Source organism: Secundilactobacillus sp. MJ173 (assembly GCF_059704265.1).
The window spans coordinates 1-57,336 of sequence record NZ_BAAKGN010000003.1 but is presented as its reverse complement, the minus strand read 5'-3'; the positions used below and the strand labels follow the sequence as shown (position 1 = coordinate 57,336).

At 42.0% G+C, this 57,336-nt stretch carries 56 protein-coding genes and 1 tRNA gene; 41 read left to right on the top strand and 16 right to left on the bottom strand.

Annotation, left to right across the window (positions count from 1 at the left end):
• Positions 1–212: 212 nt before the first annotated feature.
• The 3 genes from AC6H04_RS00440 to AC6H04_RS00430 all read right to left on the bottom strand — a co-directional run bounded on the left by AC6H04_RS00440 (position 213) and on the right by AC6H04_RS00430 (position 3,272).
• The gene (locus AC6H04_RS00440; protein ID WP_497569810.1) at positions 213–1,181 is read right to left on the bottom strand and encodes a diacylglycerol/lipid kinase family protein; all 969 of its coding nucleotides are present in this window, start codon (positions 1,179–1,181) and stop codon (positions 213–215) included.
• A gap of 199 nt (positions 1,182–1,380) precedes the next feature.
• A complete protein-coding gene (gene rnjA / locus AC6H04_RS00435; protein ID WP_497569809.1) occupies positions 1,381–3,057 on the bottom strand; it encodes a ribonuclease J1 in 1,677 nt (558 codons plus the stop codon).
• On the bottom strand, positions 3,054–3,272 hold the full coding sequence (locus AC6H04_RS00430) for a DNA-directed RNA polymerase subunit epsilon (RefSeq protein ID WP_089088541.1): 219 nt from the start codon (positions 3,270–3,272) through the stop codon (positions 3,054–3,056). Before AC6H04_RS00430 ends, rnjA begins: the two co-directional genes overlap by 4 nt.
• 255 nt (positions 3,273–3,527) lie before the next feature.
• On the opposite strand from AC6H04_RS00430, the gene AC6H04_RS00425 reads away from it, so the two are divergent.
• Positions 3,528–4,049 carry a hypothetical protein gene (locus AC6H04_RS00425; RefSeq protein ID WP_497569808.1) on the top strand — a complete coding sequence of 174 codons (522 nt, stop codon included), beginning with the start codon at positions 3,528–3,530 and terminating at the stop codon, positions 4,047–4,049.
• A gap of 97 nt (positions 4,050–4,146) precedes the next feature.
• Here AC6H04_RS00425 and def read toward each other — a convergent pair whose 3' ends face one another.
• The gene (gene def / locus AC6H04_RS00420) at positions 4,147–4,704 is read right to left on the bottom strand and encodes a peptide deformylase (RefSeq protein ID WP_497569807.1); all 558 of its coding nucleotides are present in this window, start codon (positions 4,702–4,704) and stop codon (positions 4,147–4,149) included.
• A 296-nt stretch (positions 4,705–5,000) separates the two neighbouring features.
• Between def and pdhA the strand changes: the two genes are divergently transcribed.
• From pdhA to holA, 16 genes are all read left to right on the top strand, one after another.
• Complete coding sequence (gene pdhA / locus AC6H04_RS00415; protein WP_497569806.1) at positions 5,001–6,116, top strand: pyruvate dehydrogenase (acetyl-transferring) E1 component subunit alpha; 1,116 nt, start codon at positions 5,001–5,003, stop codon at positions 6,114–6,116.
• 2 nt (positions 6,117–6,118) lie between these two features.
• Positions 6,119–7,096 carry an alpha-ketoacid dehydrogenase subunit beta gene (locus AC6H04_RS00410; RefSeq protein WP_497569805.1) on the top strand — a complete coding sequence of 326 codons (978 nt, stop codon included), beginning with the start codon at positions 6,119–6,121 and terminating at the stop codon, positions 7,094–7,096.
• A 35-nt stretch (positions 7,097–7,131) separates the two neighbouring features.
• Entirely contained in the window at positions 7,132–8,421 is a 1,290-nt protein-coding gene (locus AC6H04_RS00405) for a 2-oxo acid dehydrogenase subunit E2 (RefSeq protein ID WP_497569804.1), read from the top strand.
• 7 nt (positions 8,422–8,428) lie between these two features.
• Complete coding sequence (gene lpdA / locus AC6H04_RS00400; protein WP_497569803.1) at positions 8,429–9,853, top strand: dihydrolipoyl dehydrogenase; 1,425 nt, start codon at positions 8,429–8,431, stop codon at positions 9,851–9,853.
• Between the two features lie 107 nt (positions 9,854–9,960).
• Positions 9,961–10,251, top strand: a complete 291-nt coding sequence (locus AC6H04_RS00395) for a UPF0223 family protein (RefSeq protein ID WP_497569813.1) — start codon at positions 9,961–9,963, stop codon at positions 10,249–10,251.
• A gap of 4 nt (positions 10,252–10,255) precedes the next feature.
• The gene (locus AC6H04_RS00390; RefSeq protein WP_497569802.1) at positions 10,256–11,041 is read left to right on the top strand and encodes an inositol monophosphatase family protein; all 786 of its coding nucleotides are present in this window, start codon (positions 10,256–10,258) and stop codon (positions 11,039–11,041) included.
• A 121-nt stretch (positions 11,042–11,162) separates the two neighbouring features.
• Positions 11,163–12,998, top strand: coding sequence for a translational GTPase TypA (typA, locus tag AC6H04_RS00385; protein ID WP_098825081.1), 1,836 nt, complete (start codon positions 11,163–11,165; stop codon positions 12,996–12,998).
• A gap of 273 nt (positions 12,999–13,271) precedes the next feature.
• Complete coding sequence (locus AC6H04_RS00380) at positions 13,272–14,480, top strand: FtsW/RodA/SpoVE family cell cycle protein (RefSeq protein ID WP_497569801.1); 1,209 nt, start codon at positions 13,272–13,274, stop codon at positions 14,478–14,480.
• Positions 14,480–14,764, top strand: coding sequence for a YlbG family protein (locus tag AC6H04_RS00375; protein ID WP_497569800.1), 285 nt, complete (start codon positions 14,480–14,482; stop codon positions 14,762–14,764). The genes AC6H04_RS00380 and AC6H04_RS00375 overlap by 1 nt, the downstream gene beginning before the upstream one ends.
• Positions 14,764–15,330, top strand: coding sequence for a 16S rRNA (guanine(966)-N(2))-methyltransferase RsmD (gene rsmD / locus AC6H04_RS00370; RefSeq protein ID WP_497569799.1), 567 nt, complete (start codon positions 14,764–14,766; stop codon positions 15,328–15,330). Before AC6H04_RS00375 ends, rsmD begins: the two co-directional genes overlap by 1 nt.
• Positions 15,327–15,809: a pantetheine-phosphate adenylyltransferase gene (coaD, locus tag AC6H04_RS00365; protein ID WP_497569798.1), complete on the top strand. Its 483-nt coding sequence runs from the start codon at positions 15,327–15,329 to the stop codon at positions 15,807–15,809. The genes rsmD and coaD overlap by 4 nt, the downstream gene beginning before the upstream one ends.
• A 1-nt stretch (position 15,810) precedes the next feature.
• Complete coding sequence (locus AC6H04_RS00360; protein WP_497569797.1) at positions 15,811–16,860, top strand: SepM family pheromone-processing serine protease; 1,050 nt, start codon at positions 15,811–15,813, stop codon at positions 16,858–16,860.
• A gap of 89 nt (positions 16,861–16,949) precedes the next feature.
• Complete coding sequence (locus AC6H04_RS00355; RefSeq protein WP_497569796.1) at positions 16,950–17,612, top strand: helix-hairpin-helix domain-containing protein; 663 nt, start codon at positions 16,950–16,952, stop codon at positions 17,610–17,612.
• Positions 17,613–17,677: 65 nt separating this feature from the next.
• A complete protein-coding gene (locus AC6H04_RS00350; RefSeq protein ID WP_497569795.1) occupies positions 17,678–18,166 on the top strand; it encodes a ComE operon protein 2 in 489 nt (162 codons plus the stop codon).
• The gene (locus tag AC6H04_RS00345) at positions 18,138–20,402 is read left to right on the top strand and encodes a DNA internalization-related competence protein ComEC/Rec2 (RefSeq protein WP_497569794.1); all 2,265 of its coding nucleotides are present in this window, start codon (positions 18,138–18,140) and stop codon (positions 20,400–20,402) included. The genes AC6H04_RS00350 and AC6H04_RS00345 overlap by 29 nt, the downstream gene beginning before the upstream one ends.
• The gene (gene holA / locus AC6H04_RS00340; protein ID WP_497569793.1) at positions 20,399–21,427 is read left to right on the top strand and encodes a DNA polymerase III subunit delta; all 1,029 of its coding nucleotides are present in this window, start codon (positions 20,399–20,401) and stop codon (positions 21,425–21,427) included. The genes AC6H04_RS00345 and holA overlap by 4 nt, the downstream gene beginning before the upstream one ends.
• Before the next feature lie 56 nt (positions 21,428–21,483).
• Here holA and rpsT read toward each other — a convergent pair whose 3' ends face one another.
• A complete protein-coding gene (gene rpsT, locus AC6H04_RS00335; protein ID WP_168924266.1) occupies positions 21,484–21,747 on the bottom strand; it encodes a 30S ribosomal protein S20 in 264 nt (87 codons plus the stop codon).
• 269 nt (positions 21,748–22,016) lie between these two features.
• Between rpsT and rpsO the strand changes: the two genes are divergently transcribed.
• The 10 genes from rpsO (at position 22,017) to argH (ending at position 33,596) form a co-directional block, all read left to right on the top strand.
• Positions 22,017–22,286, top strand: a complete 270-nt coding sequence (rpsO, locus tag AC6H04_RS00330; protein WP_098825064.1) for a 30S ribosomal protein S15 — start codon at positions 22,017–22,019, stop codon at positions 22,284–22,286.
• A gap of 232 nt (positions 22,287–22,518) precedes the next feature.
• Positions 22,519–24,255 (top strand): ribonuclease J, encoded by a 1,737-nt coding sequence (locus tag AC6H04_RS00325; RefSeq protein WP_497569792.1) that lies wholly within the window; start codon positions 22,519–22,521, stop codon positions 24,253–24,255.
• Positions 24,256–24,333: 78 nt separating this feature from the next.
• Complete coding sequence (locus tag AC6H04_RS00320; RefSeq protein WP_497569791.1) at positions 24,334–25,224, top strand: hypothetical protein; 891 nt, start codon at positions 24,334–24,336, stop codon at positions 25,222–25,224.
• Between the two features lie 187 nt (positions 25,225–25,411).
• A complete protein-coding gene (gene tuf / locus AC6H04_RS00315; RefSeq protein ID WP_098825058.1) occupies positions 25,412–26,599 on the top strand; it encodes an elongation factor Tu in 1,188 nt (395 codons plus the stop codon).
• A gap of 246 nt (positions 26,600–26,845) precedes the next feature.
• Positions 26,846–28,159, top strand: coding sequence for a trigger factor (tig, locus tag AC6H04_RS00310; RefSeq protein ID WP_497569790.1), 1,314 nt, complete (start codon positions 26,846–26,848; stop codon positions 28,157–28,159).
• Positions 28,160–28,415: 256 nt separating this feature from the next.
• The gene (gene clpX, locus AC6H04_RS00305; RefSeq protein ID WP_497569789.1) at positions 28,416–29,666 is read left to right on the top strand and encodes an ATP-dependent Clp protease ATP-binding subunit ClpX; all 1,251 of its coding nucleotides are present in this window, start codon (positions 28,416–28,418) and stop codon (positions 29,664–29,666) included.
• A gap of 100 nt (positions 29,667–29,766) precedes the next feature.
• Entirely contained in the window at positions 29,767–30,363 is a 597-nt protein-coding gene (yihA, locus tag AC6H04_RS00300; protein WP_497569788.1) for a ribosome biogenesis GTP-binding protein YihA/YsxC, read from the top strand.
• The gene (locus AC6H04_RS00295; protein WP_098825050.1) at positions 30,363–30,659 is read left to right on the top strand and encodes a nucleoside triphosphate pyrophosphohydrolase family protein; all 297 of its coding nucleotides are present in this window, start codon (positions 30,363–30,365) and stop codon (positions 30,657–30,659) included. Before yihA ends, AC6H04_RS00295 begins: the two co-directional genes overlap by 1 nt.
• Before the next feature lie 256 nt (positions 30,660–30,915).
• Entirely contained in the window at positions 30,916–32,214 is a 1,299-nt protein-coding gene (locus AC6H04_RS00290) for an argininosuccinate synthase (RefSeq protein ID WP_497569787.1), read from the top strand.
• Positions 32,214–33,596 (top strand): argininosuccinate lyase, encoded by a 1,383-nt coding sequence (argH, locus tag AC6H04_RS00285; RefSeq protein ID WP_497569786.1) that lies wholly within the window; start codon positions 32,214–32,216, stop codon positions 33,594–33,596. The genes AC6H04_RS00290 and argH overlap by 1 nt, the downstream gene beginning before the upstream one ends.
• A 30-nt stretch (positions 33,597–33,626) precedes the next feature.
• Here argH and AC6H04_RS00280 read toward each other — a convergent pair whose 3' ends face one another.
• Positions 33,627–33,797 (bottom strand): SPJ_0845 family protein, encoded by a 171-nt coding sequence (locus tag AC6H04_RS00280; RefSeq protein ID WP_180245695.1) that lies wholly within the window; start codon positions 33,795–33,797, stop codon positions 33,627–33,629.
• Between the two features lie 331 nt (positions 33,798–34,128).
• On the opposite strand from AC6H04_RS00280, the gene AC6H04_RS00275 reads away from it, so the two are divergent.
• From AC6H04_RS00275 to AC6H04_RS00255, 5 genes are all read left to right on the top strand, one after another.
• The gene (locus AC6H04_RS00275) at positions 34,129–35,571 is read left to right on the top strand and encodes an ABC transporter substrate-binding protein/permease (RefSeq protein WP_497569812.1); all 1,443 of its coding nucleotides are present in this window, start codon (positions 34,129–34,131) and stop codon (positions 35,569–35,571) included.
• Entirely contained in the window at positions 35,561–36,307 is a 747-nt protein-coding gene (locus AC6H04_RS00270; RefSeq protein WP_497569785.1) for an amino acid ABC transporter ATP-binding protein, read from the top strand. The genes AC6H04_RS00275 and AC6H04_RS00270 overlap by 11 nt, the downstream gene beginning before the upstream one ends.
• Positions 36,308–36,697: 390 nt before the next feature.
• Entirely contained in the window at positions 36,698–38,488 is a 1,791-nt protein-coding gene (uvrC, locus tag AC6H04_RS00265; protein ID WP_497569784.1) for an excinuclease ABC subunit UvrC, read from the top strand.
• Between the two features lie 106 nt (positions 38,489–38,594).
• Complete coding sequence (gene obgE / locus AC6H04_RS00260) at positions 38,595–39,899, top strand: GTPase ObgE (RefSeq protein ID WP_497569783.1); 1,305 nt, start codon at positions 38,595–38,597, stop codon at positions 39,897–39,899.
• A 41-nt stretch (positions 39,900–39,940) separates the two neighbouring features.
• Complete coding sequence (locus AC6H04_RS00255) at positions 39,941–41,875, top strand: acyltransferase family protein (RefSeq protein ID WP_497569782.1); 1,935 nt, start codon at positions 39,941–39,943, stop codon at positions 41,873–41,875.
• A gap of 66 nt (positions 41,876–41,941) precedes the next feature.
• Here AC6H04_RS00255 and AC6H04_RS00250 read toward each other — a convergent pair whose 3' ends face one another.
• Together AC6H04_RS00250 and AC6H04_RS00245 are read right to left on the bottom strand one after the other, a co-directional pair.
• A complete protein-coding gene (locus AC6H04_RS00250) occupies positions 41,942–42,670 on the bottom strand; it encodes a hypothetical protein (protein WP_497569781.1) in 729 nt (242 codons plus the stop codon).
• A 15-nt stretch (positions 42,671–42,685) separates the two neighbouring features.
• Positions 42,686–42,952: a hypothetical protein gene (locus AC6H04_RS00245; protein WP_497569780.1), complete on the bottom strand. Its 267-nt coding sequence runs from the start codon at positions 42,950–42,952 to the stop codon at positions 42,686–42,688.
• A 232-nt stretch (positions 42,953–43,184) separates the two neighbouring features.
• On the opposite strand from AC6H04_RS00245, the gene rnz reads away from it, so the two are divergent.
• From rnz to AC6H04_RS00220, 5 genes are all read left to right on the top strand, one after another.
• On the top strand, positions 43,185–44,123 hold the full coding sequence (gene rnz / locus AC6H04_RS00240; protein ID WP_497569779.1) for a ribonuclease Z: 939 nt from the start codon (positions 43,185–43,187) through the stop codon (positions 44,121–44,123).
• 11 nt (positions 44,124–44,134) lie between these two features.
• Positions 44,135–44,488, top strand: a complete 354-nt coding sequence (locus AC6H04_RS00235; RefSeq protein ID WP_497569778.1) for a lipopolysaccharide assembly protein LapA domain-containing protein — start codon at positions 44,135–44,137, stop codon at positions 44,486–44,488.
• Complete coding sequence (gene recJ, locus AC6H04_RS00230; protein WP_497569777.1) at positions 44,481–46,811, top strand: single-stranded-DNA-specific exonuclease RecJ; 2,331 nt, start codon at positions 44,481–44,483, stop codon at positions 46,809–46,811. The genes AC6H04_RS00235 and recJ overlap by 8 nt, the downstream gene beginning before the upstream one ends.
• 17 nt (positions 46,812–46,828) lie before the next feature.
• Positions 46,829–47,347 (top strand): adenine phosphoribosyltransferase, encoded by a 519-nt coding sequence (locus tag AC6H04_RS00225; RefSeq protein ID WP_497569776.1) that lies wholly within the window; start codon positions 46,829–46,831, stop codon positions 47,345–47,347.
• 80 nt (positions 47,348–47,427) lie between these two features.
• Positions 47,428–47,515, top strand: a tRNA-Ser gene (locus AC6H04_RS00220).
• A 237-nt stretch (positions 47,516–47,752) separates the two neighbouring features.
• On the opposite strand, the gene AC6H04_RS00215 is transcribed toward AC6H04_RS00220, so the two are convergent.
• Both AC6H04_RS00215 and AC6H04_RS00210 read right to left on the bottom strand, forming a co-directional pair.
• Positions 47,753–48,031 carry a tyrosine-type recombinase/integrase gene (locus AC6H04_RS00215; RefSeq protein WP_497569811.1) on the bottom strand — a complete coding sequence of 93 codons (279 nt, stop codon included), beginning with the start codon at positions 48,029–48,031 and terminating at the stop codon, positions 47,753–47,755.
• Between the two features lie 376 nt (positions 48,032–48,407).
• The gene (locus AC6H04_RS00210) at positions 48,408–48,803 is read right to left on the bottom strand and encodes a hypothetical protein (RefSeq protein WP_497569775.1); all 396 of its coding nucleotides are present in this window, start codon (positions 48,801–48,803) and stop codon (positions 48,408–48,410) included.
• A 345-nt stretch (positions 48,804–49,148) separates the two neighbouring features.
• Between AC6H04_RS00210 and AC6H04_RS00205 the strand changes: the two genes are divergently transcribed.
• A complete protein-coding gene (locus AC6H04_RS00205) occupies positions 49,149–49,289 on the top strand; it encodes a hypothetical protein (protein WP_497569774.1) in 141 nt (46 codons plus the stop codon).
• Between the two features lie 588 nt (positions 49,290–49,877).
• Here AC6H04_RS00205 and AC6H04_RS00200 read toward each other — a convergent pair.
• From AC6H04_RS00200 to AC6H04_RS00190, 3 genes are all read right to left on the bottom strand, one after another.
• Positions 49,878–50,285, bottom strand: coding sequence for a type II toxin-antitoxin system death-on-curing family toxin (locus AC6H04_RS00200; protein ID WP_497569773.1), 408 nt, complete (start codon positions 50,283–50,285; stop codon positions 49,878–49,880).
• Positions 50,282–50,407 (bottom strand): hypothetical protein, encoded by a 126-nt coding sequence (locus AC6H04_RS00195; RefSeq protein ID WP_497569772.1) that lies wholly within the window; start codon positions 50,405–50,407, stop codon positions 50,282–50,284. Before AC6H04_RS00195 ends, AC6H04_RS00200 begins: the two co-directional genes overlap by 4 nt.
• Before the next feature lie 620 nt (positions 50,408–51,027).
• Entirely contained in the window at positions 51,028–51,762 is a 735-nt protein-coding gene (locus AC6H04_RS00190) for an SDR family oxidoreductase (protein WP_497569771.1), read from the bottom strand.
• Between the two features lie 180 nt (positions 51,763–51,942).
• Between AC6H04_RS00190 and AC6H04_RS00185 the strand changes: the two genes are divergently transcribed.
• Positions 51,943–52,980 (top strand): zinc-binding dehydrogenase, encoded by a 1,038-nt coding sequence (locus AC6H04_RS00185; RefSeq protein WP_497569770.1) that lies wholly within the window; start codon positions 51,943–51,945, stop codon positions 52,978–52,980.
• 87 nt (positions 52,981–53,067) lie between these two features.
• On the opposite strand, the gene AC6H04_RS00180 is transcribed toward AC6H04_RS00185, so the two are convergent.
• On the bottom strand, positions 53,068–54,012 hold the full coding sequence (locus tag AC6H04_RS00180) for an aldo/keto reductase (protein ID WP_497569769.1): 945 nt from the start codon (positions 54,010–54,012) through the stop codon (positions 53,068–53,070).
• Between the two features lie 231 nt (positions 54,013–54,243).
• On the opposite strand from AC6H04_RS00180, the gene AC6H04_RS00175 reads away from it, so the two are divergent.
• Positions 54,244–55,440: an MFS transporter gene (locus AC6H04_RS00175; protein ID WP_497569768.1), complete on the top strand. Its 1,197-nt coding sequence runs from the start codon at positions 54,244–54,246 to the stop codon at positions 55,438–55,440.
• Positions 55,441–55,494: 54 nt separating this feature from the next.
• On the opposite strand, the gene AC6H04_RS00170 is transcribed toward AC6H04_RS00175, so the two are convergent.
• Entirely contained in the window at positions 55,495–56,046 is a 552-nt protein-coding gene (locus AC6H04_RS00170; protein ID WP_497569767.1) for a GNAT family N-acetyltransferase, read from the bottom strand.
• Positions 56,047–56,358: 312 nt separating this feature from the next.
• On the opposite strand from AC6H04_RS00170, the gene AC6H04_RS00165 reads away from it, so the two are divergent.
• The gene (locus AC6H04_RS00165; protein ID WP_497569766.1) at positions 56,359–56,793 is read left to right on the top strand and encodes a universal stress protein; all 435 of its coding nucleotides are present in this window, start codon (positions 56,359–56,361) and stop codon (positions 56,791–56,793) included.
• Positions 56,794–57,043: 250 nt separating this feature from the next.
• Here AC6H04_RS00165 and AC6H04_RS00160 read toward each other — a convergent pair whose 3' ends face one another.
• Positions 57,044–57,205 (bottom strand): 50S ribosomal protein L4, encoded by a 162-nt coding sequence (locus tag AC6H04_RS00160; RefSeq protein ID WP_098825003.1) that lies wholly within the window; start codon positions 57,203–57,205, stop codon positions 57,044–57,046.
• Between the last annotated feature and the right edge of the window lie 131 nt (positions 57,206–57,336).

Genomic DNA, 57,336 nt, shown 5'->3' with positions numbered 1-57,336 from the left:
CTATTCCGAACTTTTCGGAATAGGCTTTATTTGTACATGGCCGAAATCTGAGTTTTGAAGCGCAATTAGGCTATATTGACGTATTGAATCAAAGTATTATTCTGACTAATCGTAACTAAAAAATGGCTTGAAATACTGATCAATATAGACCTGGTGGCGCAACCCCGCTTGTTTTGTGTAGAGGGAACGTCATATCTAATTTAGTGTCAAAATTAAATGGTAGGATCAATCCAAAATGGGTACTGCTTGGTTTCAAAGTAGGTATCCCAGTAGCGGCCGCCCATTTCTTCACCATCGATTTGACCGTACTCAATGGAAGGTACGATTAAATGAATTCTGTTTTCATGATAGTGATGAACTGATTTTAATTTTAAATGTTTTCCCATTGATATCATTAATAGTATAAAAAGAAGTTTAAAAATATTCGCTTTTTCAATAACCACTAAATCAAGATTAGGGTCACTAGCAGAAGCGGGTGGTGCAATCTTTACACCACCACCAAAATAAGGGTGATTGGTGACGGTCACTAAGTAGGCGCGTGAATAAATATCTCTGCGTTGGCCAACATGAACAGTCAGGGGAAAGGCCTCTTGGTTATAAAACACACCAATAATGGCGGCGAGATAACTTAGTCCTCCCAGATGTAAGCGATTAAGGATACTTTTTGACGGTGCACCATTAGCGGAAGTGACCACAGCAGCGTCAAAACCAATGCCAACGTTATTAGTAAATACGCCATGGGTCTGCTTATTGGTATCGAAGTAAGCGCCTAATGTGAGCCAATTTTCAGCGGTACAGTTTAAGATTTGGTTGAGCGCCTTATGCCAGTTGGTGGCCATTTTGATGCCCCTCGCAAAGTCATTGCCAGAACCGACTGGTAAGTAAGCCACCGGAATAGGGCGTTCTAGGTGAGCTTCAGCTAACCCAGAGATGGCTTGATGAAGAGTGCCATCACCACCAATCGCCAAAACAACGTAGCGCGGCTGTGGCGTAGGTTTATCATCAGCGTGAGCTTTAGCAAATTGATTGGCTAAAAGCTGAGCATGCCCAGAGTAAGTGGAACGGCCGACTTTATAGTCCACCTGCCGTTCATCTAACGCGGCTTTGATTTCTGGCCACAGATTTTTGACGCTGCCACCACCGGCAAACTCATTTAAAATGATGTAGTAACTGATTGACACCTAACTCATCCTCCAATAGCATTCGAAAATCATACTTTCTTATTATAGCCGACTTTGTTAGTCAGAGCTAGAATGAAGTATTCAGAAAGTGTTGAGTTTTAGTTAGAATGTGATGAGAAAAATTATGGGCTGTTAGGGTGTTTGAAGACCATGAACCACAAAAAAACCATTTGCAAACGCAAATGGTTTTTCTATTCGTTTAATCCATGATTAACATTGGTAAAATCATCGGATGACGTTCAGTTTTTTCATAAAGGAAATTCTGTAGATCATCAATGATAGCGTTTCGGATTGAAGCTTCATTAGCCTTCTTTGAACGCATTGCTCGTCGAATAGTGGAAAAGACTAGCCGACGACCTTCATTTAATAATTCACCTGACTCGCGCATATAAACGAAACCACGAGAGAGAAGATCTGGACCGGCTTGAATGATCTTGTCATTTAAGTTAATCGTTGCAACAACAACGACCAAGCCTTCTTCAGAAAGCAACTGACGATCACGCAACACAACGTTGCCAATATCACCAATACCACTGCCATCGATGTAAACATCACCAGCAGTGAAGTGACCGGCAATTCGTGCTGAATCCTTGGTGAGTGCAAGCACATCACCGTTTTCCATAATAAAGCTATGGTCTAACGGCACGCCGCATTGCTCAGCTAACTCGGTATGAATCTTAAGCATTCTGTATTCACCGTGAATCGGCATGAAATACTTAGGCTTCATTAAGCGAAGCATGAGCTTCTGTTCTTCTTGGCCACCATGACCAGATGTATGAATGTTATTGACCTTACCATGAATAACATTCGCACCAGCTTCTTCAAGTTCGTTAATAACGTGGTTAACACTAACCGTGTTGCCAGGAATTGGGTTACTTGAGAAGACCACGGTGTCCCCAGGTTGAATGGAAATCTGACGGTGGGTCCCGTTAGCAATTCTTGACAGAGCTGCCATTGGTTCACCTTGAGAACCAGTACATAAAATCATGACTTTGTTAGCTGGAGTCGAACGTAATTCGCTGGCATCGATCAGGGCTTCATCTGGAATATTCAGATATCCCAATTCACGACCGTTGACGATGGCTGCTTCCATGCTTCGGCCAAAGACCGCAATCTTACGACCATGGGCAAGTGCTGTTTCGCAGGCGGTTTCCATTCGAGAAATGTTTGAGGCGAAGGTTGCAAAAATAATCCGACCATCCACTTCATCAAAGATCCGGCGAATTGATTTGCCGACCCATTTTTCAGACTTTGTCCAAATTGGTCGTTCAGCGTTGGTAGAATCTGACATCAGGCAAAGAACACCTTCTGCACCAAGACGCGCCATCTTTTGTAAATCAGGCGGCTGGTTGGTAACGGGAGTCAGATCGAACTTATAGTCCCCAGTCTGGACAATAACGCCAGAAGGGGTGTGCACTGCAACACCTAACGTGTCCGGAATAGAGTGGGTCGTTCGGAAAAATTCCACACTTGTTTTTCGGAACTTCAGTACAGTGTCTTCATTGATTTCATGAAGTTCAGCTGAACGGAGCAAACCGTGTTCATCTAACTTATTTTTGATTAACGCAAGCGCAAGTGGTCCAGCGTAGACTGGCACGTTTAAATCCTTTAAAAGATAGGGAACACCACCAATATGATCTTCATGACCATGGGTGATGACCAGTGCTTTGATCTTTTGCTGGTTAGCGATGAGATAATGATAGTCTGGAATCACATAATCAATTCCAAGCAATTCATCCTCTGGGAACTTAATTCCGGCATCAATTAAAATAATTTCATCCTGGAATTGAATACCATATGTATTCTTCCCAATTTCGCCCAAACCACCAACGCCAAAAATAGCTGTTTCATTGTTTTTGACGTTTAATTTTTTCATTTATTAAACTCCGTCAACTTGTAGTCCGGGTTTTCTTGCTCGTATTCAAGGAACTTACCCTCAAGTGGTTCGATGAATTCGATGTTGTGCTTGGTGTTTTCAGCAACTAAAGCACGTGCTTCAACTTCCGTGGCAGCATCGATATAAAGTGATTTCGTATCCTCACGTTTAGGGTTACGAATCTGGTCTTCTTGATAGTAAACTTTAAAAATCATAGTAAAATTGTCTACTTCCTTTCTATAGTTACAGTGAATTACTGTATTGATCGCTAACCGATCTTTTATTTGTACCGAACGTCTCGTTGTTAATGAACAACAGTTGCTAATATATTATCATATATGAATAAAATTGTATAGTTTTCCAATCGGGCAGAGGATGGCAGTACAGCGTGCTTTCACTCTGGTTTCCGCAGAATGCTAAAGCTGAAATACAAATTGTGTTAGTATAAATTTAAAAGGAGTGTGGTCGTCATGGATCGAACAGTTACGATTTTAATTGCTGTGGTCATTGCAATTGGTTTATATCTGCTTATTCATCGCATGATTGTAAGCCGCAACACTAAAAAAGCGCAAAGTGCAGCACTTGGACAGACTAACGTAGCGGTTAAGGCGGCACTTCAGCGTTTGGCGGATGAACATTTTATTTCAAGCCCCGCAACTGTTTTGGACGCTAGTATTATTCCTGACGGTTGGGGTCGGGGGGTAATGGCGTTTGAGTACTTGCTTTTGATCGACCAGGTTACCGATGATCAACTGCCGATTCTCAGGCAAAGACTGAACCATATCCTAGCTGAATTTTGTCAGGATCATCAAATTGCTTCGGTGGTTGAGCCAGGCGAGTCGGCGTTTTTGGTAACGGATGTCTGGCGACATACTCAACGTATCCATCTTGGAGTTGCCTACCTCGTCAATGAAGCTACTATTGAGTATATCCAAGATTTACACCGGTTGGATCCTAAGACGAAACCCAGTGCAACAAACCAACATCATTAAAACTAGCAAAAAACAGCTTACTGAAACGTGCCAAATGGCTAATCAGTAAGCTGTTTTTAGTTTAACTTAATGTGAAACGTCCGAACGATGTCACCGTTTATTCGAACATGATGGTATCATCGCTAACTTCGTAAGGATGATCCTTATTGATATGATCATAAAACAAAATGCCGTGTAGATGATCGATTTCATGCTGACAAACAATCGCTGGATAGTTCTTAAGACGAACCTTGTGTGTTTCGCCTGTGGTGTCCTGATAGCGCAAGGTGATCCGGTCATGACGTGGCACGAAACCAGGCACTTCTTCGTCTACTGACAAACAGCCTTCACCCTCGGTTAGCGCACCGTCTTGAACGGAATGGCTAATAATGACCGGGTTAATAATGACGTCGGTAAATGGTGATTTGGCGCCTTCTTCGGCTGGGACAAGAACTGCGGCCATCATTTTTGAAACACCAACTTGCGGGGCAGCTAAGCCAACGCCGGCACGCAAACCATATTTTTTACATAACTCTGGATCCTGGCTGACTTTTAAATATTCCATCATATCATCAGCCAACTTTTGATCCTCCTCTGATAGAGGGAAACTAACTTTAGCAGCCTCTTGTCTGAGGACAGGATCGCCGTCTCTGGTGATGTCTTTCATTAAAATCACGAAAATTACCTCCGAAATTGAAAAAACAAGTGCTCTAATAATTAATTCTAGCATAATAGGATGCAAAAATGAAATTAAAAAAATGTGAAAGAAAACACAAGCATTTTTTCAGAAAAAGGGATTCCAATGCTCATGGGCAACTTGGCAATTTTTGCGTTTTAAAAGTAATGAAAGGGCTTGCATGAATTGTGAAAGCGTGGTAATTTAAGAGTGTAGTTGAGAAAAGCAAACGGTTTCAAAACTATGAAAGTGGTTTTGAAACTGGTTGCATACAAACGGAAAGGAAAGTGTTAGTTATGGCGAAGAAAACTGGGCAAGTAATTGATTTCGCATCAATTAAAGCCACGATGAGCGATCCGTATAAGAAAACGTTCCAAATTGTGGACAAAGACGCGAAGATCGTGAATCAAGAACTTTTCGATACTTTTTCAGATGATCAGTTAGTTGATTTTATGAAAAAGATGGTTTGGGAGCGTACATTGCATGAACAAACAATGAACTTCTCTCGTCAAGGTCGTTTAGGCTTCTATGCCCCGACTTATGGTGAGGAAGCAAGTGAAATGGGGTCAATCGCAGCATTTAAAGACCAAGATTTCCTGTTCCCTGCCTACCGTGACTTGCCACAATTAATTCAACATGGCGCTTCAGTAGCCCAAGGCTTCTTATGGTCAAAGGGTAACGCAGTTGGTGATGATTATGGTGAACAACGTAACTGGTTCCCACAAATTATCATCGGTGCGCAATACGTTGAAGCTGCCGGCGCCGCATTAGGTATTAAGAAGAACGGTGAAAAAGATGCCGTATCATTCGTATATACCGGTGATGGTGGTACTTCGCAAGGTGACTTCTACGAAGGTGTTAACTTTGCATCTTCATTCCAGGCTCCTGCTGTATTCATGGTTCAAAATAATGGCTGGGCAATTTCAGTTCCACGTTACAAGCAAACTGCTGCTGAAACCTTAGCTCAAAAGGCCGTTGCATCTGGTGTTCCATCTATTCAAGTTGATGGGATGGATGTTTTGGCAACTTACATCGCTACTAAAGAAGCACGTGACTTTGCTGCTGCTGGTAACGGTCCAGTCTTGGTTGAAACCTTAACTTATCGTTATGGTGCTCACTCAAGTGCTGGTGATGATCCTAGTCGTTACCGGACTAAGGATGAAGAAAAACCTTGGTTCGACGCTGATCCTTTGATCCGTATGCGTAAGATTTTGAGTGACAAGGGATTATGGTCACAAGACCAAGAAGACAAACTTGTTGAGGAATACAAAGACAGCTTCAAAGCATCAATGAAGGAAGCTGAAAATACACCTACACAATCAGTTGTTGATATGTTGAAGACGACGTTCGAAGAACCAACTCCACAAATCAAAGCTGATATTGCAAGATTCGAAGCAAAGGAGTCGAAGTAACCATGGCTAAATTAACTTATATCAAAGCGATTACAGATGGTTTAGACGTTGTTTTAGGCGAAGATCCCAAAACGTTGATCTTCGGTGAAGACGTTGGTAAAAATGGTGGTGTGTTCCGTACTACCCAAGGTCTGCAAGACAAGTATGGTGAAGACCGGGTCTTCGATACACCATTAGCTGAATCAGGGATTTTAGGATTATCAATTGGGTTAGCTGCAACTGGCTGGCGTCCAATTCCAGAAATTCAATTTATGGGCTTTACTTTTGAAGCCGTTGATTCAATCGGTGGTCAAATGTCACGTAACCGCTTCCGCTTTAGTGGCAAACGTGCAATGCCAATCACCATCCGGACACCATTTGGTGGTGGGACTCATACCGCTGAAATGCATGCCGACAACCTTGAAAACTACTATGTTGGTACCCCAGGTCTGCGGGTTGTAACACCTGCTAACCCTTACGATGCCAAAGGTATGATTATTTCAGCTGTTGAAAACAACGACCCAGTTCTTTTCATGGAAAACCTGAAGTTATATCGTTCAATGAAGGATGAAATTCCAGAAGGCAAGTACACAGTTCCTCTAGATACTGCAAAAGTAGTTCGTGAAGGTACTGATATTACTATCGTTGCTTACAGTGCTGAAGTTAACGAGTCATTAAAAGTTGCTGACAAGTTGGCCAAGGAAAACATTTCTGCTGAAGTGATCGACCTTCGTTCATTGTCACCAATTGATACTGACACAATCTTCAAGTCAGTTGAAAAGACTCACAAGGTAGTTGTTGTGCAAGAAGCTCAAAAGATGGCTGGTGTTGGCGCTCAGGTTACTGCTGAGATCGCTGAACATGCTATTATGAACTTGGATGCACCAATTGGCCGTGTTGCTGCTCCTGATAGCGTTTACCCTTGGGCTCAAGTTGAAAACGACTGGATTCCAAATGCTGACGATATCGAAGAAAAAGCACGCGAAATTTTGAACTACTAAAAATAACTACTTTGTAATAGAAAGGAAGTTTTTCCATGGCTTATGCATTCAAACTCCCAGAGCTTGGTGAAGGTATGGCCGAAGGTGAAGTTGCAACATGGGATGTTAAAGAAGGAGACACCGTTAAAGAAGACGACGTTTTAGTCGAAATTCAAAACGATAAATCCGTTTCCGAGTTGCCATCACCTGTGGCTGGTACCATTAAACAAATTGTTAAGCAGGAGGGTGAAACTGCTGAAATCGGTGACACTTTGGTTGTTATCGACGATGGTTCACCTGATACTCCTGACGATGACTCATCTGATGCTTCATCAGACGAAGCACCTAAAGAAGAAGCTGCTCCAGAACCAGCTCCAGCAGCTGCACCAGCTGCCGCTGCTCCTGCAGCACCAACCGGTGTTCCTGCACAATCTGATCCAAACAAGTTAGTATTAGCAATGCCTTCAGTACGTCAATATGCACGTGATAAGGGTGTTGATATTACTGCCGTTACCCCAACTGGTAACCACGGACAGATTTTGAAGGCTGATATTGACAACTTCAATGGCGCTGCTGCACCAGCTACTGCTGCTGCCGCCGCACCAGCTGCACCAATCAAGCCTTACAAGGAAGCACAACCTGATCTTGAAACCCGTGAACCAATGTCAATGACTCGTAAAGTTATTGCTAATGCAATGCGGACTTCAAAGGATATTTCACCTCATGTTACTTCGTTCCAAGACGTTGAAGTTTCAGCTTTGATGGCTAACCGGAAGAAGTACAAGGCATTGGCTGCTGATCAAGACATTCATTTGACCTTCTTACCATACATGGTTAAGGCTTTAGTTGCTGTTTTGAAGAAGTTCCCAGAATTTGATGCTTCAATCGACAGCTCTACAAATGAAATTGTTTACAAGCACTATTACAACATTGGAATTGCAACTGATACTGATCATGGTCTGTACGTTCCAAACATTAAGAACGCGGATTCTAAAGGTATGTTTGAAATTGCCAAGGAAATTGCTGATAACACTCAAGCTGCTAAGGATAACAAGTTGAGTGCTGCTCAGATGTCTGGTGGTTCAATTACCATTAGTAACGTTGGTTCAATCGGCGGTGGTTTCTTTACCCCTGTTATCAATCAACCAGAAGTTGCAATCTTGGGTGTTGGTAAGATTGCTAAAGAACCATATGTCAACGATGATGGAGAAATCGCAGTTGGCAACATGTTGAAGTTATCATTGAGTTATGATCACCGTCTGATCGATGGCGCCTTAGCTCAACGTGCCTTGAACATGATGAACGATTTGCTTCATGAACCAGAATTGTTATTAATGGAAGGATGATCCTTATATGTCAGATGCTGAAAAACGTGACACTGTCATCATTGGTGGGGGTCCTGGCGGCTACGTTGCTGCCATTCGGGCTGCTGAACTCGGCCAAAGTGTGACGGTTATTGAAAAGAACAAACTCGGTGGTGTATGTTTAAACGTTGGTTGTGTGCCTTCAAAGGCCTTGATTAACGCTGGTCACCGCTTTCAGGATGCTTCGGATGCTTCAACCTTTGGGATTACCACTCAGGCGCCTTCAATTGACTTTAGCAAGACGCAAGAATGGAAACAAAAGAAGGTTGTTGATCGGATGACCGGTGGTGTTTCTATGTTGCTTAAAAAGCACAAAGTTGACGTCATCGAAGGTGAAGCCGTACTTGATTCAAATACCAAGTTACGGGTCGTATCAACCGGTCCAAAGCAGTTCATGAGTGCCGATGATGGGTTGACCATCGAATTCAAGAACTTAATCATCGCTACTGGTAGCCGTCCAGTTGAAATTCCTGGATTCAAGTTTGAAGGTCGGGTCGTTGACTCTACTGGTGGCTTGAACTTACCAGAAATTCCTAAAGAATTCGTTGTCATTGGTGGTGGTTACGTCGGAACTGAATTAGCTGGTGCTTATGCTAACTTGGGTTCACACGTTACTATCATCGAAGGTACTGATTCGATTCTGCCTAACTTCGACAAGGACATGGTTAAAGTTGTCCTTAAGCAAATGAAAAAGAAGGGTATCGACGTCATTACCGGTGCCATGGCAAAGAAAGCAGAACAAGATGACAAAGGTGTTACTGTGACCTATGCCGTAGATGGCAAGGAATCAACTGTTAAAGCTGATTACTGCATGGTTACTGTAGGTCGTAAGGCTAATACTGATGATATCGGTCTGGAAATGACTGATGTTAAGGTTGGTGACCATGGTTTGGTTGAAGTTGATCAACAAGGTCGTACTTCAGTACCAAACATCTACGCTATCGGTGATATTGTTCCAGGTCCAGCATTGGCTCACAAAGCCTTCTTTGAAGCTAAAACTGCTGCCGGAGCTATCTCTGGTAAGAACACTGCTAATGACTGGGTTGGCGTTCCGGCTGTTTGCTTTGCAGACCCTGAACTTGCCACTGTCGGTTTGACGGAGAGTGAAGCCAAGGATAAGGGTATCGAAGTCAGCACGGCTAAGTTCCCATTTGCTGGTAATGCTCGTGCCGTTTCACTTGACCAACCAGATGGCTTTGTCCGTTTGGTAACTACTAAGGATGACAACCATAATCTTCTTGGTGCCCAAGTCGTTGGACCAGGTGCCTCAGATTTGATTGCTGAATTGAGTTTGGCAGTTAACAGCGGTATGAACGCTGAAGACATTGCTTTAACCATTCACCCACACCCAACGTTGAGTGAACCAATTCAAGAAGCTGCCGATGTTGCGATTGGCTTCCCAACCCACATCTAAACTAACTTGATATAGAAATAAACAGAAAAGGACTGGATGATGTATCCGGTCCTTTTTTGCTGTATAATGAGCTGGAAGAATTCACAATAATAAATAGATGGGGTGCCATTTTGAAGAACTTTAGTTATCCCTTGGCGTCAGATTGGACCACTGACGAAATTATTACAGTCGCCGCTTTTTATCGGCAGGTGGAAGATGCTTACGAAATTTCGCAGGGTGTTTTAGTAGATAAGTTATTAGACGCTTATTCTGCCTTTAAGACGGTCGTAACTTCCAAATCACAGGAAAAACAGCTTGGTAGGCAATTTGAACAGTTAACCGGGTATAGTTGGTATCGTACGTTGAAAGCAGCCCGTGAGGCCACCAAAAAGTCGGTTAAAATGACGATAGGGGGTTAAGTTGATGAACGCAACGGAACTTCACCGGGTTGATCGTACAGTGAAACAATGGCTGAGAACTTCGCGGGAATTTATTTTGAGCAAGATGCAGCAAAGTTTGAGTGTTTCGGAAAAGTCTAGTCGTAAAGATTTAGTGACCAATGTTGATAAGGAAAACGAAAAATTACTTATTAATAAGATTCGGACATTTTCACCTGACAGTCAAATTCTGGGCGAAGAGGGTTTTGGTGATCAGATTCGACAGACCAAGGGCTGGGTTTGGGTCGTGGATCCAATCGATGGTACTATGAATTTCGTTAAGCAACGTGATCATTTTGCCATTATGATTGCACTTTATATTGATGGTCAAGGTGTTTTGGGCTATATCTATGACGTGGTTGGTAATCAACTTTTCTCCGGTGGACCCGAAATCGGTGTTTTTCAAAATGACGAACCATTATCAGCACCAGAAAATGTCGATTTACGCAACGGTCTTGTTTGTTTAAGCGGTCCCATGGTGATGCATAACTACCATAATTTTCAAAAAGTTGCAGAGGCCAGTTCCGGCTTAAGAATTTACGGTTCAGCAGGAATTGAAATGATTCACTTACTAAGAGGTGAAACGGTTGCATACGTTTCATATCTTAAACCGTGGGATTTCGGTGCCGGTAAAATTCTAGCAGAAAGTCTTGGACTTGCGGTGACAACGGTTGACGGACAGCCTCTAGATATGCTATCATCAGACTTCGTAATGGTAGCAACGGTAAAAGCACAACAAGACATTCTGCCAATCATCGGTTCAAACGTCTGACTGTGACGCTGGTCACAGTTTTTTTATGGCGTTAAGTCAAGGTGTAGAGTGTGGAGAATGCGCTACAGTTTGACCGTTAAATAATGAAGATTCACGCGTTTATGAAAGGAAGAACAAGATTTTGAAAACCAGAGATGACATTCGTAACATCGCAATTATTGCCCACGTTGACCACGGTAAGACAACCTTAGTTAATGAATTATTAAAACAATCAGATACTTTAGATGAACATACGGAGATTGCTGACCGTGCGTTGGATTCTAACGATATTGAAAGAGAACGTGGAATTACGATCCTTTCGAAGAACACTGCAGTTCGTTATGGGGACAAGCAGATTAACATCTTGGATACCCCAGGACATGCTGACTTCGGTGGCGAAGTTGAACGGATCATGCGAATGGTTGACGGTGTTTTACTTGTCGTTGATGCCTTTGAAGGTACAATGCCACAAACCCGTTTTGTTTTGAAGAAAGCCTTGGAACAACATTTGACACCAATCGTTGTGATCAACAAGGTTGACCGTCCAGGCGCCCGTCCTTCAGAAGTTGTTGATGAAGTTTTGGACCTGTTCATCGAATTAGGTGCTGACGAAGACCAACTTGATTTCCCAGTTGTATATGCTTCAGCTATGAACGGAACTTCAAGCTTTGATCCAGATATCGCAACCCAAGAACACACCATGAAGCCAATCTTTGATACGATTGTTAAGCACATCCCAACGCCAATCGATAACTCAGATGAACCACTTCAATTCCAAGTTGCCTTACTCGACTATAACGATTTCGTTGGCCGTGTTGGTATTGGCCGGATTTTCCGTGGCAAGATCAAAGTCGGCGATAACGTTTCCGTTATGAAGTTAGATGGTAGCACTAAGAACTTCCGTGTCACTAAGCTGTTTGGTTTCTTCGGTTTGAAGCGTCTTGAAATCAACGAAGCCAAAGCCGGTGATTTGATTGCCGTTTCAGGGATGGAAGATATTAACGTTGGTGAAACGGTTACTGCTTCTGATACTCAAGAAGCTTTACCAATTTTACGGATTGATGAACCTACGTTACAAATGACTTTCCGGACCAACAACTCACCATTTGCTGGCCAAGACGGTAAGTTTGTCACAAGTCGTCAATTGGAACAACGTTTGAAGACTGAGCTTGAAACTGATGTTTCGCTCCGTGTTGATGATACCGACGAACCAGGTGCCTGGGTTGTTTCAGGCCGTGGGGAATTGCATTTGTCAATCTTAATCGAAACCCTTCGTCGTGAAGGCTTCGAACTTCAAGTATCACGCCCAGAAGTTATCTACCGCGATGTAGATGGCGTTAAGTCAGAACCATTTGAAGAAGTTCAAATTGATACTCCTGACGAATATACTGGTAGCGTGATCGACTCCCTTTCACAACGTAAGGGTGAGATGCAGAACATGGAAAGTACTGACAACGGCCAAACCCGTTTGACTTTCTTAGCACCTTCACGTGGTTTGATCGGTTACTCAACTGAATTCATGTCAATGACTCGTGGTTATGGTATCTTGAACCATACTTTCGAGAAGTATGCACCAGTGATCAAGAACTGGAACCCTGGCCGTAAGAAGGGTACTTTGGTATCTATGAACTCTGGTAAAGCAACCACTTATGCCATGATGGGTATCGAGTCTCGTGGTACGTTGTTAATCGATCCAGGTACTGATGTTTATGAAGGTATGATCGTCGGTGAAAACAGCCGTGAAAACGATATTACCGTTAACATTACCAAGGGTAAGAACTTGACCAACGTCCGTGCTGCCGGTTCCGATGACATGGCACGTATCAAGACACCTACTCATTTATCACTTGAAGAATCACTTGAATTCTTGAACAACGATGAATACTGTGAAGTTACACCTAACTACGTCCGTCTTCGGAAGCAAATTCTGAACACTAACGAACGTGAAAAGGCTGCTAAGCGGGCTCGTCATAACTAAATTTAAATATCATTGGTAAATTTTTACCAATTTAGAATCGCACTTCAACAATGAGGTGCGATTTTTTTGGTGTATGCTATTTCATTTTTTCTGAAGAACCGTTTAATTATGTGAAGGTGAGTTTGAATCAAAATTAATCACAAACTTATTTCCGGATAAATGACTGGTAAAATTTTAAAGGTTTTCCACGGTTTTACATCAAAACCGGCCAATATGCTATAATCAAGTGAGTTTACTTAAGAAAATTAGTGGAGTAGTTTGGGGATATTTTCGATGCAGAATTTGCAAAATTTGAAAGTTTTAAAAATCAAAGATACGTTTAGTATCAAGAAATTAAGAGATTTGGATTATTGGTTATTTATACCTTATTTGATTCTGTGCGGAATCGGTGTGGTCATGGTCTATTCATCGAGTTCTAACGTAGCAGTTCAGATGGGGTCAACACCTATTGGTTACCTTTTTAAACAATTGATTTTTGTTTTTATTGGTCTCTTTATTGCCCTGTTTATGTTGATAATGCCGCATAATTTTTTCAAAAACGGGATATTTCTCATTACCTTGTATATTGTATTGTTTTTTTCATTATTAGCTTTGCTAGTCATTGGTCAAACCGTCAACGGGGCGGCTGGCTGGTTTAGGTTGGGACCATTTAGTGTTCAACCTGCCGAATTAGTGAAAATTGCACTCATTCTTTTAGTAGCCAAGACAGCGACGATGCCTGATCAGATGGAGGACATTGTCGGTGGTCATTGGTGGCAAGGTATGTGGCTGCCCATCTTAATGTGTGCTGTTATGATTGGGTTGGTCCTCATTCAACCCGATATGGGGAGTGCGGTGATTATTTCTACAATTGTTTTTATAATGTGTCTGAGTAGTGGCTTTTCATTTAAAAAAAGTTACTTCTATTTAGGCATTGCTTTCGTTTCGATTGCCTTCGTCGTCTTCCCCATTGCCCTGAAACTTTCGGAGTCAGGAGCTATTAAATCATACAAATTAGCGCGGTTAGTTGCCTTTGTTGATCCGTTTGGTCATGCTAACGGTTCCGGACAGCAATTAGTGAATTCGTATTATGCTTTGAGTAACGGTGGTCTGTTCGGCGTTGGCCTTGGTAATTCGATTCAAAAACGGGGCTATTTGCCTGAACCTAACACCGACTTCATTATGGCGATTACGGGCGAGGAACTTGGCCTCATTGGTGTCGTGGTCATTATGATTCTACTGGGTATTATTATTTGGCAGATTATCCGAATCGGCATTAAAGCTACTGATCCATTTAATACGCTGGTTTGCTACGGTGTTGCGACATATTTTGCCGTCCAAGCTTTTATCAACGTTGGTGGGGTGGTTGGCTGGCTGCCAATCACTGGTGTAACCTTCCCGTTTATTAGTTATGGGGGGTCAAGTATCTTTTCGCTGACCATATCATTAGGCATCATTTTAAATATTAGTGCGCAAGAGCGCAGAAAGAGGGGGTTAGCATAATGGACATTCAAGCTCGAACTAATTTAGTCGTCTACGTGTCAAGCTTGCGTCAAGTTCGGCAGCTTAAGCGCTACGGTCACCTTGAATACGTTTCTAAGCGGATGCGTTATGCGATTATCTACGTCAACGAAGACGACGCAAAGGAAACGATTGGTCGCCTGAAACAACTGCGTTTTGTTAAACGCATCATTGAGTCTCCTCGAACTGAACTAATGGATTTACTGGGATTATCTGGTAAACCTGAAGCAGAGGAAGACCAAGTCAATTTTGAGGAGGATGACTAATGCGAGTTGTTGCCGGAGAGTACGGTGGCCGAAGACTCAGAGCAGTTCCCGGGATGAAAACGCGACCGACTACGGATAAGGTGAAAGAAGCGGTCTTCAATATTCTTGGCCCTTATTTTGATGGTGGTCGAAGCTTAGATCTTTTTGCGGGTTCGGGCGGTTTGAGTATTGAAGGCGTGTCGCGAGGAATCGAACATGCTGTGTTGATTGATCGACAAGGTGCTGCTATTAAAACCATTGATCAAAATATTGAAGTGACTAAGGAACCAGATAAATTTACGGTCATCAAACGGGATGCAGAAATTGCTGTTAAACAGCTTCAAGCACAGCACCAAAGTTTTGATTTGGTTTATTTTGACCCGCCTTATCGTGAGCAAAAAATTGTGAGGGAAATTCAGGAGCTGATTGCAAGTCAGCTATTGAACCCAGATTGCCGAATCATGTGTGAAACCAATCAAGAAGCTGATTTACCGGCTGAGATCGGTGATTGTACCCGAATCGTCGAAAAGTCCTATGGCATTACAAAAATTACGGTATACCGTTATCAGGAGGGTGTTAATCAATGACAGTTGCAGTTTATCCGGGTAGCTTTGATCCGCTTACCTTAGGCCATTTAAATATTATTGAACGTGCAAGTAAGCTGTTCGACCAGGTGGTTGTGACAGTCGGAATCAACATCAGCAAGAGGATGTTATTCACACCTGAGGAACGGGTTACTTTAATTCAACAAAGCGTTGCTCACTTACCCAACGTAACAGTGCAAGCAGAAGATGGACTAACAGTTCAGTTTGTTAAAAAAGTGGGTGCCGATGTGATTGTTCGCGGTCTCCGTGATTTAAGGGACTTATCGTATGAGTCGGATATTGCAAATATGAACCATTATTTGGATGATTCCATCGAGTCGATTTTCCTCGTGACGGATCCCAAATACAGTTTTATTTCTTCTTCTTTACTTAAAGAAGTACTTCATTTTAAGGGTGACATTTCCGAGCTGGTTCCGCCAGCAGTTGCCCAAGCTTTAAATCAAAAGCAAAGGTCAGAATAGTATGAAAAAACAGACTCGTAAAAAGGTTCTTCAGTATGGTATCAGCATTGTTCTAGCAATTTTGATCCTGATCGGGTTCTTTTGGCCCATGCCAAAATATATCGAATCGCCTGGGTCGGCTGACAACTTAAAAACGTTTGTTAAAATCAAAAATCATCCTGATAAACGTCCGGGAAAGTTTATGATTACCTCGGTTAAATTGGCACAAGCACGCACGGTTACATACCTGATGGCTAAGGTTTTGCCTTATTCTTCAATCGAAAGTGAGCAAAGCATTACTGGTGGGCAAAGCAATGATACATACGTAAAAATGCAGAATTTTTACATGCAAAGCGCCATCAACGAAGCTAAGGCGGTTGCGGTGAAGGCTGCACATAAAAAGGTGACCAAAAACTACCTGGGTATCTATGTCATGGAAGTTCAGAAAAATTCCCGGTTTAGGCATCAACTTGCAGTAGGTGATACGATTACTAAAGTTGATGGTCATCATTTTGAAAACGCGTATGGCTTCCAAAAGTATATTGCCAAGAAGTCCGTGGGCGATCGTTTACGGGTTCAATATCAACATAATGGCAAACTGAAGACGACTTCTGCGCCGTTAATCAAACTTTCTAGCGGTAAAACGGGAATTGGCATTATTTTAACTGATAACGTCAAGATTAAAACTGATCCTGAAGTGAAAGTGGATCCCGGTCAAATCGGTGGGCCCTCTGGCGGACTCATGTTTAGTTTACAGATTTATGGGCAGTTGACCGGTCAAAACATCCGGCACGGGCAAAATATTGCGGGTACTGGGACCATCAACCCGGATGGAACAGTTGGCGAGATTGGTGGTATCGATAAGAAGGTCGTTGCAGCTAAAAAAGCCGGTGCAACCATTTTCTTTGCACCATATTTGAAGCCAACTAAAGCAGTTCTGCAACTGGAACCAGGACATGTGACTAATTATCAGTTAGCTAAAAAGACGGCGAAGAAAGTAGCACCTCATATGAAAGTGGTGCCAGTTTCAACTTTCAACCAAGCTGTGCAATATTTGAATACACATCATTAACGTAAAAACGTTCTGAGAAGTCTCGATGACTTTCAGAACGTTTTTACTTTTTAGCCGTAGTTATGGTTAGAGAGAAGGGAGGGAGAAACGTGGATAGGTTAAAGGAACTGCTAGAAAATGGTAACCGTCAGACTTGGATCATTGTTGGTTTAAGCCTATCGACCATCATCGCTGTTAGTTTTTTATTATTGGGCAACCGACCAGTTTCTAACGCACAGCCAGAATTTGCTTCGCAATCGCTGATGTCTGATTCCGGGATGGCTGCTTCGTCCAGTTCTGTTGCAACGACCAGTCAAACCAGTGTTAATACGTCGATGTACGTGGACGTTAAGGGTGCGGTTAAGCAACCTGGGATGAAGAAGGTGGAGTCAACGATGCGTGTCATTGATGCCGTTCAGTTGGCCGGTGGTTTTGCTAGTAACGCAGATGAAAAACAAGTTAATTTAGCTCAAAAATTGACGGATTCTCAAGTTGTTTATATTCCAAAGCGTGGTGAGAAGGTACCAGCGGCTGTGGCAGGATCTTCGGTAACGAGTGGTGCCAGCGCAGAAAGCGAAGCACCGCAAGTTAATTTGAATACTGCTGATTTAACGGGATTACAGCAACTAGACGGTGTTGGCGAGAAAAAAGCGGAAAAGATACTGGCTTACCGACAAGAACATGGCGGTTTCAAATCAACTGATGAATTAAAAAACGTCAACGGCTTCGGCGACAAAACCTTAGAACGGTTAAAGCCTCAAATTACGGTTTAGCGTTATCATGTTCCAATAAAATTTGGTATACTTAACCAGATAATGAGATGATGGAGGCGGCCATTATGGCTAATAAAAGAATTCCTTGGGATCAATATTTTATGATGCAGTCAGTGTTACTAGCGAGTCGGAGTACCTGTAACCGACTTTCTGTAGGTGCAACGATTGTCCGTGATCGGCGTATTATTGCTGGTGGGTACAACGGTTCAGTTTCTGGTGACGTGCACTGTATTGACGAGGGCTGCTACCTAGTTGATGGGCACTGTTTACGGACCATTCACGCTGAAATGAACGCCATTTTACAGTGTGCAAAGTTTGGTGAAGCCACAGATGGTGCTGAAATCTACGTGACGGATTTTCCTTGCCTGCAGTGTACCAAGATGCTTTTACAGGCTGGCATTAATAAAATTTCATACCTGCATAACTACCATAATGACCCATATGCCATGTCGTTAATTAAGATGAAGGGTGTCGAGTTACATCAGGTGACCTTGGATTCCGAAGCAATCGAACGTGCTTCAGTTGATGCCTATCTGCAGGACCATCAATCATAATACGATTTGGTTAGCAATTTTAGCCGGCTGTTTAAGCGGTTGTTTCTTTGGTTTAGTTTGGCTGTCGGTGATTTTGACACTTATTTGGATTATCCGAATAATCTGTTTACGTGATCGACAGCTTTTAGTTTGGACTGCTTTAGTGCTGTTGATTTTTAGTGGCTTGTTTTGGCGGATGCAGCACTTGGAAAAGGCGCGTACGTTGCCTGATCAAACGGGTGTTTCGATTGCGTTAACTGTTCAACCGGATGAGTTACGGGTTGAAGAGGGTCGACTGCAATTAAGTGGCCGCACTAGTGACGGTAAAACGATTCAGGGACAGTATTTTGCGGATGATCAAAACCTGCTGCAAAGTCTGCAAATTAAAAAGGCAACTACCATACTGGTCCACGGTGATATTTCACGTCCTCAGCCAGCGACGAATGCTAATGAATTTGATTTTCGTCAGTATCAGGCTGATCAAGGTATTTTTAATACGATCAAAATTGATCGACTGACTCCCGTTAGGCTTTCTCCAGTGACTGACCCGATGACCTGGTGGATTAACGCGTGTCATGCAATCCGTGCCAGTTTAGTCAACTACACGCAAACGTTGCCTCGCACCCTTCAACTGTATGTTCAGGGGTTGTTTTTAGGCTGGCGGGCAACTGATTTTTACGACTCGTTAAGTGCGGTAACGGATCTAGGCTTGATCCACTTATTCAGTATTTCAGGTTTCCACATTGTTTGGATCGTAACTGTCGTCAGTTGGATTTTACGGCGCTTAGGGTTCACTCAAATGCCAATTTCAGCGTTTTTACTGCTTCTGCTGCCGACTTACTATATCCTTGCTGGTTCTCAGGTAGGGTTGCTACGGGCGGTTGTGGTGGTTGTTTTAGGGCTGTTAGTCGAGCTGTGGGGATGGCAACTCACAGGTTTAACTACCTGGGGCATTAGTCTCCTGTTAGGCTTGTTGGTTCAACCAGCCCTGTTGATGCATTTAGGCGGTCAACTAAGCTATGGGTTAGCATTTGGGCTTTTATTTACCAAGCAGTTAGGTGTATTTAAAACCACGATGATGCTAAATCTATTGAGCTTACCACTGATTTTGTATCACATTTACCAGTGGCACGTGTTAACGATGTTTGTTAATTTGCTCATCTTACCCATTTTCAGTGTCTGTGTTTTCCCGTTAGTATTAGTGGCGGGAGTCGGCGGTCAGATGATGCCCTGGCTAGCTGATATAACGGAATGGCTGTTGCAGCTTTTTACCAATGGATTGAATATGATTGATAGCCTTCCTGGTATGATTGTATTTGGCAAACCAACAGCTTGGGTCGTGGGTTTCCTGACGATTTTGACGTTATTAGTAATGTCACAGCACTATAAACGATGGCTATGGCTGGTGTTAGGTACGGTGTATCTGGCTTGTTTTTTGGTGATTCATTTTCCAATGTCTGGTGAAGTCACGTTTTTTGATATCGGACAGGGGGATAGTTTTCTCGTCCGTTCGCCATATAATCGGCAAATTACTATGATCGATACTGGTGGTCGCGTCAATTTTGGCGGCAAAAAAAGCACCGGTCGGAGTCGAGCTCAGCGAATCAGCATTAACTATTTAAAGAGTCAGGGTATTTCCCACATTGATAATCTGTGCTTGTCACATCAGGACAGTGACCACGTGGGAGATGTGGGCGATGTGCTTCAAGGTGTCCGCGTTAAACGGCTGTATGTGCCGTTGGGGATGACCCAAAACTCGCAATTTATGAAACGCATTCAGCCGTATATCCAGCACACTGAAATTGTCCCGGTTCAGGCTGGTCAGCAGATTAGGGACACGCCGTTTAATGTGGTTCACCCGTTTAAACCTGGTTTGGGTACCAATGAGGATTCGATGGTTTTAGCTGGGCAAATGGGTGGTTTACGGTGGCTATTTACCGGTGATTTAGATCAAGCGGGTGAGCAAGAGATTTTAAACCACTATCCAGCTTTACGGACAGACGTGTTAAAATTAGGTCATCATGGCAGTAAAACGGCGACGAATCCAGAAGTCGTCAAACAGCTCCAGACAAAAATCGGCATTATTTCCGCTGGTCGGAATAATCGGTATGGTCATCCTAATCAAGAAACGTTGGCAACCCTGACAGCGAATCGGATACCCACTTTTAATACTCAGGTTAACGGTATGATTCGCTACCGGTATACTAGCACCGGTACTGGTCATTGGCAGACCTTTTTAAAGGAGAAATTATTTTGAATTACGAAACAATAATGGCACAGTTAAATAAGGGAACTTCAAAACCCATCTATTTAATTACGGGTGATCAACCTTATTTGACGCAGCGACTAAAGAGAGCGTTTTTAAACCTGATTCCAGAATCTGAACGAACAATGAATTATGCCACCTATGATATGGAGTCGACGCCGCTGGCGCAGGCTTTAGATGATGCCATGTCGGCCCCGTTTTTTGGTGAAAAACGGCTGGTGTTTATTGAACGGGCCTATTTTTTGACCACGGAAAATCATCGGGGTAGTAAGATTGATCATGATATTGATGGGCTGATCAAGTATTTGGAACATCCAGAGCCAACGTCTGTGGTAGTGTTTTTCGCGACTAACGGTAAGTTGGATAGCCGTAAAAAGGTGGTTAAGACCATCAAAAAAGCTGCGGAAGTTATCAGTTTAGAAGCGGTGGGTGAAAGGCAAGTTCGGACACTAGTCCAACATAACCTTGAGCAAGCTCATTATGCTATTGAACCGGATGCGCTCAACCTATTACTGCAACGTACTGGAACCGATCTATCGCTGATTATGAACGAATTGCCCAAGCTAAAATTGGCTTCGGCAGAGTCCCAACAAATTGATAAAACAGTGGTCGGGGAACTGGTTTCAAAATCGCTAGATCAAAATGTTTTTGATCTGGTTAATGATGTGATGGGAAAGCGGATTGAAGCGGCACTTAATCTGTATCGTCAACTGATTCTAACGAAGGAAGAGCCATTACGAATCAATGCAGTTTTGGTGAGTCAGTTTAGATTGCTGATTCAAACCAAGATTTTAATGCGTAATGGTTATAGTCAAGGTAGTATTGCCTCGGCGTTAAAGGTTCATCCATACCGGGTTAAACTGGCCATGCAAAGTGTTCGGCACCTAGAACTAGCGCATCTTCGGCAGGCTTATCTGGGTTTAATTCAAATTGAGCGTTCTTTAAAATCCACCAGCCAAGATCCGATGATGCTCTTTGAGCTTTTTATGTTAAAGTATTTGGATGAAGTTGCCTAAACGCACAAAAAAGGACCAGTTCGCAATTGAACTGATCCTTTAATATTTGGTTTAATTTAGGCGTTTGCTTTAGCTAAACGAGCAGCCATACGTGACTTGTCGCGGGAAGCTTTGTTGGTTTTGATTAAACCCTTTGAAGCAGCACGGTCAACGGCGCTAGAAGCAGCTTTGTATAAATCAGCTGCGTTATCGTCGTGGTTCGTAACAGCTTTTTCAAACTTCTTAACGGCTGTTCGCATACTGCTAAGCTGTGCAGAATTACGTTCGTTAGCTTTAACGTTCGTTTTTGCACGTTCGATCGCAGATTTGATAATTGGCAATGAATTCACCTCCACACTCATAAGCCAGATGGCTCTGTAATATTCAACGAATGTCATTATACAGAATAAAATCAACGATTGCAACAGTTCACCATTAATTGTAAAGTAAAAGTACTTGATAAGGTGTTTAAGACAAAGCCTTGTTATTCTGTGCGATAACGGATATAATAGCAAAGGTTCTTAAATTGCCCTTACTTAGTTGACTGCGATCTCACTCACGGCAACTCAGTAACGGGTGGACAAATAAATTAAAGGTGGGAAATTTTTTCATGGCTATTACACAAGAAAAGAAAACCGAAATTATGAAGCAGTATGCTCGTCACGATGGCGACACTGGTTCAGCAGAAGTTCAAATCGCTGTTTTAACAGCAGACATTAACGAACTGAACAACCATATGAAAGTTCACAAGAAGGACTTCCATTCACAACGTGGTTTGATGAAGAAGATTGGTCACCGTCGTAACTTATTAGCTTACCTACGTAAGACTGATATTCAACGTTACCGTGATCTGATTCAATCATTGGGTCTACGTCGTTAATTTTGATTATTTGGAGCTCTCCTTTTTGGAGGGCTTTTTTTATTGTACAAAGACTTTTTTTCTCGTACTAGCTTGGATTGTTACATAGTTGAATTAAGTGTGATAAACTGTAAACAGTTTGTAGTCGTGCCTAAATTTTTAGAATTTAGGAAAAATAAGCGTTCATGATCGTTAATTGGGTTTTGTAATTGACGATTTAGTGGAGCCAGAACAACATATTTTGAGGTGAATTATGGATAAAGCAAAAGTAAAGATTATGCCATTAGGCGGTGTTCGCGAAAATGGTAAGAACATGTATATTGTAGATGTTAATGATAGCATTTACGTTTTAGACTGTGGTTTGAAATATCCGGAAAACGAGTTACTTGGAATTGATATTGTGATTCCTGATTTCGGCTATCTGCGTGAAAATCAAGATCGAATTGTTGGGGTGTTTTTGACTCATGGGCATGCTGATGCCATTGGCGCACTGCCTTATTTTCTAAAGGAATTTAAAGTGCCGGTTTTTGGCTCTGAAATGACCATTGAACTTGCAAAGTTAAACTGTCAATCGGATCCTAACGTGAAAGATTTTGATGATTTCCACGTGGTGGATGCGCAGACTGAAATCGATTTTGGCGATGTTACTGTCTCGTTCTTCAAGACGACACACTCAATTCCTGAATCTATGGGAATCGTGCTAAATACGAGTGCTGGTAGTGTTGTTTACACGGGTGATTTTAAGTTTGATCAGACGGCTGCGTCGGGTTACCAGACTGATTATGCACGGCTGACCCAAATTGGTACTAATGGGGTGCTTGCTCTATTAAGTGATTCAGCTAATGCTGAGAATCCTAGCGAAACCGCTAGTGAACTTGATATTGCTGAAAACGTGGTTGAAACGTTTAACTATACTAAAGGCCGAATTATCGTTGCGAGTGTCGGTTCAAACATTTTACGGCTTCAACAGGTTTTTGATGCTGCTGCCAAAACGGGTCGTAAAGTTTATTTGACTGGCCGAGATATTGAAAAAATTGTTGATACTGCAATGCGATTAAACAAGCTGGTTTTGCCAGAAGATGATTTACTGGTTTCTGAAGAGCAGCTTGAAAAACTGCCCGCTGATCAGATTGTCATTATTCAAACCGGAAAAATGGGTGAACCAATTAAAGCACTGCAGCGGATGGCTAATAAGCAGGAAAAAGGACTTAGTATTGAAGAAGGCGACCTGGTCTTCATTACCACGACACCATCACATGCCATGGAAACTAACGTGGCCAAAACACGTGATATGATCTATCGTGCTGGGGGCGAAGTTAAGGCTATCTCTGATGATCTGAATTCATCGGGACACGCTAGCAAGCATGATCTTCAACTGCTGATTAACATTTTGCACCCTAAGTATTTAGTTCCAATTCAGGGCGAATATCGATTAATGTCAGCGCATCAAAGAGCCGCTGAAGAAGTTGGTATGAATTCGGACCAAATCTTCATGACTGCTAAGGGTGATCAGCTAGTTTATGATGGTAAAGACATGGTATTGAGCGGCAGTGTTGAAGTTGGCAACACCATGATCGATGGTATTGGTGTTGGTGATATTGGCAACATTGTTTTACGAGACCGCAAAGTGCTTTCTGAAGATGGCATCTTTGTTGCAGTAATTACTATCGATCACAAAAAGAAGCAAATCATTGGTGAACCCAAGATTACTTCCCGTGGCTTTGTATACGTAAAGGCGAACAAGGATCTGATGCATGAGAGTGCAGAGATTATTAAAAAAGCAGTTCAGACTAACTTGGATAACAAGGAGTTTGACTGGACACATCTGAAGCAGGATGTCCGTGAAAAGCTGAACCACTATCTGTTTGACCAAACTCGGCGTCACCCGGTCATCTTACCGGTAATCATGGAAGTTGACCCTCGACGTCATAAACCGAAGAGCAAGCACAAGAAACAGGCAACGCAAAAGAATCATCAAGCCGAAAAATAATGAGTTTAAATCTCGTATGTTTGTCTATAAACGTACGAGATTTTCGTTTAGTGAATTAATTCAATGAAGGTGAAAAACGTGGATCGAAACTTACAATTGGCGAATGAAGCGTTTAAAGCTCAAAAGTGGGCGCGAGCGGCTCAACTCTATGAAAACGAGTATCAGTCTGCGCCGAGTGAGAAAATCAATCATTTACTGGTGAAGAGCCTATTTGAAGATCGTCAGTATCAAATGGCTTACACGATAATGATGGATAACTTAAACAGTTATTTGATGGATGAACAGCACGTGATCTTGATGGTGCAGGTATTGCTAAGCAATCGACAACTGTTAATGGCACATGTCTTAACGGCAGCTATACCACGTTTACCTACACAGGTTGCACAATTTATTCAGCAGGCGGAAGTCAGTGCACGTCAGAAACCAGATTTTAAAAAGGATTATCAAACCTTCTATCAACTGAGCGCGTTAACGTTTAACCAACAGCAGCGCGCCTTCGAAAAAGGGAAAGAGCTGCCGTTGGATGAATGGGTGAGCGCGACAAAAGTATTGTTGGTTGATCCATTTGTTAAGCCAATTATTCGAGTCAGCTTATTGGAAATGGTACAGAAGCTTAAGCTGCCAGAGCATTTTGAATTCCGTTGGCTAGATCATAAAAATTATGAAATTGTTGGGAATCAGCTAAAATCACTGGCGGAGTTTGAAAAAGTTGGTATACTAGAGAACGTGTTGCGGGAAATGATTGATGACCACGATCCTGTGACTCAGCAGCTGTATCAAAACGAGCTGGGTTTACAAGTCACGCTTCTATATCCCTTTATTGATCGGGCAATCCCGGATCCTAGAGCTTGGGTAACTCGCTTAATTAAGGGAGATCAAGTGCAGTCAGCAACGTTACCAGCGACATATAGCATTGAATGGTGGCAGCGAAAACTGTCACAAATTATGTCAGAGATGACAGGTGCATAAAAAAGTTCTATTGAATTTAGCGTTTATTGTTTACAAACGATAACCTAATCTATATAATATTTAAGGATTCTTCTTGAGGGATTCTCGATTTACCTTTTCGAGAAGAAGTAGTATAATTTACAGCAAAGGGTTGCCAACAATTTGCTTGTTGGCATAATCTTTGTGAAAAATACAGGAGGTTTCATTAATGGCAAAAGAAACATACGAACGAACTAAGCCCCATGTAAACATTGGTACTATTGGCCATATTGATCATGGGAAGACTACCTTGACCGCAGCGATCACCAAGGTTTTAGCTCAAAAAGGGTTAGCTAAGGAAGAAGATTACGCTGATATCGACAAGGCACCTGAAGAACGTGAACGTGGTATCACGATCAACACTGCCCACGTTGAATACGAAACTGAGAAACGTCACTATGCTCATATTGACGCCCCAGGACATGCTGATTACATCAAGAACATGATCACTGGTGCCGCTCAAATGGATGGTGCTATCTTAGTTGTTGCCGCAACCGATGGTCCAATGCCACAAACTCGTGAACATATCCTTTTGGCTCGCCAAGTGGGTGTTGAATACATCGTGGTCTTCTTAAACAAGACCGACTTAGTTGACGATGATGAATTGATCGACTTAGTTGAAATGGAAGTCCGTGAATTACTTTCAGAATACGATTACCCTGGTGACGATATTCCAGTTATCCGCGGTTCTGCTCTTAAAGCACTCCAAGGTGACGAAGAACAACAAAAGGTTATCGAACACTTGATGGACGTTGTTGATGAATACATCCCAACTCCAGTTCGTGATAACGACAAGCCTTTCTTGATGCCTGTTGAAGACGTCTTCACCATCACTGGTCGTGGTACTGTTGCTTCTGGTCGTATCGATCGTGGTACTATCAAGGTCGGCGATGAAGTTGAAATCGTTGGTCTTAAGGAAGAAGTTCTTAAGAGTACTGTTACTGGTTTGGAAATGTTCCGTAAGACTTTGGAATTTGGTGAAGCCGGCGATAACGTTGGTGTCTTGCTTCGTGGTATTAACCGTGAACAAGTTGTTCGTGGCCAAGTTCTTGCAAAGCCAGGTTCGATCCAAACCCACAGTAAGTTCAAGGGTGAAGTTTATATCCTTTCTAAAGAAGAAGGTGGCCGTCATACGCCATTCTTCTCAAACTACCGTCCACAATTCTACTTCCACACCACTGATATCACTGGTGTTATCGAATTGCCTGATGGCGTAGAAATGGTTATGCCTGGCGATAACGTCACTTTCGAAGTTGACTTAATTGCCCCAGCTGCCATTGAAAAGGGTACTAAGTTTACTGTTCGTGAAGGTGGCCACACTGTTGGTGCCGGTGTTGTTTCAGATATCATGGACTAATACCTACCTAAATGAACATAAAAAGTCCGAGAAGGTTAACTTTTCGGACTTTTTTATTTGAATGAATTAAGGTTTAATAAATCTCATATTGGTTTCAAAATTAAATTAATTGATGAAAAAACGTGTCTTCCATGCGTTGCAATGCACTCTAATGTTTACTTTTCAGCTTCCTTACGTTAAACTAAAGTTTGTACGCAATTTGAATATGATCGTATTCGAAGATATATTTAATTCGGAGGGAATATAATGTCTGCAAAATGGGAAAAAAAGGACGGCAACAAAGGCGAATTAACCTTTGAAATTGATGCCGACCAAATCAAAAAGGGCTTAGACCAAGCTTTCGCAAAAACCAAGAAGAATTTAGCTGTTCCTGGCTTCCGTAAGGGAAAGGTTCCACGCCAAATCTTCAACAAGATGTATGGTGAAGAAGCTCTTTATCAAGATGCTTTGAACATTGTTTTGCCTGATGCATATGAGGCAGCAATCAAAGAAGCAGGTATCGAACCAGTTGATCAACCAGAAGTTAACGTTGAATCTATGGAAAAGAACCAACCATGGGTTTTGAAGGCTGTTGTCACAGTTAAGCCTGATGTTAAGCTGGGTGAATACAAAGACTTAAGCGTTACAAAACAAAACACTCGTGTCTACCAAAAAGACATTGATGCTGAATTAGAGAGTCGTCGTCAATCACAAGCTGAATTAGTTTTGAAAGAAGACGAACCAGCTGCTAAAGGCGATACTGTTGTGATCGACTTTGATGGTTATGTTGACGACAAGCAGTTTGATGGTGGAAAAGCTGATAACTATTCACTAGAATTGGGTTCTAACTCATTCATCCCAGGCTTTGAAGATCAATTAGTTGGTCACAAGGCTGGTGAAGATGTTGATGTTAAGGTTACCTTCCCAGATGACTACCAAGCTGAAAACTTACAAGGCAAAGAAGCCACATTCAAGACCACTATTCACGAAGTTAAGCAAAAGGAATTACCTGAACTTGACGATGAATTTGCTAAGGATGTTGACGAAGAAGTTGACAGCTTAGACGAATTAAAGGCTAAGATCAAAGACGAATTGAAGGAAAAGAAAGTCACAGCTGCTCACGATGCTATCGAAGATGAAGCAATCAGTGAAGCTGTTGACAACGCTGAAGTCAAAGAAATTCCTGAAGCAATGAAGGAAGATGACATTCACCGTCAGATGGACCAATACTTGGCTAACATGCAACAACAAGGTATCGATCCTCAGACTTACTTCAAGCTGACTGGTACTAGCGAAGATGACTTGCACAAGCAATTTGCTGCAGATGCAGAACGTCGCGTTAAGACCAACTTAGTTCTAGAAGCCATTGTTGAAGCAGAAAAGATCGAACCTTCTGAAGATGATTTAAATGCAGAAGTTAAAGATTTAGCTGGCCAATATGGTATGGAAGAAAGCGCAGTTCGTTCAGCACTTTCAGATGACATGTTGAAGCATGATATTGCCATCAAGAAGGCTGTTGATCTGATCACTGACTCAGCTAAGCAAGATAAATCTAAAAAAGACGAAGAAAACGAAAAATAGTTTTTAACGTTAGTACTGCTCACAAAGGCCCTAAGACGAGAATATTTGATTCTTGTTAGGGCCTTTGTTTGCGTATATGGAGATAAAATTTAGGAAAAGTTAATGAATTAAATTTTGAGGATGAAAGGTGATATACCACGCAGGTTCATCGTTTTCGTTTGAGCTTTTCCTTTCCCACTCCTATATTTGTATGGTATAGTAGCAGTTGCGTTAAAGAATAAGATAATCGTAGAATTTAAAGAGGGGTGACTCTTAATTGTTTGAAAATACTGATACAACTGGCCCCGTAAATTGCTCTTTCTGTGGTAAGTCGCAGGATCAGGTTAAAAAGATTGTTGCTGGTCCCGGCGTGTATATCTGCAATGAATGTATCGATTTATGTAAAGAAATCATTGATGAAGAATTTAGTGAGGAAAGCTCACAAACCGTTTTTGATGTGCCAACACCACAACAAATTGTAGATTCTTTAAATCAGTACGTTATTGGTCAATCTGAAGCTAAAAAGACGCTTTCAGTTGCTGTTTATAATCACTATAAGCGTGTTAATGAAATGGCGACTAACCAAAACGATGGCCCTGAATTGCAAAAGAGTAACATCACCATGATTGGCCCTACTGGGTCAGGTAAGACCTACCTGGCGCAAACCTTGGCTAAAATCTTGAATGTACCGTTTGCAATTGCTGATGCAACCACGCTAACTGAAGCGGGTTATGTCGGTGAAGATGTGGAAAATATTCTTTTGAAGTTACTGCAAAATGCCGATTACGACGTTGAACGTGCTGAAAAAGGGATTATCTACATTGATGAAATTGATAAAATTGCCAAGAAAGCTGAAAATGTCTCGATTACACGAGATGTTTCTGGTGAAGGTGTTCAACAAGCACTGTTGAAGATTCTTGAGGGTACCATTGCTAACGTTCCGCCTCAGGGTGGCCGTAAGCATCCCCAACAGGAATTCATTCAGATCGACACAACTAATATTCTATTTATTGTGGGTGGTGCTTTTGATGGCATCGAAACGATTGTTAAAAACCGTCTTGGTGATAAGACAATTGGTTTCGGCGCAGATTCAAACCATCAACCTATCGATGAATCAGAAAGTTTAATGCAGCGGGTTGTTCCTGAAGATATGCTGGAGTTTGGTTTAATTCCAGAATTTATTGGACGTTTACCAATTCTGACTGCTTTAGAGAAGCTCTCTGAGGACGATTTAGTTCGAATTCTAACTGAGCCTAAAAACGCACTGGTGAAACAGTATCAACGACTGATTTCACTGGATGGCGTTGAACTCGATTTTGAAGACCAGGCTTTGCGAGAAATGGCCCGGTTGGCATTGAAACGTAATACCGGGGCACGTGGTCTTCGCTCGATTATTGAAGACGTGATGCGAGATATTATGTTTGAATTGCCAAGTCGAGACGATGTTGCCAAGGTGATTGTCACGGGTGATACTGTTAAAGATCATCAGGAACCTGAGCTAATTTTGAAGGGTCAAAAGGCTTCTTAGCCAGTGACCCGAACCTAATGTCAGCTGACATTTAAGCCGTATGTTCCGTGTTATGGGGCATGCGGTTTTTATTTAGCCAAGAGTTGGACGGAGGAAAATAATGGAAGTACACAATGTTGAACTGGTGATGAGTGCGGTTGATCCGAAACAGTATCCCAAAACAGGACAACCAGAAATTGCGTTAGTTGGTCGCTCAAACGTTGGTAAATCATCTTTGACGAACGTTTTAATCAATCGAAATGGTTATGCTAGAACGTCAAGCCAGCCTGGGAAAACTCAGACGTTAAATTTCTATCACGTTGAGGAAGCACTGTATTTTGTCGACGTGCCAGGTTACGGGTATGCTAAAGTATCGCGTTCAGAACGTGAAAAATGGGGCGAAATGATTGAAACCTACCTTACTTCGCGAGATACATTACGTGGCGTAGTTTCATTGGTAGATGGTCGACATGCTCCTACCAACGATGACCAGACGATGTATAATTGGCTCAGTTACTATGAAATTCCAACACTAGTGGTCGCAACCAAAATGGATAAGATTCCGGGCGCAAAGTGGAATAAACAGTTGAGTTTAGTTAAAAAGACATTACAGATTCGTGCTGAAGATGACTTACTGCCATTTTCTGCGCAAACTAAGGCTGGTAAAGATGAAGTCTGGCAATGGATCGAACAGCATGCGTTTGGGGGAAAATCATAATGGAATTTAATGACTATCAAAAAGCTGCTAACCGAACTCTTTTTGGCAGTGAACAAGTTTTAACGAATTGTGCATTGGGCCTTTCCAGTGAGACAGGTCAAGTTGTCGATTTAGTTAAACAGTATACTTTCCAGGGTGAATCTCTGGACAAGAAGCAGTTGGTCAAGGAAATGGGTGATGTGCTTTGGTATCTCTCCCAGGTAGCAGAGTGGGCAGATATTCCCTTTGAAGAGGTTGCCAGCGGTAATATTGAACGGTTAAATAAGCGATACCCAGCTTCACACAATAATCAATAATAACTATTTTTCTTAATGAATGAAGAAAAGTTCGACTGTCAGTTGAGTGATGACTGATGGTCGAACTTTTTGATACTATTATTTTTCGGAAGCGCTTACACACAAACTAGAAACCATTTTATTTCAAAAAATATGTATATTAAATGTAATATTGGCCTTTTTTGTGTATAAATAATAAAAAACACTTGCATTAACTGAATACAGGTGTTAATCTCGTATCATTAAGTTAAAATGAAAAAATGAGAGGGCGTTTAACATGACGAAAAATAAGAAAGTTGTATTAGCATATTCTGGCGGTTTGGACACTTCAGTAGCAATTCCTTGGTTAAAAGATAAGGGCTACGATGTGATTGCTTGCTGCATTAATGTAGGTGAAGGTAAAGATTTAGACTTTATCAAGCAAAAAGCACTCAATGTTGGCGCCGTTAAAGTTTACGTCATCGACGCGCTTGAAGAATTCGCGGAAGATTACGCAATGGTTGCTTTGCAAGGGAACACGTACTACGAAGGCGAATACCCATTGATTTCAGCACTATCACGGCCATTGATCAGTAAAAAGTTAGTCGAAGTTGCCCAAGAGGAAAACGCTCAGGCGGTTGCTCATGGCTGTACCGGTAAAGGTAACGATCAAGTTCGGTTTGAAGTTGCCATCCACGCATTGAATCCAGGACTTGAAGTATTAAGTCCAGTTCGGGACTGGCACTGGTCACGTGAAGAAGAAATTGATTATGCCAAAGAGCACAACATTCCGATTCCAATTGATTTAGACTCACCATACTCAATCGATGCTAATATCTGGGGCCGTGCTAACGAAGCCGGTGTACTGGAAGATCCATGGGCTAGTGCACCTGAAGATGCTTACGCTTTGACTAATCCTATCAATAAGACGCCAGATACCCCAACGGATATTGAAATTACTTTTGTAAAAGGGGTACCAACTAAATTAAATGGCAAGGCAATGCAGTTAGCTGATTTAATCCAAGAGCTCAACAAAATTGCCGGTGAACATGGTGTTGGCCGGATCGACCACATTGAAAACCGTTTGGTAGGTATTAAATCTCGTGAGGTTTACGAAGCACCTGCTGCCACGGTTTTGATGAAGGCTCACAAGCAATTGGAAGATTTAACTTTTGAACGGGATTTAGCACACTTTAAGCCAGTGATTGAAAAACAATTAAGCGAAATGATTTATAACGCGCTCTGGTTCTCACCATTAATGGACGCTTTGCTTGCCTTCTTGAAGAAGAGTCAAGAAGTTGTTAGCGGCGTGATCAAAGTGGAATTGTTCAAGGGCAACGTGATCACCTTAGGCCGGAAGTCAGACAGCTCATTGTATGACAAGAATTTGGCAACTTATACTGCTTCTGATTCCTTCGATCAAGAAGCAGCCAAGGGCTTCATCAAGCTATGGGGCTTACCAACAACGGTTTACTCACAAGTGAAGATGAAGAATCAGCAATCAGCATTCGTCAATGCGGTTACTCAAAACACTAAGAGTAAGGTCAAAGTAGCAGTGAAGGCAGAAAAGAAGCAGCAAACGGAGGCGACAAAGTAATGGCGACCAAAAAGCTCTGGGGTGGCCGGTTCCAAGAACAGGCGGCTGCATGGGTCGATGCTTTTGGGGCTTCCATTTCCTTTGATCAACTTATGGCTGAAGAAGATATTGAAGGTTCTTTGGCACATGTTAAAATGCTTCAAAAAACGGGTATTGTTCCTTCAGATGATTGTGATCAGATCATTGCTGGGCTGGAAGGCATCCAAACGGACCTTGAAGCCGGTAAATTGACCTTTACCGTTGAGAACGAAGATATTCATATGAATATTGAAAGTATTTTAACGGACCGAATTGGGGCAGTTGCTGGTAAATTGCATACCGCCAGATCTCGTAATGATCAGGTTGCAACGGACTTTCATCTGTACTTGAAGAAACGATTACCGAAAGTGATTGATGAGATTACAACGATTCAAAAGACGTTGATTAATCTGGCTGAAGAAAACGTAGAAACTATCATGCCAGGTTATACGCACTTGCAGCACGCTCAGCCGATTTCATACGGTCATTATTTAATGGCTTATTACCAGATGTTTAAACGTGACAAGGAACGGTTTACGTTTAATGAAGTGCATACAGATATTTCACCACTAGGTGCGGCGGCGTTAGCAGGGACTACTTTTCCTATCGATCGGCAGATGACAGCCAAAACGTTGGGATTCAGCAAAGTTTACGCTAATTCTTTAGATGCTGTGTCAGACCGTGACTATGCGTTGGAATTTCTCAGTAACAGTTCGATTTTAATGATGCATTTATCCCGGTTCTGCGAAGAATTAAGTATGTGGGTCAGCCATGAATTCCAATATCTAGAATTATCGGATGCTTATACAACCGGTAGTTCAATCATGCCACAGAAAAAGAACCCGGATATGGCAGAGCTGATCCGTGGTAAGAGTGGCCGAGTTTATGGTCATTTGATGGGACTATTAGCGACAATGAAATCATTACCGTTAGCCTACAATAAGGATCTGCAAGAAGATAAAGAGGGGGTCTTCGACACAGTTAAAACCTTGTTGCCAGCATTGCGAGTCTTCAATGGCATGCTCTCAACGGTGACCGTTAAGGCGGATAATATGAAAGCCGCTACGGAAAATGATTTCTCAAACGCCACTGAATTAGCCGATTATTTGGCAACGAAGGGTGTGCCATTTAGAGAAGCCCATGGCATTGTGGGGCAGTTGGTTTTGAAGGGTATCCAGACCCATCAAAACTTACAGGATATGTCATTGGAGGATCTCCAACAGGCATCACCTAAAATTGAAGAGGACGTCTACAATGATTTGAAGTCAGAAGTTGCTGTTGAACGTCGGCATTCTGAAGGTGGTACAGGCTTTGATCAGGTTCGTAAGCAAATTGAACAGGCTAAAAAAGAACTTGAACAATAAAAAAACGGCACCCGCCTGGGTGTCGTTTTTTTATTTGTGGTAGCTGCGATGTTCCTTGATTAAAGCTTTTGCCTTTTTGGTATCATCTTTTTGTTCATCGTGTTTTAAGAACTTGTCACGCTTTTCATCTTTCAAATCAACCTCAGCAAACTTACCGAACATTGCATCGAGATTATTCTGACGTTTCACTTTTAATCCCATGGTGTGGTCAACTCCTTCATTGGGCCTAGTTTATCATGGCTAGTGGTGAGAAAGCAAGTAAGCTGAAAAGGCAAGTGGGTAGACGTTGGGGGATGGGTTTTTAACCGAGAGGGACACCAGCTTTCCAGTTACGTTAGTATCCATTTTCCATGTGAATAATGTATATAAAAGTGTATATTAAACATAATATTGCTTTTTCGTGTATAAATTAGACTTTTTACCGATTTTTATTGCATAAAGACTTATTTTGGTGTAGTGTTAAAGTTACTTAAATCAAGAGAGGGAGTTACCGCGAATGAAAGTCAAGGGGAGAAACGTATTACTCACCATCATGACGTTGTGTTTGTCATTATTATTTTTATTTACAGTTCAGCCAACGCACCATACCGCATATGCTGCGGATGATTCGCTTCAGAAGATTAAGGATCGGGGCAAAATCGTTATGGCGACTTCGCCAGACTACCCACCTTACGAATTCCAAGTCAGCAAGAATGGTAAGTCCAGAGTTGTTGGTATGGATGTCGATATTATGAAACAGGTTGCTAAGGATCTGGGCGTGAAACTAGAAATCAAGTCCATGTCATACGATTCCGTTTTGGTTGCCGTCGAAACTGGTAAAGCCGACGTGGCCATGAGTGGGATCAACCCAACCGCTAAACGGCGTCAAAGTGTTGATTTTTCAGAAATTTATTACAATGGTGGTCAAAGCTTCTTGATCAACAAGACTGATGTGGGCAAGTATAAGAATAAAGCCGCATTAGCTCATAAGAAGATCGGTGCTCAGACAGGGACGTTGCAATATAACTTAGCTAAAACCAAGATTCCTGGCGCAACGGTTAAAGGAATGGACAAGAACACTGACTTGGTGCTGGCCTTAAAGACCCACAAGATCGATGCGCTTGGTATTGAAACACCTTCAGCTGAAGCCTATGTTAAGAATGACCACGATTTAGCAATGATTAAATCCGGTTATAAGCTGAATAAGAACGAAACTGGTTCTGCGATGGCCTTTAAAAAGGGTTCTGGTACTTTAGCTGCAGCCGTCAATAAGAGTATTGATAAGATTAAAGCGAAAAACTTGACTACCAAATACTTGGCTGATGCAGGGAAGTACATGAAGGTTAATACGAATAATACTTCAATGATTCACTATTGGAATTACTTTGCTAAAGGGATTGAATACACGTTATTGATCTCAGCTATTTCAGTTATCTTTGGGGTTTTACTCGGAACGATTTTAGCCTTGATGCGGTTTAGTAAGAGCAAAGTGCTTAAGGCAATTTCAGTGGCATACGTTGAGTTCGTTCGTGGAACGCCATTGATGGTTCAAGTCATGTTTGTTTACTTCGGTGTTGGGATCATCGTTAACTTGCCGGCGTTATTATCAGGTATCATTGCCGTTTCGTTAAATAGTGGTGCTTACGTTGAGGAAATTATTCGTGGTGGTATTAACTCGGTTGATAAAGGACAAACGGAAGCTTCTGCTAGTCTTGGGTTAGCCAAGGGTGATACGATGCGTTTCATCATCTTGCCGCAAGCCTTGAAGAACATTTGGCCAGCACTTGGTAACGAATTTGTCTCACTGGTTAAGGAAAGTTCCATTGTTTCCATCATCGGTGTTACTGATTTGATTTACCAGTTAAACATCGTGCGTGCCGATACTTATCGTGGCGTTATGCCCGTGTTCATCGCAATGTGCATTTACTTCGTGATGACGTTCATTTTGACAAGAATTCTAAACTACTTTGAGGGGAGAATGAAACATGCAAGATAAACCGTTAGTTGAAGTTAAAAAGCTTCAAAAAAACTATGGTGATACCGAAGTTCTAAAAGAAATTGATGGAACGGTTATGCCAGGTCAAGTTATTTGTGTCATCGGCCCTTCAGGTTCCGGTAAAAGTACGTTCTTACGTTGCTTAAACATGTTGGAAACTCCGACTGCTGGACAAGTATTATTTGAAGGAAAAGATACTCAGAAGTTTTCAGAAGAAGAGTTAACCACGCTACGTGAACGGATGGGCATGGTTTTCCAAAGCTTCAACTTGTTCCCCAATTTAACGGTGCTTGATAACTTGAAGTTAGCACCAATTCGAGTTAAAAAGATGTCTGACAAGGATGCCGAAGAAAAGGCGATGAGCTTGCTTAAGCGGGTTGGTTTGGCAGAAAAAGCTAACGTTTATCCAAGTAGTCTATCCGGTGGTCAAGCGCAACGTGTGGCTATTGCTAGAGCCTTAGCTATGGATCCGGAGATGCTGCTGTTTGACGAACCCACTAGTGCGTTGGATCCTGAAATGGTCGGTGAAGTGCTGTCCGTTATGAAGGAACTAGCCGAAGAAGGAATGACGATGGTCGTTGTTACCCATGAAATGGGCTTTGCTAGAGAAGTTGCTAACGAAGTTTGGTTCATGGCTGACGGGTACATTCTGGAAAAGAATCAACCAAACGAAATGTTCGAGCATCCACAAAATCCGCGTACAAAGGATTTCATTAGTAAGATTATCAACAGTTAATTAAGACGATTGCTTAATCAACAAGAGTGCGACACAACTCGGTAGATTTTAAAATTTAATGTGAATAATGCCTATTCCGTGTTTTTTGCGGAATAGGCATTATTTTGCGTTAAATGGCCGAATCTGAGTTGTAGAACTATTTAGACTAGATTAGAGTATTGAACAAAAGTAAATTTTAAGTTGTCTTTCAGTCAAGAAGCCGGATGAACCTTTTATCAATATAGACTTATGCCACGACTCCGTTTTATTGTGGCGTATCTAAACGTCAAAGTACCGATGTAAGCAGGTAGCTTGCCCCAAACACGTATTCGGGGTTATAATGAAACGTCGAAACTGGGGGAACTTATGATTGTTGCCTCCCAGAGAATGAAGCGGAAGGAGGTCGTTTTTTTGGCCACCGAATATCTGGAACATAAATTAGCACTTTTGCCTGACATGCCTGGTATTTATATGATGAAAAATATTAACGGGCACATCATTTACGTCGGCAAAGCCAAAAACTTAAAAAACCGGGTGCGTTCCTACTTTAAGAGCAGTCATGAAGGGAAGACGGCCCGCTTAGTGTCAGAAATTGCTGATTTTGAAACCATTGTGACATCAACTGACAAGGAAGCTTTCTTGCTTGAAATCACGATGATTCAAAAGCATCAGCCACACTATAATATTAAGTTAAAGCAGGGAACTGGGTATCCCTACATTAAAATTACCAATGAGCGGGATCCTACCATGCTGATTGTCAGTTCCATTCGCAAGGATGGTGCCTATTATTTCGGTCCGTATCCCAACGTTTATGCGGCTGAAGAAACCTTGCATTTCTTGCAAAAAGTTTATCCGTTGCGGCGCTGCAATGGTTATCAGAATCGACCTTGCTTGTATTACCACATGGGTCAATGCTTGGGCGCATGTTTTAAAGAAGTGCCTAAAGAACAGTATGATAAGCAGATTGAACGCATTAAATCGTTCTTGAATGGAAACGTTGCAACTGTGAAACGGCATTTAAACGCGCAAATGAAAAAAGCGTCAGATCATTTAGAGTTTGAACGAGCTGCTGAAATTCGCGATCAGATGCACTACATCGAAGTGACTGTCGAAAAGCAAAAAATCATTTCTAACGATCAAACGCCCCGTGATATTTTTAACTTTTACCTGGATAAGGGCTGGTTATCTGTGCAGGTCTTCTTCATTCGTCAAGCGCGATTGATCAAGCGTGAGAAGCGCTTATTCCCAATTGTGAACGATGAGATTGAAGAAATGACCAGTTTTATTATTCAATTTTATCACCGTAAAAATAGTGTTTTCCCAAAGGAAATTCTGGTGCCAGAAAGTTTGCCGAAGGATATTCTAGAAGAGATGCTACCGATGCCGGTAAGAACGCCGCAACGTGGTGAAAAGCGGGCATTGCTTGAGATGGCTGGAAAAAATGCGCGGTTAGTGCTGGAAGAAAAGTTCCGGTTACTAGAGCTAGATGAACAAAAGACGACGGGTGCAATGAAAGAAATCACTGATGCGTTGAGAATTGCGCCAGGGCACAAGATCGAAGCCTTTGACCATTCGCATATTCAAGGCGCGGATTTGGTTTCTGCCATGGTAGTTTTTGTTGATGGACAGCCTAACAAGAGTCTATATCGAAAATACAAACTCAAGACGGTGGATCATGCGGATGAGGCTGCCAGTACCAGAGAAGTTATTCGGCGACGGTATACTCGGCTACTTAAAGAGCATGAGACCATGCCTGACTTGGTTTTAATGGATGGTGGTGCCATTCAGTTGGAAGCTGCCAAGGACGTGTTAGAAAACGAATTGGGGTTAACCATACCAGTGGCTGCCATGGTTAAAAATGACAAGCATAAGACTGCAGACTTGCTGTCGGAAGTTAACGATACGCCATTGCACCTTGATCCAAAATCGCAAGGTTTCTACTTGTTACAGCGGATTCAAGATGAGGTTCACCGGTTTGCAATTACGTTTCATCGCAAGGTTCATGCTAAAAACTCCCTTAGTTCTCGGTTGGATGACATTCAAGGAGTGGGGCCAAAAACTAGAAACAAACTGTTACGGAAGTTTGGTTCCATGAAGAAAATCGCGGCTGCAACGCCGGAAGAGTTGCATGAACTTGGTATTTCAAAGGCAGTTGCTGATACGATTCATTTGACCTTAGCTAAGACGGCAGAGACGAGTTAAGCGCAAACTTAAAAAAGTTCTAAAAAACGGTGGTAATTTAAGGTTATTCATTAGATAATAGCAAGGTTAGGTAAGTCCGAATGAATTGGAATAATGGAGAAATAATATGTTTGTAGATCACGTAACAATAAATGTTAAGGCCGGAAATGGTGGCAACGGAATGGTTGCTTTTCGGCGGGAAAAATACGAGCCAAACGGTGGACCAGCCGGTGGTGATGGTGGCCGTGGCGGTAGCGTTGTATTTAAAGTGAATACAGGGCTTCGTACGTTAATGGACTTTCGTTATAACCAAAAGTTTAAAGCCGATCATGGCCAAAATGGTGGCATTAAGGGCATGACAGGCCGTGGCGCTGAAGATCGTGTAATCCTAGTGCCCCAGGGAACAACCGTGATTGATGATGAAACCAACATGGTGATTGCTGACTTAGTTAGCGCGGACGACCAGGTTGTCATTGCCCAAGGTGGTCGTGGTGGCCGTGGTAACGTTCACTTTGCGACGCCTAAAAATCCTGCACCGGAATTAGCTGAAAACGGTGCTCCTGGAGAAGAGCGCCGGGTTCGCTTGGAATTAAAATTATTAGCCGACGTTGGTTTAATCGGGTTCCCGTCTGTTGGAAAATCGACTTTACTATCAGCAATCACCAGTGCGACACCGAAAATCGGTGAGTATCACTTTACGACCATTACGCCTAATTTAGGGATGGTCAAGTTGAGTGATGGCCGTGATTTTGCAGTAGCCGATTTACCCGGTTTAATTGAAGGTGCTGCTGACGGTGTTGGTCTTGGAATTGAGTTCTTGAAGCATATCGAACGTACCAGAGTTCTCCTGCATCTTATTGATGTGAGTGGGTTCGAAGATCGTGATCCCTACGATGACTTTTTGAAGATCAATGCCGAACTGCAAAAGTATGATCCGGATTTGTTAAAACGTCCACAAATTGTTGTGGCTACTAAGATGGATTTACCTGATTCAGCTGAAAATCTGGCAACTTTGAAGACAAAGTTGGCAGAGGACACAACGCTTGCAACACCGCCAATCGTCATGGCAATTTCTAGTGTGACTCATGATGGGTTGACGCCACTCATTCAAAAGACCGTTGAGATCTTAGATCAAACACCTGCGTTCCCAGTAAAGGGTGTTGATGACCTTGAGAAGATGTTGATAACAGATGAGCAGTCAGTTGAATCTGATGACTTCGAGATTAATCGTGACGAGGATGGTACGTGGGTACTTACCGGTGCCAAGTTAGAGCGGTTATTCCAGATGACCAATATGGATCATGAAGAGAGCATGTTGCGTTTTGCGCGTCAACTGCGAGGCATGGGAGTCGATGATGCATTGCGAGAAAAGGGTGCTCGTAATGGTGATTTAGTCCAAATCGATGACTTTACCTTTGAATTTGTAGAATAACATTTTGAAGTAATTCTAAGAGATGAAACGAGGGAGAATCGATGCAACACGCAGGGAGTAAGCGGCTTAAACATAGTCGCTATATTTCTGGGTTCGACGGGATCCGGACTATTGCGGTGATTGGTGTTATTGTGTATCACCTATTACCTTATAGCTTGCAGGGGGGCTATCTAGGGGTTCCAATATTTTTTGTAGTTTCCGGTTATTTGATTACTGATTTATTACTGCAAGAATATGAACAAAACGGACAAATCGATGTAATCAGTTTTTATGTCCGACGAATGAAACGACTTTATCCAGCATTGGTAACAATGGTTTTAACAACCGCAGCGTATATTACTCTGTTTCAGCGTTCGCTGTTCGTTAGCCTGAAGGCCATTATCAGTACTAATTTGCTTTACGTGTATAATTGGTGGGAAATTGGCCACGGGCAGTCGTACTTTGACCGTTTTAACGGAGAGTCACCGTTTACCCACCTTTGGTCCCTTTCGATTGAAGGACAGTTTTATGCTTTTTGGCCCCTAATTCTAGTGCTATTACTCTTTGTGTTTAAAGAGCGAAAGCCAATTTTTTATTCCGTTTTAGGACTATCAGTTTTGTCAGCCATCTGGATGGGGTATCTGTATACGGGTACGGCCATGACGAACCGGGTCTATTATGGGACTGATACCCGGATGTTTGCGATTCTGCTCGGTGTTGCGTTGGCCTTCGTTTGGCCTGCAACGAAGTTAAAGAGTGAGTTGGATAATCGCGCCAAGCGGTTGCTAAACGGTGCGGGGCTAGTCAGTCTAGCAATCCTTCTGATCATGTTTTTTACGATGTCAGGGCAATCAAGTTTAACGTATCATGGCGGGATGTTTTTCTTTACGCTTTTGTCAACTATCTTGGTGGCCACTGTGGCTCATCCGGCTAGTTTTATGAATCAGTTATTTACTAACCGAATCTTTGACTGGGTTGGGGCACGAAGTTATGGGATTTATTTATATCAATTTCCAATCATGATTTTTTATGAAGCTAAAGTGACCAATATTGCAGCTTATCCGGTATTCAATGCTTTGATGGAAACAATATTGATCCTGATTGTTAGTGATTTATCCTATCGCTATTTAGAACGACCATTACGTCACTATGACTACGGTCAATTGCCAGAACTAGTCAAACAGTTTTTCAGGAGCCCCAAGGACTTTGGCTGGCACCGTTATGCGGTTATCCCAGCCATCTTGATTATGGGTATCGCACTGTTCGGTGCTGCAACAAGTCCAACGCATTCTGAGGCCAATAATTCTGCACTTCAGACTAATATCAAGCATAATCAAAAACAGGCGGCTTCTTCTAATAAAGCCGCTTTGAAAAAACAGCGAGAAGCTGCAAAGAAGGCGGCAGCTGAAAAGAAGCGTGAAGAAGCGTGGAAGAAAGTTAAGTTGTCAGCTCATCAGCAAGAATTGGTTAAAACCTATGGTCTGACTAAGCGTCAATATGTGCAAGCTAAGGATCTTTCAGTGACTGCAATTGGTGATTCCGTCATGGTGGACGTTTCTAAAGATGTTCGACAGGTGATTCCTAACACCTATGTTTCAGCGGGTGTGGGTCGTCAAATTTGGCAGGCACCAAAGCAAATTGAATCACTTAAGACTCAGGGAGCCTTGGCTAATACCGTGGTCGTTAATTTAGGCACTAACAGTCCGATGACTGATGGTCAAATTGATAAAGTCATTCATATGATTGGTCCTAATCGACGTATCTTTTGGGTAAATACTCACGTTCCTACACGTAATTGGGAAACGTCAGTTAATACAACCATCGCTAATGCTGCTAAGCGCTATCCTAACGTTAAGCTCGTGGATTGGCATGGGTTGAGTAAAGGTCACAAAGATTGGTTCTACACGGATAACGTGCATCCCAATCCGGCGGGGAACCGCAATTACACCCGATTGCTGGTTCAGCAATTAACCGAGCCAGATTCATCTCAAAAATAATAACAAAACACCGTGTGCAGACGTTTTCACGTGAGCATACGGTGTTTTAGTTGTTAAGATAGATGGCTATAGTTTGACACTCATGGCAGCTGGTGCTTTTGATATCAGCTGACCAGAATCGTTAAAGCTACCTGAAAAATGAACACTAAACTGAGTGATTTTAAAGTTGGTTGGGCCAACCAGAATCATTGCGAAAAAAGTCCGTTTATGGTTTGAATTAATGGTTTGTCCGGCACTTGGATCACTGATGCCATTAGCGGAAATGGTGCGCGAGCCATTTAGACTGACCTTTTGAATGCCATCAATTTTAACTGCATGGTCGGTATCATTGGTCACCGTAAACTTAATTTGCAAAGTTTGATAAGGATTAGGCACATTGCCGATGTTGAATGCTTGCTGAGCCATTTGTAGCGCTTGTTTGGTTTTAGCTTGGTTAGTAAACCGCTTGGCATTGTTGATCTGATAGCTAAGTCCCTGGCTGGTTGAACGTTGATCCAGGTGTTTATTTTGAGATAAGGTTAATTTGGTACCGACTTTGTCATAGGCAAACTGACCGGGAAGAGTGAGCAGGCCAGATTTTTGATAATGTTGGTTGTTCTTTTCTGAGTTTGATACGTGATATGGTTTCATATTGGCTTGATCAGAGGCAGCCTTTTCCGGTTTTTTAACTTGCTGACTGGATGAATTTTCTGAGTTTGAATGTGTTTGCTGATTTGATTTTGCTTGATTGCCACAGCCAGTAAGTACTAGGCCGGCAGTTAAGATGATAGTTAACATTAGACGTTTAGTTGGCATAATAAAGATCCCCCATTATTTGAATAAAAGCCATTGTTTTGACTGGCGAAAACCATAAAGGCGTTTGCCGCTAGAGTCGAAGATAGTTAAGTGCTGATCGAAATGGGCTGCATGCCGCCGAAAAGTTTCCACCGTTAAAGGTGTTTGAGTGGCTGCGTGTAACAGCAGACGATCTTCCGAAACAGACATCCCAGAAATCGGCGTTATAGGAGTCGTATCAAAAGCCAGTTTTAGTTTTGGGTCTAATTGATGTACCAGTGTGATAAGTTCTCCAAGACGCAAATTGAACACTTCCTTCAACATTAATTATACATTATCTGAGAGCAGAATATTTGGGTTGTGATTCTTTAGTTTCAGTGGGATCAAGTATGACGCAAGCAAATAATTTCAACTAAAATCACACACTCGTACGTCGAATCTGATACAATTGTAGGGTTAGGATTCCAACTTAATAAGGATTACATGACACCAGCTGAGATGTTCGGTGCGAGATAGATAGAAAAGGACGACAGATATGCAAATTGAATTTTTAGGTACCGGTGCTGGGTCTCCAGGTAAGTTTAGAAACGTTAGTAGTCTGGCATTACGGTTACTAGAAGAACGCAATTCCATCTGGCTGTTTGATGCCGGTGAAGGCACTCAGCAACAGATTTTGAGAACCACGATCAAACCACGAAAAATCGACAAAATATTTATTACTCATCTGCATGGTGACCATATTTTTGGGTTACCAGGTTTACTCAGTAGCCGTTCATTTCAGGGCGGTAATGATAAGTTAACGATATATGGCCCTAAAGGTATTCGAAATTTTGTCCTGACTAGTTTGAAGGTTTCTGAAACCAAGTTGTCTTACTTCATTGAGTTTGTGGAATTATCCCATGGTGGCGAAATTTTCCAAGATGATAAATTTACGGTGTACGCTGAACATCTGGACCATAAAATTGAAACGTTTGGTTATCGGGTTGTTGAACGTGATCATCCCGGTGAACTCATGGTTGACAAGCTTCGGGAAGATCAAGTGCCATCTGGTCCAATTTATGGTCAGCTTAAAGCGGGTAAGACGGTTACCTTACCCGATGGTAGAGTGATTAATGGTCAAGATTACATTGGTCATGCCCAAAAAGGGCGAATAGTCGCCATTTTAGGGGATACGCGTAAGACTGATAACAGTTATAAGCTAGCTGAAAATGCGGATGTTTTAGTCCATGAGAGTACGTTTGCTAAAGACGAAGCCGCAATGGCACACAGTTATTATCATTCAACTAACGTGCAGGCAGCTAATATTGCTAAGAAAACACACGTTGGCAAACTATTGTTAAATCATATTTCTGCACGTTACAACGGTAAACTGGCTCACGACTTAGAAAAACAGGCACAAGCAGTTTTTAAGAATACAAAGGTTGTAAAGGATTTTGATCTAATTGATATCCCATTTGATAAAGAACGGGAGTAGGGGGCATTTCAATGAAACGTCAAGGAAAAGTGATCATTGCAATCTTAATTGTGATCCTCATTGCCATTTTTTCAGTAATGAATACGGAAGCAATCCCAATTCATTTTGGCTTTGCGACCGTTTCATGGCCATTGGTGCTGGTGTTGTTAGTTGCCGTTTTTCTAGGCGCCATTTTAATGTTTCTCTTTGCAACGATTTCAAACTATCAGAATAAAAAAACTATCAAGCAACAAGAGAGCCGCATTCAGGCTTTAAAAACCCGTTTAAACGAAACCCCGAATACTAGTCCAACGAAGGGGACGGATTCGGCTAATACTGGTGGTGTTCGAACTCAACCGGAAGTAAAGGATGATGATCATGATTGAACCACATTATGATTGGCAAATAAAAAACGTTGATCATCCAAGTGATGAGGCGTCTCGTTTAGCAGATTCGTTATCCATTGAGCCAATGGTGGCACAGATTCTGCTGAACCGCGGCTATGATAACAAAGAAAGAGCAACGCAATTCCTTCAGCCCGATTTGTCACAGTTGCATGATCCTATGATGATGCACGATATGCAAAAGGGTATTGATCGTATTCAAGACGCAGTAGCGAATGACGAACATATTACGATCTATGGTGATTATGATGCAGACGGTGTGACGAGTACTTCAATTTTGTATGAAACCTTGGATCAAGTTGGGGCTAACGTTGATTATTTTATTCCCAATCGGTTTGTCGATGGTTATGGCCCTAATGTGGCGGCTTTTGAACGGCTGATTGAAGGCGGGACGCAACTGATTGTCACCGTGGATAACGGGGTAGCGGGTAACGATGCTATCGCTCGGGCTAATGAATTAGGTTGCGATGTGGTGGTCACTGATCATCATGAACTACCTAGCAAATTACCGGATGCTTACGCTATTATTCACCCTCGCCATCCTGAAGGCCAATACCCATTTGGCGGCTTATCAGGAGCTGGAGTGGCTTTTAAAGTTGCTACTGCTCTGTTAGATGAGGTTCCCCAAGAAATGCTTGATTTGGCTGCTATTGGGACGGTTGCTGATTTGGTACCGTTAGTGGATGAAAATCGGGTGCTCGTAACTGCTGGTCTTCAGTTACTTTCACAAACTGATCGATTAGGATTAGTTGCGTTGATCAAAGCAGCGGGGATTGATCCTAGTCAGATTGATGAACAGTCCATTGGCTTTGGCATTGCGCCACGTCTAAATGCCCTTGGACGTTTGGATGACGCTGCCCCTGCCGTTGAATTACTGACGACATTGGATGAAGACCGAGCTGAAAAATTAGCAGATTTAACGGAAAAACAAAATAAGTATCGGCAAAAATTAGTTGCTGATATTAGTGAAGTTGCCTTGGCTCAAACGCAGGACGCTGCGCATCGTGATCATCCAACTATGCTCATTACGGGTAAGGGATGGCATGAAGGTGTGTTGGGGATTGTAGCCAGTAAAGTGGTTGAAGCTACTGGAAAGCCAACGGTTGTACTTGATGTAAATACAGAAAATGGTACGGCTAAGGGTTCAGGACGTAGTGTTGCCGGCTTTAACTTGTTTGATGCTTTTGACGGTCAACGTGACCTTTTGATTAATTTTGGTGGACATGCTGCCGCCGTGGGAATGACGGCAAAGGCAGATTCATTAAGTCAATTGCAAGCAGGCTTTGATCAAGCAGCGGTTGACCAGCATTTAGACGACCAACCCAAAACACCGTTGGCAGTGGCATCTGAGATGCAAGTAAGCGACGTATCTGAGGATTTATATCAGCAGTTACGTCAGTTAGCACCTTTTGGAACGGATAATCCGGTGCCGATGTTTGTGTTTAAGCCCAGTACTGTTCAAAACGTCAAGGCGATTGGTGCTGAGGGCAAACATTTAAAGTTTCAGTTAAATGATCAAAATCATCAATTAAGTGCGATTGATTTTGGTGCAGGTGAATTAGCACCTGTGCTTCAAAGTGCACCAGATCAAGTACAAGTAGTGGGTCAAATTGATACTAATGTTTGGCAAGGAAGAACGACCATGCAAGTCATGGTTAAGGACATTTCAGTTGAAGGTTTGGTTATCAGTGATTTGCGGACACAAAAATTACGTTCGGAAATGTTTCAGGATACTAATGCAACCTATGTGTTCTTTAATCAGCGACTTTATGAGAAACTGCAGTCACAGATACCGGCTACTGCTAATTCTTGGTTATTAACGGATGCTAAACGGTTGGGTGAAATACAGACGCCAACGATGTATTTAGTGGATTGTCCGGCCCAAATTAGCGATTTACAGACGGCATTGAAGGCTATCAAGGCTGATCAAATTGTCATTTATTTTTATTTAAAAGAAAGTCATTACCTTTTGGGGATGCCAGATCGCGCACAATATGCTAAACTGTTTAGGTTCGTTCAAACGCATCATGATGTAGATGTTGCACATCGACTAAATGAGCTGGCAAAGTATTTACAAATCGTGCCAACTCAGTTAGTCTTGATGTTGCAGATTTTTCGTGAGTTGGGTTTTGTGACAATTGCCAATGGTCAGTTGAATGAAGTGAAGCAGCCCGCTCATCGTCAGATTACTGACGCACCAAGTTACCAAAAACGACAGCAGCAGATTGAAACTGAAAAACAACTATTGTATAGCGATACGGCTGACGTCAAAACTTTGTTGACCTCGCTAATTGCACAAGATTAAAGGAGTTGCTATTTAAAATGACGATGGATTTAAAGAAGTATATTGCTACGGTGCCCAACTATCCTGAGCCCGGTGTCATGTTCCGTGATATTTCACCTCTGATGTCGGATGGCGAAGCATACCGCTATGCTACCGACCAGTTAGTTGACTATGCTCGCAGCAAGAACGTTGACATGGTTGTTGGTCCTGAAGCACGGGGCTTTATTGTGGGATGTCCAGTTGCCTATGAATTAGGGATTGGTTTTGCGCCGGCCCGTAAGGAAGGCAAGTTGCCCCGAGAGACTGTGAAGGCAACATACGATCTTGAATACGGCAAGTCTGCCCTCTATTTACACAAGGATGCCATCAAACCGGGACAGCGAGTTCTGGTTACCGATGACTTATTGGCAACTGGTGGTACCATAAGCGCAACCATTGACCTCGTTGAAGACTTAGGCGGTATCGTGGTGGGAACTGCTTTTATTATCGAACTAAAGGATCTTCATGGCCGTGATAAGATTAAAGGTTACGATATCTTTAGCTTAATGGAATATTAAAAATCGCGTTATCACGCTAAATAATGACATCCTGTGGTTGAAAGTTTCCACAGGTTTGTTATAATTGTTTAGTGTGTTATGGAGAGTTGGCAGAGTGGTAATGCACCGGACTCGAAATCCGGCGAACCGGCTTATACCGGCGCGCAGGTTCAAATCCTGTACTCTCCTATAGTTAACAACTTTATTCATTTCCGAACCTCGTCAATCACTGAATTGACGGGGTTTTTCTTTTTTTTAAAATGAATATAAACGATTAAAAATGATACTTTGGTGCGCATTTGGTGCGCAAATCGTAAAAATAACCTGAATTTGTTCGTTTTGTTACTCTGAAATGCGCACCATTTTGTGCGCCAATAGCTTCAAATCACTTGGTATCAAAGGGATGCAGCGTGGTGCACATGCGCACTAGTTGAGTTCTTCCATCACCTTTCGAGTCGAATTTTGCTCAGCCTCCTGATCTTCTTTAATCAAGTGGGCGTAGACGTTACGGGTAATAGATGTATTCGAGTGCCCTAAGCGCTTAGAAATATATTCCATCTTCACGCCTTTATAAAGTAGATAACTAGCGTGAGTATGACGTAATCCGTGGAAACTGATTCGTTTAATACCTAATTCTCGGTGGTATTTTTTAAGTAATAGATCACAGGCACCAGGAGATGAATTTGTCCACGATTGTTCATAAATACGAACTGATCAGGGTTGTCCAAATGATGTTTCATTTGCGGGGTATGCAGACGCCGTAAGTGGTTAAGTTGGGCAGGACTACCGTAATCGAACGGTTACTAGTGGCAGTTTTAGCTGGTTAAAAACCTGTATATAATGATAATGGTTTGCTTATCCCAATTAATATCAAGCCATGTGAGTACTGAAACTTCTCCCACACGCATACTAGTCATTAGACTAGTAAATCATTGGAGGTAACCGGATATTTTTATTAACTGTGCATAGTAAATGTGTCAAATTTTCGGTTAATATCAGACCAACACAAGCCGTCAATTTCGTCTGGCCGCATTCTGATTATTGTTTTCGAACAAAAGAGCACTCCGAAGAGTGCTCTGAACTAATAACGGTACATATATTCATTCATGCCAAATAACTTAATATGGATTTTTTTGGAGCTGTAACGACGTACTTTAATGACTTGATACGAGTAATTGCCACTTTTTTCTTTGATGTAATAATATTTGCCAACCTTTTTGTAAACCATATTTTTTAGATTAGCACCATATTGATAACCGATGACTTTTAATTTTGATTTTGTACCAATAATAGTTTCTCGACGATTTGGACCAGCTTGCTCTGATTTTGGTTGGAGTTTAGTGTGATATTTTTTTCCTACTAACCAGCTTGGATTTCCTTTATGCCAACTGGCAGCTTGCACTGTGGTGGCTGACTTTCCAGCACCGCCAGCTAATCCTAAACCAACGGCTAGTGTAACTATAAAAGATTTTTTCATGTGTTTTTCCTCCCCCTGACAAATCTTATATTACTCTAATTGATTTATTAGTTAAAGAGGTGCTTTAACTTTAAAATGGAGGTAAATATGATGCCAGAACAAGCGTAAGTACATGTCCATTGGATCACCCAAAACGGTAAAGTTGAAGTTTATCTTATTACGTCTGGCGGGATGCTGCATCTTAAATTGGTCGGATGGTGACTTAAAGAAGAAAGATTTCTTCAACTGCTAGAGTTGCTTATCTTGATAATGAGAGCGGTTATCGAGATAAGAGAAAGCTGGTGTTAAACAAGAATACCAAGTACAATTTAGTTGAAAATGGTGGTAAGATTGAGGTGATTATTGATGACTAAAAAGAAAAGTTTGAAAGAGCGATTAATTGAGTCCGGTTACAGCATGAAACGCCAGTCACTCAAAAAGCGGTGGCAAAAAGACGGCAAAGCATTTGATCAAATTAAACAACAGAAGAATAAACCTAAGAATTAGCTAGTAAAGATATTTTTGCTGGCTATTTGTTTTGCCCCAAGCATGGCGTAAAACTGCTTTTTGTTTTGCACTTGATTCGTGGTCACCCCACGTAAAATATTGTGAGAGAGGATATTGCTATGAAACGAGCCCAATTAAAAGAAATAAGTTTAACAGATGAACAAATCGATACGATCATGGGGTGGAACGGTGCTGATATTGAATTATCTTAGTCTAGCGTTGGTGATGCAATCAAATAGGAAACGAATCACTGAAAAATCAAATGAGTAATCGTGATAAAAACCTGAAAAGCTTGCAGAAACAGCTTAAAGACAATGAAGAATATGGCTAAGTAACTCAATACCTTGCAAATTAAGGACGATGCTCAATCCCATATTTTTTCACTCTGTTAAGTGATTTGGAGGGGGTTATTTTTTAGACGCCAAGTTAGTATATTTTAAAAAATTTTTTTAGCAAGGTTTATTAAATATACAAGTTACAAAAAAATCTGCAGTCCCTAGCATTACATTGTTCCAATACCAGAAATTACAGATCCGTCTTTGAAAAATTCTTTTAAGTTAAACTATAAAATCCAATTCAAGCTACACGCTATGATTCCAAACTTTTACTATAAGTTTTTAAAATCGGTGTGACTTGAATCATTCGATCCTTATTATCGCGCGCAAACATCTCATCCCACATGAAGTCTTTGGCGTCGCTACCAGAAAGCTCGAATTTAATGTGATTGAGCCTTAAAAAGATCACGGTACTGAGGTAGGCCGTTCGTTTATTGCCATCCTCGAAGATGTGGTTTTTAGTAATCTTTTGTACAAGGCACGCCGCTTTAAGCCAAATTGTTGAGTAGGCTTCATGACCATACGCTATTTTTTGAGGCTCGTTGATGACTGTTTTGAGACTATCTGGATCCACGACTGCTGCAGGTCCTTCATCAGCTTGTTGAATAATATATTGGTTAATGGCGATGAGTTCATCTTCAGTTAAATATCTGACTGTCATAGCTTTTTTAACAAGTCCATTGCGTCCTTGTTCTCCTCGTATGTTTGTTCAAGCAGTTCTTTAAATTCTTTGCTAATATTTGGTGTATCTTGTTTAACATTTTTTGAGTTGTTTTCTGCCATTTAAACCTCTCCTTTATTAGCTGAAATTGGATATCGAATGTTAGCTTGATCAGCACAATTATCAGCATTGATTTCACCATTTACCAAAAAAACAACAACGCAGTCATAGTCACAAAGTAAGCGTATTCATTGTTGTTAAGTTAACTTCCATACTATAACTAATTACAACATTTTTCAATATGTAGCTACTAGACGTATTAAAGATAAATCTCAGTAAAAGCTTGCGAGTATCGTGAATGTTGGATTTATAATATATTTTATATTGCATATAAACCAAATGAACACTTTAAAATAGAATATGATAATCACAATCTTAGCAATAATTTATAGAAAATAACGGTTATATTTAAGAATTAATTTGTGCTTAAAATCACAATTAGGACAATAACAACACTTTATTTTAGGGCAGTGTTACCACTTTTTAAATAAATTTACAAAAAAGTATTGTGTTTAACGATATTTTTTAGTAAACTCAGCATTGTACTTTCTTTCGAAATACAATTCTCAACTACAACTACAGATGTCGGACCACTACACCCGGCATCACAAAAAGAGCGATAAGCAACTCTACCATAACGGAGGGCTTATCGCTCTTTATTTATTTGTCGGTGTTTATCCTATTAGATGAACTGTGAGGATGGTCGCATTAAAACTTCATTGATTGCGACATCTGCTGGTTGGTCAATGGCGTAGGCCACGGCGTTAGCAACATCTGCAGCACTTAAGCCGTTTTCTTTTTCCTGTTTTTCGGTTTCAGCACGTTGCTTAGGGTCACTGATGGTGCTGAACAGTTCCGTATTCACGGCACCAGGTGAAATCATGGTTGTTTTAATGTGGTTTGCGATTTGTTCTTGGCGGAGACCATCCATGATTGCCTGAATCGCGTATTTAGTACCAGCGTATACAGCAGTTCCAGGGTGGACAACGTGGCCAGCAACGGAATCAGTGGTGATAATTTGACCACTTTGCTGACGAATCATCGTGGGGAGTACGGCAGCAATCCCATACAAAACGCCCTTAATATTGACGTCGATCATTCGGTCCCACTCGTCAACTTTCAATTCTGCCATTTTAGAAATTGGCATTAGTCCTGCGTTATTATAGAGCACATCGACGCGGTGAAAATGATCAGTCGCTACCTTAACTAAGCTGGCAACACTCTCACGGTCAGTAACATCGGTTTGCTGATACAGTACAGTGTTTGCTGGAAATTCATCCGCGATGGTTTTCAAACGTTCAACACGTCGGGCACCGATGACGACTTTAGCGCCAGCCTGAGCTAATTTTTCTGCTGTAGCACGGCCGATACCACTGGAAGCACCGGTGATGACAACGACTTTATCTTTAATTGTCAAAATACCAACTCCTTATTGTTTGATGAGTTTATTCTAGCATTATTTGAGGTAAAAGTTTTTGTTAACGTGTTGTTTCTGAAGTCTTGCCTTCGACTGGGCTCTAACTGATATAATAAAATTGAATTGTTTATGAGCTGATACATTTAGTTCAATCTGTATTTTGAAAGGGGATCTATTATCATGAAAACAGCAGTTTTTGAAAAAGCGGGTAAGGTTGGCATCGAAAACGTGGCTAAACCAACCATCCAAGCAAATGATGATGCGATTATAAAAGTAATTAGAACATGTGTCTGTGGTTCCGATTTATGGGCATACCGAGGACTGGAGGAAAAGGCTGAACATTCTGACAATTCAGGCCATGAAGCCATCGGTATCGTGGATTCAGTCGGCAGCGAAATTACCACGGTTAAGCCAGGGGACTTTGTTATTGCCCCGTTTACTCACGGATGCGGACACTGTGCAGCTTGCTTGGCAGGCTTTGACGGTGATTGTCAGAGCCATAGTGACAACTTCAGTAATGGGGTTCAATCCGAATACGTTCGGTTCCAGCATGCTGACTGGGCCTTGATCAAAGTTCCTGGTCAACCAGCTGATTACAGTGATGAGATGCTAAATTCACTGTTAAGCCTTGCGGATGTCATGGCAACCGGTTATCATGCAGCACGGGTAGCTAACGTTAAAACGGGCGATACGGTCGTTGTTGTCGGTGATGGTGCGGTTGGTCTATGTGGTGTGATTGCTGCTAAATTGCGCGGTGCTAAGCGGATTATTGCTATGAGCCGGCATGAAGATCGTCAAAAATTAGCCACCGAATTTGGTGCAACTGATATTATCGCTGAACGGGGCGATGAAGCCGTTGAAAAAGTCATGGCACTGACGAATAACGCTGGTGCAGACGCCGTTCTGGAATGTGTTGGTACGGAGCAGTCAAATGATACGGCTATGAAAGCAGGCCGGCCAGGTGCCATTGTTGGCCGTGTAGGCTTACCACATGAGCCTAAGATGGATATGTCTAGTTCTTTCTATAGAAACACCATTATTGCTGGTGGTCCAGCTTCAGTAACCACATATGACAAGCAGATTTTGTTGAAGGCGGTTTTGGATGGTGATATTCATCCAGGTAAAGTCTTTACGAAATCGTTCAAGTTGGATGATATTGATGAGGCTTATCAAGCAATGACAAAGCGTGAAGCAATCAAGTCATTGGTCATTGTTTAATCCAAACTAAGTTAAGATAAGAATATTAAAGGGTCGGCAGACATCTCAGTAGAGGTGCTTGCCGACCCTTATTTAGACGGTATGAGGTTACTCATTCATACTGTGTTCCCAGCTACCCTGGGTGTCCACGTGTGCTTGATCCGCCAAAGTTTCCAACGTTTTCATTTCATCGGTGGTCAAGTTAAGTGAAATTGCGCGCTTAGTATCAGCGATATAGTGTTGCTTAGTCACACCAATAATTGGGGTTGTCCCTTTTTGAATAACCCAGGCCGTTGCAATATCAGCCACTGCAACCTGATATTTACCCGCTAATTCAATCAGTTTTGCGAGTAATTCAGTTAGTTTTGGCAACATTGGGTTGTAGGTCCTTGCCCGGTTACTGTCACCTTCGAACGGATGCGCAGCGTCGTGTTTACCGGTGAGAACGCCTTGTTCCAACACCATGTAAGGGAAAAAGGTGATGCCGTTTTGGTGGCAGTAGTCCAAGATACCGCTATCTTCAGACTGACGGTGAAGTAGGCTGTAATGGTTTTGGACAGCGTCAAGTTCTACACCGCCATCGTTCAGAATTTCTCTTGCCCGTTTGATTTGCTTAAGGTTATGATTAGATACCCCAACGTGCTTGATGAGCCCCTCTTTAACTAAGGGAATGATCATTGGCGTCCACTTTTCCACACCCTCTGCGTTATGAATCCAGTAGAGGTCAGTGTAATCCGTGTGGAGTCGTTTTAAGCTGGCAGTCAGCATATCACGCACCGGATTATCGCCTGTTCCCGCAAATCTCGGTGTGAACTTTGTGGACAGGAAGTAGTCATCACGATTATAGGCTTTCAAACTGTCACCTAATATTGTTTCTGAAGAACCTTGACCATACGCTGCGGCTGTATCCCAAAGATTTAAACCGCTTGCCATGGCTGAATCAACTACGGCTTGTAAATCAGCTGGAGTTAGGTGATTACCAAAAACTTGATCACCGCCGTTTACGCCTGATCCCCAAGACCAGGTCCCTATTGCAACTTTCGCATCGAACATAATAATCCCTCTTTTTAACAAGATTTTAATCCAACACTAATTATGATAAAAATAGTGGGCGAATGCAAACGACTTGTTTCCTTAATTTAGTTTAGTAAATTATTTGTTTGAGGTGCCATTCATGTCATTGTTCGGTAATTGAGCTATACTGCCACTGATTAATTGGACAAAAACGAGTGTTGACGGGTTAGGGGAGCAGTCATGGCACATTTGATGACTGGAGGATTGAGGATGACTAAAAGCCGATTGAGAATGCTAGTTTTTATTTTGGTGACTTTTCTGCTGGGGTGTAACGAGTTTATGGTAGTAGGGATTCTCTCTGAAATTGCCCGTCAGCTGAACGTTTCATTGACTCAAGTGGGAGATCTCGTGACTGTATTTGCCGTTGTGTATGCAATCTGTACACCCATAATCACGATTTTTACCAGTAAGTATAATCGTTATCAAACACTATTGGTATTAATGGGCCTTTTTTTAGTGGGTAATACCATGAGCGCTATTGCTCCCAATTATGAGTGGCTGTTACTTTCACGAATCATTGCTGCCAGTGTAGCCGGCGCAATTATTTCACTGTTAATGACGTTCACGGCCGTCATTGCACCTAAAGGTAACCGAGCCAGTTTAGTTGCGTGGGTCTTTGCCGGTTACAGTATTGCTTCGGTTTTTGGCGTTCCCATTGGTACAATGATTAGTATTCAATACGGTTGGCGTGATTCTTTTATGTTGGTATCATTACTAACGATTGTGGCGTATGGTTTACTGATATGGTTGCTACCCAAACACGTTGCGCAAGTGGTTGGCACGTTTTGGAATCAAATGAAGTTGCTGCAAGATCACCGAATCCAGATGGGTATTTTGTTGGCATTATTCACTGCAGCCACTATGTATGGCTATTATACGTACATTCGACCATTACTCACCAACGGTTTGGGGTTCAATAGGAATCATTTAAACTTGCTGTTGTTTGCAATTGGCTTAATGAGTATTGCTTCAAATCGCTGGTCCGGTCACTTGGCGAAGCATGGCGGACTGAATCAATTGCCGAAGTACTACGTGGCGGATTTGGTGATCTTACTGTTGCTGCCAGAGGTGTTTCATCATGAAGTATGGGGGTTTGTCGCGCTGTTGATTTTGACCATGATCGTGACATTGCTGAGTGCGCCATTACAGGTCTATTTATTAGAGATTGCGGAAACTGATTATCCCCAAGCATTATTGTTGGCTTCGTCACTGAGTTCCATTTTCTTTAACTACGGTATTTCGCTGGGGTCAGCAACGGCCTCCGTTATGGTTGACGTGATGGGGTTAAAGGAGATTAGTTTTGGCTCGGCCATATACGCTATGATTTCGTTGATCCTGATTGTGAGCCTCAATCGGTTGATCAAAAGGCAGTCTTTAGGAGTTAAGCGGATATCTAAAAAGGACTAATGTTGACCAATCAAAAACGCAGGCAACCGTGATATTGGGTTGACCTGCGTTTCTTTAACTTGCTTGGTGCTTTGTAGCGTTATCTTCGTGAGGCAACATCTCGTAAACAAAGCTGAGATCAGTTGGGTGATAAACACCGTAGATTTCGCCAACTTTTGTGAAGCCCATCTTGTCAATCAAGTGTTGCATTGGCTTGTTGTCAGCGTGGGTATCAATACGGATACTTGTAATTTCTGGATGATCCGAAATTACGTGATTAATAACGGCTTCGAATAAGCGAGTGGCATAGCCGTGGCCGGCGTGTTGTGAATGAATCGCTACCCGGTGAAGAACGATGTAATCGTTCGAGTCATTTAGCCAAGTTCCCTTCATAGTGTCATACGAGGGATCTGGAGCAGTGACGATGGCAATCGCGCCCACCGTTTCACTGTCATCTGATTGTGCCAGGTAAGCAAAACCGTTGTTAATATCATAGGTGATTTGATCACGAGAAGGATAATCACCTTGCCATTGGTCAACACCACTTTCTGCTAATTGGTTACTTCCATCTTTTAAAATAGCAATGAGCGTATCAAGATCTGCTAACGTTGCTTTCTTTAATTTCATTAAATTCAACTCCTTACTTAAAATCACTTTTACAAGATTACGCTAAGTGACAACTAATTACCAGCAAAAGATTTCAATTAAGCTAATTTTTTAAAAAGTCATCACGGAAATGGCTACAGACTACGCTCAAAATCAAGTTATTCGTCATCATACAAACACATATCGGTTTTACTGAAAAGATAAAATACCGATACCATTCCATTCTTAAACGGGCATATAAATTGATTTCGTTCGACTTCTCATTCATACTAAAAGTAGTTGATAGTCGGGTTGCCACGCGGACTTAAACGGGTTCGCAGAAGGAGTGATGAGATGTTTTCACACATTCTAGTACCACTCGATGGTAGTGATAATTCTAAGTCAGCATTGAAAGCGGCCATCAAAATCAGTCGTTATTTTGGTTCTTCAATTACCTTATTAGCGGTGATTGATCAGACACGAATGACATTAGCAGCTGGTAACGTGCCAATGGATATTCAAGGTGAGTTGAGACGGCACGCTACTGCGGTAATGGACGAAGGCAAAAAGATGGCTCAAGAGGCGGGGATTGATGCTAAAACAATCATTAAAAACGGCTCGCCGAAGACCGTGATTGTGGAAACTGCCAACCAAGAGGATTTTGACTTGGTGGTAATTGGCAAGTCAGGTGTCGATGCCATTAACCGTTTATTGATCGGCTCGACAACAGCTTACGTTGTTCGGCGTGCCAACGTACAGGTATTAGTTGTGAACGCGGAAGATGAATAAACGAATTCACCATAAAAGGACTGTGCCATCAGTCTAAATTGGTAAGTATTCAATTAATTGTTAGCCGGAACTCAGATTTCGGCCACTTAAATAATGCCTATTCCACAAAAACTGTGGAATAGGCATTATTCACGTTAAAATCTGGAAACTACCGAGCTTTGTTACAGCTTTTTGACTGCACCTACGACTGGTTTAAGGGCCAGCACTGATTTTCCAAGGTAGTTTTGTATCATGAACTTCTCCTTAATGATTACTTAACGATAAAATTTGACTTAAATAAGTAACCACAAGAAGGACAATGATTCATTCCGTAATAAATGGTCATTTCACGATGGCATTGTGGGCAGTTACCAGGCATGCCACGACGAATTTTTTTGAAGGTGGTTGTCTTCTTTTCAGGTTTATCGGTCATTCGTGTCACACTCCCTTACCAGTTTAGTATAGCATTATCGTCGTCAAATAACTTTGATGGTGCTGTGGGATTGGCCCCCCAAAATAGGGACTGTGCCATAAGTCTATATCGGTAAGTATTTCAATTAATTT

Bases quoted from the DNA above. Each gene is read 5' to 3' on its own strand.
- AC6H04_RS00375 (WP_497569800.1), top strand. From the start codon at position 14,480: ATGGACATTCAAGCTCGAACTAATTTAGTCGTCTACGTGTCAAGCTTG.
- AC6H04_RS00295 (WP_098825050.1), top strand. From the start codon at position 30,363: ATGGAATTTAATGACTATCAAAAAGCTGCTAACCGAACTCTTTTTGGC.
- AC6H04_RS00430 (WP_089088541.1), bottom strand. From the start codon at position 3,272: ATGATTTTTAAAGTTTACTATCAAGAAGACCAGATTCGTAACCCTAAA.
- rpsO (WP_098825064.1), top strand. From the start codon at position 22,017: ATGGCTATTACACAAGAAAAGAAAACCGAAATTATGAAGCAGTATGCT.
- AC6H04_RS00225 (WP_497569776.1), top strand. From the start codon at position 46,829: ATGACGATGGATTTAAAGAAGTATATTGCTACGGTGCCCAACTATCCT.
- AC6H04_RS00325 (WP_497569792.1), top strand. From the start codon at position 22,519: ATGGATAAAGCAAAAGTAAAGATTATGCCATTAGGCGGTGTTCGCGAA.
- AC6H04_RS00235 (WP_497569778.1), top strand. From the start codon at position 44,135: ATGAAACGTCAAGGAAAAGTGATCATTGCAATCTTAATTGTGATCCTC.
- rsmD (WP_497569799.1), top strand. From the start codon at position 14,764: ATGCGAGTTGTTGCCGGAGAGTACGGTGGCCGAAGACTCAGAGCAGTT.
- AC6H04_RS00250 (WP_497569781.1), bottom strand. From the start codon at position 42,670: ATGCCAACTAAACGTCTAATGTTAACTATCATCTTAACTGCCGGCCTA.
- AC6H04_RS00205 (WP_497569774.1), top strand. From the start codon at position 49,149: ATGACTAAAAAGAAAAGTTTGAAAGAGCGATTAATTGAGTCCGGTTAC.
- tuf (WP_098825058.1), top strand. From the start codon at position 25,412: ATGGCAAAAGAAACATACGAACGAACTAAGCCCCATGTAAACATTGGT.
- lpdA (WP_497569803.1), top strand. From the start codon at position 8,429: ATGTCAGATGCTGAAAAACGTGACACTGTCATCATTGGTGGGGGTCCT.
- AC6H04_RS00425 (WP_497569808.1), top strand. From the start codon at position 3,528: ATGGATCGAACAGTTACGATTTTAATTGCTGTGGTCATTGCAATTGGT.
- AC6H04_RS00180 (WP_497569769.1), bottom strand. From the start codon at position 54,012: ATGTTCGATGCGAAAGTTGCAATAGGGACCTGGTCTTGGGGATCAGGC.
- AC6H04_RS00410 (WP_497569805.1), top strand. From the start codon at position 6,119: ATGGCTAAATTAACTTATATCAAAGCGATTACAGATGGTTTAGACGTT.
- AC6H04_RS00195 (WP_497569772.1), bottom strand. From the start codon at position 50,407: ATGGCAGAAAACAACTCAAAAAATGTTAAACAAGATACACCAAATATT.
- AC6H04_RS00280 (WP_180245695.1), bottom strand. From the start codon at position 33,797: ATGGGATTAAAAGTGAAACGTCAGAATAATCTCGATGCAATGTTCGGT.
- rnz (WP_497569779.1), top strand. From the start codon at position 43,185: ATGCAAATTGAATTTTTAGGTACCGGTGCTGGGTCTCCAGGTAAGTTT.
- AC6H04_RS00255 (WP_497569782.1), top strand. From the start codon at position 39,941: ATGCAACACGCAGGGAGTAAGCGGCTTAAACATAGTCGCTATATTTCT.
- pdhA (WP_497569806.1), top strand. From the start codon at position 5,001: ATGGCGAAGAAAACTGGGCAAGTAATTGATTTCGCATCAATTAAAGCC.
- AC6H04_RS00170 (WP_497569767.1), bottom strand. From the start codon at position 56,046: ATGAAATTAAAGAAAGCAACGTTAGCAGATCTTGATACGCTCATTGCT.
- AC6H04_RS00390 (WP_497569802.1), top strand. From the start codon at position 10,256: ATGAACGCAACGGAACTTCACCGGGTTGATCGTACAGTGAAACAATGG.
- AC6H04_RS00345 (WP_497569794.1), top strand. From the start codon at position 18,138: ATGCCTATCTGCAGGACCATCAATCATAATACGATTTGGTTAGCAATT.
- AC6H04_RS00175 (WP_497569768.1), top strand. From the start codon at position 54,244: ATGACTAAAAGCCGATTGAGAATGCTAGTTTTTATTTTGGTGACTTTT.
- AC6H04_RS00270 (WP_497569785.1), top strand. From the start codon at position 35,561: ATGCAAGATAAACCGTTAGTTGAAGTTAAAAAGCTTCAAAAAAACTAT.
- AC6H04_RS00185 (WP_497569770.1), top strand. From the start codon at position 51,943: ATGAAAACAGCAGTTTTTGAAAAAGCGGGTAAGGTTGGCATCGAAAAC.
- yihA (WP_497569788.1), top strand. From the start codon at position 29,767: ATGGAAGTACACAATGTTGAACTGGTGATGAGTGCGGTTGATCCGAAA.
- AC6H04_RS00380 (WP_497569801.1), top strand. From the start codon at position 13,272: ATGCAGAATTTGCAAAATTTGAAAGTTTTAAAAATCAAAGATACGTTT.
- AC6H04_RS00165 (WP_497569766.1), top strand. From the start codon at position 56,359: ATGTTTTCACACATTCTAGTACCACTCGATGGTAGTGATAATTCTAAG.
- tig (WP_497569790.1), top strand. From the start codon at position 26,846: ATGTCTGCAAAATGGGAAAAAAAGGACGGCAACAAAGGCGAATTAACC.
- AC6H04_RS00275 (WP_497569812.1), top strand. From the start codon at position 34,129: ATGACGTTGTGTTTGTCATTATTATTTTTATTTACAGTTCAGCCAACG.
- AC6H04_RS00350 (WP_497569795.1), top strand. From the start codon at position 17,678: ATGGCTAATAAAAGAATTCCTTGGGATCAATATTTTATGATGCAGTCA.
- AC6H04_RS00210 (WP_497569775.1), bottom strand. From the start codon at position 48,803: ATGAAAAAATCTTTTATAGTTACACTAGCCGTTGGTTTAGGATTAGCT.
- AC6H04_RS00200 (WP_497569773.1), bottom strand. From the start codon at position 50,285: ATGACAGTCAGATATTTAACTGAAGATGAACTCATCGCCATTAACCAA.
- recJ (WP_497569777.1), top strand. From the start codon at position 44,481: ATGATTGAACCACATTATGATTGGCAAATAAAAAACGTTGATCATCCA.
- AC6H04_RS00360 (WP_497569797.1), top strand. From the start codon at position 15,811: ATGAAAAAACAGACTCGTAAAAAGGTTCTTCAGTATGGTATCAGCATT.
- coaD (WP_497569798.1), top strand. From the start codon at position 15,327: ATGACAGTTGCAGTTTATCCGGGTAGCTTTGATCCGCTTACCTTAGGC.
- AC6H04_RS00290 (WP_497569787.1), top strand. From the start codon at position 30,916: ATGACGAAAAATAAGAAAGTTGTATTAGCATATTCTGGCGGTTTGGAC.
- rnjA (WP_497569809.1), bottom strand. From the start codon at position 3,057: ATGAAAAAATTAAACGTCAAAAACAATGAAACAGCTATTTTTGGCGTT.
- AC6H04_RS00405 (WP_497569804.1), top strand. From the start codon at position 7,132: ATGGCTTATGCATTCAAACTCCCAGAGCTTGGTGAAGGTATGGCCGAA.
- argH (WP_497569786.1), top strand. From the start codon at position 32,214: ATGGCGACCAAAAAGCTCTGGGGTGGCCGGTTCCAAGAACAGGCGGCT.
- obgE (WP_497569783.1), top strand. From the start codon at position 38,595: ATGTTTGTAGATCACGTAACAATAAATGTTAAGGCCGGAAATGGTGGC.
- AC6H04_RS00160 (WP_098825003.1), bottom strand. From the start codon at position 57,205: ATGACCGATAAACCTGAAAAGAAGACAACCACCTTCAAAAAAATTCGT.